At 70.5% G+C, this 56,372-nt stretch carries 55 protein-coding genes and 1 tRNA gene (1 of these 56 running past the window's edge); 13 read left to right on the forward strand and 43 right to left on the reverse strand.

Going from position 1 to position 56,372, the window contains the following annotated elements; genetic code table 11:
* Window positions 1-104 precede the first annotated feature (104 nt).
* The 25 genes from AB0C59_RS24610 to AB0C59_RS24730 form a co-directional block, all read right to left on the reverse strand.
* Window positions 105-428: a TcmI family type II polyketide cyclase gene (locus AB0C59_RS24610; RefSeq protein ID WP_363008063.1), complete on the reverse strand. Its 324-nt coding sequence runs from the start codon at window positions 426-428 to the stop codon at window positions 105-107.
* 58 nt (window positions 429-486) lie between these two features.
* A complete protein-coding gene (locus AB0C59_RS24615; protein ID WP_363008065.1) occupies window positions 487-966 on the reverse strand; it encodes an SRPBCC family protein in 480 nt (159 codons plus the stop codon).
* Between the two features lies 1 nt (window position 967).
* On the reverse strand, window positions 968-1,225 hold the full coding sequence (locus AB0C59_RS24620; protein ID WP_363008067.1) for an acyl carrier protein: 258 nt from the start codon (window positions 1,223-1,225) through the stop codon (window positions 968-970).
* A gap of 66 nt (window positions 1,226-1,291) precedes the next feature.
* Complete coding sequence (locus tag AB0C59_RS24625) at window positions 1,292-2,533, reverse strand: ketosynthase chain-length factor (protein ID WP_363008069.1); 1,242 nt, start codon at window positions 2,531-2,533, stop codon at window positions 1,292-1,294.
* Entirely contained in the window at window positions 2,530-3,798 is a 1,269-nt protein-coding gene (locus AB0C59_RS24630) for a beta-ketoacyl-[acyl-carrier-protein] synthase family protein (protein WP_363008071.1), read from the reverse strand. Before AB0C59_RS24630 ends, AB0C59_RS24625 begins: the two co-directional genes overlap by 4 nt.
* Window positions 3,795-4,271: a cupin domain-containing protein gene (locus tag AB0C59_RS24635; protein WP_363008073.1), complete on the reverse strand. Its 477-nt coding sequence runs from the start codon at window positions 4,269-4,271 to the stop codon at window positions 3,795-3,797. Before AB0C59_RS24635 ends, AB0C59_RS24630 begins: the two co-directional genes overlap by 4 nt.
* 301 nt (window positions 4,272-4,572) lie before the next feature.
* Window positions 4,573-5,730 (reverse strand): SchA/CurD-like domain-containing protein, encoded by a 1,158-nt coding sequence (locus AB0C59_RS24640; RefSeq protein ID WP_363008075.1) that lies wholly within the window; start codon window positions 5,728-5,730, stop codon window positions 4,573-4,575.
* A 245-nt stretch (window positions 5,731-5,975) separates the two neighbouring features.
* Complete coding sequence (locus AB0C59_RS24645; protein WP_363008077.1) at window positions 5,976-6,281, reverse strand: hypothetical protein; 306 nt, start codon at window positions 6,279-6,281, stop codon at window positions 5,976-5,978.
* 130 nt (window positions 6,282-6,411) lie between these two features.
* Window positions 6,412-7,836 (reverse strand): DUF6177 family protein, encoded by a 1,425-nt coding sequence (locus AB0C59_RS24650; RefSeq protein WP_363008079.1) that lies wholly within the window; start codon window positions 7,834-7,836, stop codon window positions 6,412-6,414.
* Between the two features lie 3 nt (window positions 7,837-7,839).
* Window positions 7,840-11,817, reverse strand: coding sequence for a type VII secretion protein EccCa (gene eccCa / locus AB0C59_RS24655; protein WP_363008081.1), 3,978 nt, complete (start codon window positions 11,815-11,817; stop codon window positions 7,840-7,842).
* 52 nt (window positions 11,818-11,869) lie between these two features.
* Window positions 11,870-13,069, reverse strand: coding sequence for a MinD/ParA family protein (locus tag AB0C59_RS24660; protein ID WP_363008282.1), 1,200 nt, complete (start codon window positions 13,067-13,069; stop codon window positions 11,870-11,872).
* A gap of 20 nt (window positions 13,070-13,089) precedes the next feature.
* On the reverse strand, window positions 13,090-14,445 hold the full coding sequence (gene eccD / locus AB0C59_RS24665; RefSeq protein ID WP_363008083.1) for a type VII secretion integral membrane protein EccD: 1,356 nt from the start codon (window positions 14,443-14,445) through the stop codon (window positions 13,090-13,092).
* Between the two features lie 13 nt (window positions 14,446-14,458).
* A complete protein-coding gene (locus AB0C59_RS24670) occupies window positions 14,459-14,713 on the reverse strand; it encodes a hypothetical protein (protein ID WP_363008085.1) in 255 nt (84 codons plus the stop codon).
* 385 nt (window positions 14,714-15,098) lie between these two features.
* A complete protein-coding gene (locus tag AB0C59_RS24675) occupies window positions 15,099-15,965 on the reverse strand; it encodes an immunity 49 family protein (protein ID WP_363008087.1) in 867 nt (288 codons plus the stop codon).
* 158 nt (window positions 15,966-16,123) lie between these two features.
* Window positions 16,124-16,534 carry a hypothetical protein gene (locus AB0C59_RS24680; protein WP_363008089.1) on the reverse strand — a complete coding sequence of 137 codons (411 nt, stop codon included), beginning with the start codon at window positions 16,532-16,534 and terminating at the stop codon, window positions 16,124-16,126.
* Between the two features lie 234 nt (window positions 16,535-16,768).
* On the reverse strand, window positions 16,769-17,374 hold the full coding sequence (locus AB0C59_RS24685; RefSeq protein WP_363008091.1) for a hypothetical protein: 606 nt from the start codon (window positions 17,372-17,374) through the stop codon (window positions 16,769-16,771).
* A 196-nt stretch (window positions 17,375-17,570) separates the two neighbouring features.
* Window positions 17,571-18,338, reverse strand: coding sequence for an immunity 49 family protein (locus AB0C59_RS24690; RefSeq protein WP_363008093.1), 768 nt, complete (start codon window positions 18,336-18,338; stop codon window positions 17,571-17,573).
* Between the two features lie 132 nt (window positions 18,339-18,470).
* Window positions 18,471-19,331, reverse strand: a complete 861-nt coding sequence (locus tag AB0C59_RS24695) for an immunity 49 family protein (RefSeq protein WP_363008095.1) — start codon at window positions 19,329-19,331, stop codon at window positions 18,471-18,473.
* 55 nt (window positions 19,332-19,386) lie between these two features.
* Window positions 19,387-19,764, reverse strand: a complete 378-nt coding sequence (locus AB0C59_RS24700; RefSeq protein ID WP_363008097.1) for a hypothetical protein — start codon at window positions 19,762-19,764, stop codon at window positions 19,387-19,389.
* Window positions 19,765-19,934: 170 nt separating this feature from the next.
* Window positions 19,935-20,795 (reverse strand): immunity 49 family protein, encoded by an 861-nt coding sequence (locus AB0C59_RS24705; protein WP_363008099.1) that lies wholly within the window; start codon window positions 20,793-20,795, stop codon window positions 19,935-19,937.
* Between the two features lie 12 nt (window positions 20,796-20,807).
* Window positions 20,808-23,801 carry a hypothetical protein gene (locus AB0C59_RS24710; RefSeq protein ID WP_363008101.1) on the reverse strand — a complete coding sequence of 998 codons (2,994 nt, stop codon included), beginning with the start codon at window positions 23,799-23,801 and terminating at the stop codon, window positions 20,808-20,810.
* Entirely contained in the window at window positions 23,801-24,223 is a 423-nt protein-coding gene (locus AB0C59_RS24715) for a DUF6507 family protein (protein ID WP_363008103.1), read from the reverse strand. The genes AB0C59_RS24710 and AB0C59_RS24715 overlap by 1 nt, the downstream gene beginning before the upstream one ends.
* 109 nt (window positions 24,224-24,332) lie before the next feature.
* Complete coding sequence (locus tag AB0C59_RS24720) at window positions 24,333-24,647, reverse strand: pore-forming ESAT-6 family protein (protein WP_363008105.1); 315 nt, start codon at window positions 24,645-24,647, stop codon at window positions 24,333-24,335.
* A gap of 53 nt (window positions 24,648-24,700) precedes the next feature.
* Window positions 24,701-25,033, reverse strand: a complete 333-nt coding sequence (locus AB0C59_RS24725) for a hypothetical protein (protein ID WP_363008107.1) — start codon at window positions 25,031-25,033, stop codon at window positions 24,701-24,703.
* 268 nt (window positions 25,034-25,301) lie between these two features.
* A tRNA-Thr gene (locus AB0C59_RS24730) sits at window positions 25,302-25,378 on the reverse strand.
* 202 nt (window positions 25,379-25,580) lie between these two features.
* On the opposite strand from AB0C59_RS24730, the gene ugpC reads away from it, so the two are divergent.
* From ugpC to AB0C59_RS24745, 3 genes are all read left to right on the forward strand, one after another.
* Window positions 25,581-26,717: a sn-glycerol-3-phosphate ABC transporter ATP-binding protein UgpC gene (gene ugpC, locus AB0C59_RS24735; RefSeq protein WP_363008109.1), complete on the forward strand. Its 1,137-nt coding sequence runs from the start codon at window positions 25,581-25,583 to the stop codon at window positions 26,715-26,717.
* A gap of 211 nt (window positions 26,718-26,928) precedes the next feature.
* Complete coding sequence (locus AB0C59_RS24740; RefSeq protein WP_363008111.1) at window positions 26,929-27,375, forward strand: hypothetical protein; 447 nt, start codon at window positions 26,929-26,931, stop codon at window positions 27,373-27,375.
* Window positions 27,376-28,088: 713 nt separating this feature from the next.
* Entirely contained in the window at window positions 28,089-28,820 is a 732-nt protein-coding gene (locus AB0C59_RS24745; protein ID WP_363008113.1) for a nucleotidyltransferase family protein, read from the forward strand.
* Window positions 28,821-28,909: 89 nt separating this feature from the next.
* Here AB0C59_RS24745 and AB0C59_RS24750 read toward each other — a convergent pair whose 3' ends face one another.
* From AB0C59_RS24750 to AB0C59_RS24780, 7 genes are all read right to left on the reverse strand, one after another.
* Complete coding sequence (locus AB0C59_RS24750; RefSeq protein ID WP_363008115.1) at window positions 28,910-30,649, reverse strand: DoxX family membrane protein; 1,740 nt, start codon at window positions 30,647-30,649, stop codon at window positions 28,910-28,912.
* A 182-nt stretch (window positions 30,650-30,831) separates the two neighbouring features.
* Window positions 30,832-31,776 (reverse strand): 23S rRNA (guanosine(2251)-2'-O)-methyltransferase RlmB, encoded by a 945-nt coding sequence (rlmB, locus tag AB0C59_RS24755; protein WP_363008117.1) that lies wholly within the window; start codon window positions 31,774-31,776, stop codon window positions 30,832-30,834.
* Between the two features lie 178 nt (window positions 31,777-31,954).
* A complete protein-coding gene (cysS, locus tag AB0C59_RS24760) occupies window positions 31,955-33,355 on the reverse strand; it encodes a cysteine--tRNA ligase (protein WP_363008119.1) in 1,401 nt (466 codons plus the stop codon).
* 61 nt (window positions 33,356-33,416) lie between these two features.
* A complete protein-coding gene (locus tag AB0C59_RS24765; RefSeq protein WP_363008121.1) occupies window positions 33,417-33,824 on the reverse strand; it encodes a PPOX class F420-dependent oxidoreductase in 408 nt (135 codons plus the stop codon).
* A 370-nt stretch (window positions 33,825-34,194) separates the two neighbouring features.
* On the reverse strand, window positions 34,195-34,689 hold the full coding sequence (gene ispF / locus AB0C59_RS24770; RefSeq protein ID WP_363008123.1) for a 2-C-methyl-D-erythritol 2,4-cyclodiphosphate synthase: 495 nt from the start codon (window positions 34,687-34,689) through the stop codon (window positions 34,195-34,197).
* Entirely contained in the window at window positions 34,679-35,422 is a 744-nt protein-coding gene (ispD, locus tag AB0C59_RS24775) for a 2-C-methyl-D-erythritol 4-phosphate cytidylyltransferase (RefSeq protein ID WP_363008125.1), read from the reverse strand. The genes ispF and ispD overlap by 11 nt, the downstream gene beginning before the upstream one ends.
* 380 nt (window positions 35,423-35,802) lie before the next feature.
* Entirely contained in the window at window positions 35,803-36,285 is a 483-nt protein-coding gene (locus tag AB0C59_RS24780) for a CarD family transcriptional regulator (protein ID WP_003953493.1), read from the reverse strand.
* 668 nt (window positions 36,286-36,953) lie between these two features.
* On the opposite strand from AB0C59_RS24780, the gene AB0C59_RS24785 reads away from it, so the two are divergent.
* Entirely contained in the window at window positions 36,954-37,619 is a 666-nt protein-coding gene (locus tag AB0C59_RS24785) for a DUF461 domain-containing protein (protein ID WP_363008127.1), read from the forward strand.
* 362 nt (window positions 37,620-37,981) lie between these two features.
* Here AB0C59_RS24785 and AB0C59_RS24790 read toward each other — a convergent pair whose 3' ends face one another.
* Window positions 37,982-38,662 (reverse strand): response regulator transcription factor, encoded by a 681-nt coding sequence (locus AB0C59_RS24790; RefSeq protein WP_040252049.1) that lies wholly within the window; start codon window positions 38,660-38,662, stop codon window positions 37,982-37,984.
* Window positions 38,659-39,936, reverse strand: a complete 1,278-nt coding sequence (locus AB0C59_RS24795; protein WP_363008129.1) for an ATP-binding protein — start codon at window positions 39,934-39,936, stop codon at window positions 38,659-38,661. Before AB0C59_RS24795 ends, AB0C59_RS24790 begins: the two co-directional genes overlap by 4 nt.
* A gap of 271 nt (window positions 39,937-40,207) precedes the next feature.
* Here AB0C59_RS24795 and phoU point away from each other — a divergent pair, with 271 nt between their 5' ends.
* The 3 genes from phoU to AB0C59_RS24810 all read left to right on the forward strand — a co-directional run bounded on the left by phoU (window position 40,208) and on the right by AB0C59_RS24810 (window position 42,848).
* Complete coding sequence (gene phoU / locus AB0C59_RS24800) at window positions 40,208-40,888, forward strand: phosphate signaling complex protein PhoU (protein ID WP_363008131.1); 681 nt, start codon at window positions 40,208-40,210, stop codon at window positions 40,886-40,888.
* Window positions 40,889-41,017: 129 nt separating this feature from the next.
* Entirely contained in the window at window positions 41,018-41,170 is a 153-nt protein-coding gene (locus AB0C59_RS24805) for a hypothetical protein (protein ID WP_363008133.1), read from the forward strand.
* A 286-nt stretch (window positions 41,171-41,456) separates the two neighbouring features.
* Window positions 41,457-42,848: a S53 family peptidase gene (locus AB0C59_RS24810; protein ID WP_363008135.1), complete on the forward strand. Its 1,392-nt coding sequence runs from the start codon at window positions 41,457-41,459 to the stop codon at window positions 42,846-42,848.
* Between the two features lie 213 nt (window positions 42,849-43,061).
* On the opposite strand, the gene AB0C59_RS24815 is transcribed toward AB0C59_RS24810, so the two are convergent.
* Genes AB0C59_RS24815 through AB0C59_RS24825 form a run of 3 tightly spaced genes read right to left on the reverse strand, consistent with a single transcriptional unit; the run spans window position 43,062 to window position 45,553 of the window.
* A complete protein-coding gene (locus AB0C59_RS24815) occupies window positions 43,062-43,853 on the reverse strand; it encodes an ABC transporter permease (RefSeq protein WP_363008137.1) in 792 nt (263 codons plus the stop codon).
* Complete coding sequence (locus AB0C59_RS24820) at window positions 43,850-44,869, reverse strand: ATP-binding cassette domain-containing protein (RefSeq protein WP_363008139.1); 1,020 nt, start codon at window positions 44,867-44,869, stop codon at window positions 43,850-43,852. Before AB0C59_RS24820 ends, AB0C59_RS24815 begins: the two co-directional genes overlap by 4 nt.
* Before the next feature lie 12 nt (window positions 44,870-44,881).
* Window positions 44,882-45,553, reverse strand: coding sequence for a DUF4097 family beta strand repeat-containing protein (locus tag AB0C59_RS24825; RefSeq protein ID WP_363008141.1), 672 nt, complete (start codon window positions 45,551-45,553; stop codon window positions 44,882-44,884).
* Window positions 45,554-45,800: 247 nt separating this feature from the next.
* On the opposite strand from AB0C59_RS24825, the gene AB0C59_RS24830 reads away from it, so the two are divergent.
* Together AB0C59_RS24830 and AB0C59_RS24835 are read left to right on the forward strand one after the other, a co-directional pair.
* Entirely contained in the window at window positions 45,801-46,565 is a 765-nt protein-coding gene (locus AB0C59_RS24830) for a helix-turn-helix domain-containing protein (RefSeq protein ID WP_363008143.1), read from the forward strand.
* A gap of 53 nt (window positions 46,566-46,618) precedes the next feature.
* Window positions 46,619-47,680: a DUF4365 domain-containing protein gene (locus AB0C59_RS24835; protein ID WP_363008145.1), complete on the forward strand. Its 1,062-nt coding sequence runs from the start codon at window positions 46,619-46,621 to the stop codon at window positions 47,678-47,680.
* Window positions 47,681-47,749: 69 nt separating this feature from the next.
* Here the strand turns inward: AB0C59_RS24835 and AB0C59_RS24840 are convergent, their stop codons facing one another.
* Window positions 47,750-48,511 carry a phosphoglyceromutase gene (locus AB0C59_RS24840; protein ID WP_363008147.1) on the reverse strand — a complete coding sequence of 254 codons (762 nt, stop codon included), beginning with the start codon at window positions 48,509-48,511 and terminating at the stop codon, window positions 47,750-47,752.
* 160 nt (window positions 48,512-48,671) lie between these two features.
* Here AB0C59_RS24840 and AB0C59_RS24845 point away from each other — a divergent pair, with 160 nt between their 5' ends.
* On the forward strand, window positions 48,672-49,973 hold the full coding sequence (locus AB0C59_RS24845) for an MFS transporter (protein WP_363008284.1): 1,302 nt from the start codon (window positions 48,672-48,674) through the stop codon (window positions 49,971-49,973).
* A 60-nt stretch (window positions 49,974-50,033) separates the two neighbouring features.
* Here the strand turns inward: AB0C59_RS24845 and AB0C59_RS24850 are convergent, their stop codons facing one another.
* Both AB0C59_RS24850 and AB0C59_RS24855 read right to left on the reverse strand, forming a co-directional pair.
* Entirely contained in the window at window positions 50,034-50,522 is a 489-nt protein-coding gene (locus AB0C59_RS24850) for a cupin domain-containing protein (RefSeq protein WP_363008149.1), read from the reverse strand.
* A 123-nt stretch (window positions 50,523-50,645) separates the two neighbouring features.
* A complete protein-coding gene (locus AB0C59_RS24855; RefSeq protein ID WP_363008286.1) occupies window positions 50,646-51,014 on the reverse strand; it encodes a DUF4267 domain-containing protein in 369 nt (122 codons plus the stop codon).
* Window positions 51,015-51,102: 88 nt separating this feature from the next.
* Here AB0C59_RS24855 and AB0C59_RS24860 point away from each other — a divergent pair, with 88 nt between their 5' ends.
* Window positions 51,103-51,696: a TetR/AcrR family transcriptional regulator gene (locus AB0C59_RS24860; protein WP_363008151.1), complete on the forward strand. Its 594-nt coding sequence runs from the start codon at window positions 51,103-51,105 to the stop codon at window positions 51,694-51,696.
* Window positions 51,697-51,730: 34 nt separating this feature from the next.
* Here the strand turns inward: AB0C59_RS24860 and AB0C59_RS24865 are convergent, their stop codons facing one another.
* Together AB0C59_RS24865 and mshA are read right to left on the reverse strand one after the other, a co-directional pair.
* Window positions 51,731-52,237 (reverse strand): YbjN domain-containing protein, encoded by a 507-nt coding sequence (locus AB0C59_RS24865; protein ID WP_363008153.1) that lies wholly within the window; start codon window positions 52,235-52,237, stop codon window positions 51,731-51,733.
* Window positions 52,238-52,371: 134 nt separating this feature from the next.
* Complete coding sequence (mshA, locus tag AB0C59_RS24870; RefSeq protein ID WP_363008155.1) at window positions 52,372-53,709, reverse strand: D-inositol-3-phosphate glycosyltransferase; 1,338 nt, start codon at window positions 53,707-53,709, stop codon at window positions 52,372-52,374.
* Between the two features lie 332 nt (window positions 53,710-54,041).
* Between mshA and AB0C59_RS24875 the strand changes: the two genes are divergently transcribed.
* Together AB0C59_RS24875 and AB0C59_RS24880 are read left to right on the forward strand one after the other, a co-directional pair.
* Complete coding sequence (locus tag AB0C59_RS24875; protein WP_363008157.1) at window positions 54,042-54,860, forward strand: class I SAM-dependent methyltransferase; 819 nt, start codon at window positions 54,042-54,044, stop codon at window positions 54,858-54,860.
* A gap of 272 nt (window positions 54,861-55,132) precedes the next feature.
* Window positions 55,133-56,236 carry an NlpC/P60 family protein gene (locus AB0C59_RS24880; protein WP_363008159.1) on the forward strand — a complete coding sequence of 368 codons (1,104 nt, stop codon included), beginning with the start codon at window positions 55,133-55,135 and terminating at the stop codon, window positions 56,234-56,236.
* A gap of 112 nt (window positions 56,237-56,348) precedes the next feature.
* Here the strand turns inward: AB0C59_RS24880 and AB0C59_RS24885 are convergent, their stop codons facing one another.
* Window positions 56,349-56,372 carry the 3' end of a LysR family transcriptional regulator gene (locus AB0C59_RS24885; RefSeq protein WP_363008161.1) on the reverse strand. Its footprint extends 852 nt past the window's final position, so only the last 24 of its 876 coding nucleotides appear in the window; its start codon lies beyond the right edge, outside the window; the stop codon is at window positions 56,349-56,351.

The following is a 56,372-nucleotide window of genomic DNA, read 5'->3' on the forward strand; positions in this document are numbered from 1 at the left end:
CGAGTTTCATGGCGGCCCGTACCCTAAACCGACTCAGGTGGTCAGGTAGAGAATACCGAGGCCCGGCGACCGGTGTGCGAGGGCTGGAGGCGTTCCGCGTCGGGTCAGTCCCGCTCCCAGCGGTAGAAGCACTGCGCCATCGCGTCCTTAGGAGAGCGCCAGGTCGCGGGGTCGTACGCGCTGACGTACGCCGTGAGCCGCTCGCTGATGTCCCGGAAGGCCGGGTGCTCGGCCACCTTGGCGATGGCGGGGCCGGGCTCCCGCTCGGACTCGACGAGGTGCATGTACACATCGCCGAACTGGAAGAGGCTGCGCCGGGTGACCCCGACGAGGTGCGGCAGCTCCCCCCCGTCCGAGTCCGCGAACACCTTGGCGATGTCCGGGGCCGACCCGGGGGCCATACGGGCGACGATCAGGGCCTGGTGCATGGGGTCCGTACTCCGTCCTGTCCGGTCGTTCCTGACCGGTCGTGTCTTCGGTGAGGGGTCAGTCGGCCAGGACCGAGGCGGGCCGGTTCCGGGTCGCGGCCTGCTCGACGCGGTCCCGGATGAGGGCCATCTGGACCTTGGAGTTGCGGTTGATGTTGTCGGTCATCCAGGCGTCGTCCACCGGCGCCTCGGCCCGCATCTCGAAGTCCTGCGCCCACACCATCCGGGTGCCCTGGGGCACCTCCTCGTACTGCCAGCGGATGTTCATGTAGGCGAAGGGACCGGGCTCGACGCGGCGGGCCCTGACGCTGAGGGTGTCGCGGTCCGTCTCGCGCTCCGAGACCCAGCTCCACACCGTGCCGTTCTCGTCGGGGTGCATGGTCAGCCGGAACGTCGTCCGGTTGCCCTCCCGCGAGAGCACCTCGCAGGAGGCGTACTCGCTGAACAGGTTCGGCCAGTTGTCCAGGTCGTTGGTCATGTCCCAGACCAGGTCCACCGGCGCGGCGATGACGATCTCGTTCTCGGTGTGTCCGGCCATGTCAGGCTCCTGCCATGAGGGTGGTGTTGACGAGGTCGAGGAACTGACGGGGCGTCCTGCAGCGCTCCGCGTCGGGCGGCATCTGGGTGCCGTGCCGGTTCTCCAGCTCGCCCACGATGCCGAGCAGGCCGAGCGAGTCGATGCCGAGGCTGTCGAAGGCGGAGTCACAGCTCTGTTCGAGCTCCCGTGGGGCGACGGTGACCCCGGCGGCCTTCTTCATCAGTTCGGACAGTTCTTCGACGGTGATGCGCTCACTCATGCGATTCCTCTCCTTTCCGCTCCATTACTGGTTCCGCGTCATTGCTTGCGTGTCATTGCTTCCGTGTCATGCGCCGCGCCGCAGCACGAGCGCCGAGTTCGACCCCATGAGTCCCCGGCTGAGGACCAGCGCCGTGCGCAGTTCGGCGGGGCGCGCCTGGCCGGTCACCAGGTCGAGGTCGTGGCAGACGTCGAAGACGCCCGGTGTGGGGGGGATCAGACCGTGCTCCATCGCGAGCACCGCCGCCGCGCTGTCCAGCACGGGCGCCGCGCAGTAGCCGCGGCCCGTGCCGGTCTTGGGCGCCGTGACGGGTACGCGCCGGCCGTGCGCACCCAGCACCTGTGCGAGTGCCTCCGCCTCGGCGCCGTCCGCCGCCGGCACCCCGAGGGCGTCGGCGAAGACGACGTCGACCTCCTCGGGGGCGCAGCCGGCCTCGTCCAGGGCGCCGCGGATCGCCTGGACGAGCCCCTCGCGGGACTGCTCCCAGCGGGAGGCCCCGGTGAAGGTCGCCGCGTGCCCGGCCACCACGGCCCGGACCGGTACGCCCCGCTCACGGGCCGTGCTCTCGTCCTCCACGACCAGCATCGCGCCGCCCTCGGCGGGCACGAAGCCGCACGCGCCGGAGGTGAACGGACGGTACGCGCGGGCCGGGTCGGACTCGGTGCTGAGCTCGTCGTAGCCGAGCTGGCACACCATCGAGTACGGGGCGAGCGGCGCCTCGGTGGAACCGGCCAGCATCACATCGGTGCCGCGCGCCACGGCCCGGGCCGCGTGCGCGAGGGCGTCCAGGCCGCCCGCCTCGTCGGCCGCGACGACCGAGCAGGGGCCCTTGAACCCGCGGCGGATGGAGATCTGGCCGGTGCTGGCCGCGTAGAACCAGGCGATGGACTGGTAGGGGCCGACGTAGCGGCTTCCCTTGCCCCACAGCCGCTGGAGCTCCCGCTGCCCGAACTCACCGCCGCCGGACCCGGCGGCGGTGACCACGCCCAGCGAGAAGGGCGAGCCGTCGGGGGCGTCCCGGCCGATCCGCGCGTCCTGGAGCGCGAGATCGGCCGCGGCCATCGCGAAGTGCGTGAACCGGTCCGTCTGGACGAGGAAGCGCTCCTCGACCGCCGAGGCCGGCTCGAAGGACCGCACCTCACCGGCCACCCGCAGCGGCAGATGCTCGCAGCCCTCGCGGGTGATCCGGTCCAGGACGCTGACGCCCTCGCTGGTGGACTTCCAGAAGGCGTCGGTGCTCGTTCCGTTGGGCGCGACGACGCCGATTCCGGTGACGGCGGCGCGCCTGGTGTGCTGCCGAGGGCTCATCGTGTCCTCTCCCTCTGCCGGGTCAGGATCACCGCGGACTGGAAGCCGCCGAACCCGCTGCCCACGGAGAGCACGCTGTTCAGCCTGCGCTCGCGCGCGACGCGGGGCACGTAGTCCAGGTCGCATTCGGGGTCGGGGACCTCGTAGTTCGCGGTCGGCGGTACGGCCTGTTTCTCCAGGGCCAGTACGCAGGCCACGACCTCGATGGCGCCGATCGCGCCGAGTGAGTGCCCCACCATGGACTTGATGGAGCTCATCGGCGTGTCGTACGCGTGATGGCCCAGCGCCCGTTTCACCGCGGCGGTCTCGTGCCGGTCGTTCTGCCGGGTTCCCGAGCCGTGCGCGTTGACGTAGTCGATCGCCGAACCGTCGAGCCGGGAGTGGTCGAGCGCGGTCTCGATCGCCCGCGCCATCTCCAGGCCCTCGCTGGTCAGACCCGTCATGTGGTAGGCGTTGCCGAACGTGGCGTAGCCGCTGAGTTCGCAGTACACACGGGCGCCACGGGCCCTCGCGTGCTCCAGCTCCTCCAGCACCAGTACGGCGCCGCCCTCGCCCATGACGAAGCCGTCGCGGTTGTTGTCGAAGGGACGGGAGGCGTGCTCGGGGTCGTCGTTGTTCGGGGACGTGGCCTTGATCGCGTCGAAGCAGGCCATGGTGATCGGGGAGATCGGCGAGTCCGACGCACCCGTGATGCAGACGTCGGCCCGGCCCTCCTCCACGGCGTGGAAGGCGTACCCGACCGCGTCGAGCCCGGAGGTGCAGCCCGTGGAGACGGTCTGCACCGGACCGCACGCGCCGAAGCGCTCCGCCACGGCCGACGCGAGCGTGCTCGGCGAGAACGCCCGGTGCAGCTGGGGCTCCGCCTCGCGGTGGTCCACGTCCCAGCGCTGCCCGTGGGCGCTGACCAGGACGTAGTCGTGCTCCAGTCGGGTGGTGCCGCCGACCGCGGTGCCGAGCGAGACCCCGACGCGCCACGGGTTCTCCCGGGCGAGGTCGAGCCCGGCGTCCCGTACGGCTTCGTCCCCGGCGACGAGGGCGAACTGGATGTACCGGTCGGACCGCTGGACCTGCTCCGCGTCCAGGCCGTGCGCCACCGGGTCGAAGTCGCACTCGGCGGCGATCCGGGACCGCAGACCGGACGGGTCGAAGAAGGTGATGCCCCGCGTCGCGGTACGGCCGTTGGCGAGCAGATCCCAGAACGCCGGTACGCCGATACCGCCCGGAGCCACAATGCCTATGCCGGTGACCGCCACGCGCCGGGTCATGAACGGACCTGGCCTTGCCCGGCCGGCCGGGCACCGCCCGCCTCGGCAGCCTTGACCGTGCCCGCGACCGCGACGACGTCCCGCTCCTCGGTCTCCTCCGTGTCCACGTGCCCGAGCTGCGGGCGCGGGGCGAGGGGGCCGAGGTGGAAGACCAGGCGGGCCTCCTCGTCACCGACGTTGCGGAAGCGGTGCCGCATGTAGGCGGGGATCAGCAGCCCCTGCTCGGGCATGAGCGGTGTGGCCTCGCCGTCCAGGTCCACCTCCAGCCTGCCGCAGATGACGTACACGAACTCCTCGGAGTACGGGTGGTAGTGCTCGCCGATGCGGTCGCCGGGCTCGATGAGGGCCACACCCATGAAGCCGCTGGTGGAGCCGACCGTGGCCGGGGTGAGCATGGCGCGCAGATCGCCTCCGCGCCTGCGGTTGGGATCGATCTCGTCGAGGCCCACGATTCTGGGGCGGGGTTTGATCACGTCGATTCCTCCTTGGTGAGATGCCGGAACGCATGTGCTGCGTCGACATGGGCGGGGCCGGCACGGGGCTGGGGACAGCCCCAGGCCGGCGAGGCCCGATCGATGGGCCCGATGGCCCGGTCACCGCGGTCCGGTGAGCGTCGGTCCGGTGTCCGGTCGGGTACGGGGCCGGAACCGGACCGGCGCTCGGCTGCCGGGCCACGGCTGCGCGGTCGTCCGCGGTCGCCCGCGGTCAGGTGTCGGGTACGGCTCGGGGTGGCTCAGGTGGGGGTCGGGTCGGGGTGCGGGACCCGGGTGGCGGTCAGGCCTCGGGGGCCGAGCGGCGGTCGGTGACCAGGTCCATCCGGGCGAGCGTCAGGAAGCGCACCAGGTCCTCGCCCTTCAGCGCGGAGCCCTCCGCGCCCACGGCGGCGCCGTCGACCAGGGTGGCCAGCTCGGCCGCCTGCGGGGAGTCGGGCAGGCCCAGGGCCAGCACCGGGTCCGCCTCGATGCCGCCGCGCACGTCGACCAGCCGCACCACGATCTCGTCGCGGTGGAAGACGGTGCTGCTGCACACCGGGCTGTTCGGGTCGTCCGCCGCCAGCTCGTCCTGCTGGGCCAGCAGCCGCGCCAGCTCCATCCCGCGGCCGGCCTGGGCCGGGTAGTACAGCGCGAGGCGTTCCGCCTCGGAGCACTCCTGACCGCTCGTCACATGGTGCACCGCGGGCACCGCCGCCCGGGTGAAGAAGACCCGGGTGGCCTCGGGGTCGTCGAAGTCCCGCTCCTGCTCCAGATAGGGGTTGATGGCCTCCTCCACCGCCCGCACCTCGGGCTGCCGGGAGACGTGGCGCAGCGCGGCGAGCAGGTCGCCCTCCACCTCGATGGCCCGCACCACCCGGTTGCCGTGCATGAAGAGCGAGGTCCGGCACAGCCGCGTGGACTCGTCGACCTTCGCCTTCGGCGGGGCGTAGTCCGCGAGGATCTTGGCGACCTTCTCCTCGCTGCCCGGCTTGACGGTGAAGGTGAGCGCGTGGCGGATCTTGCCGTCGCCGATCCGCGGGGCCGACTGCAGCCGCCGCGTGGCGGACTCGGCGGGCGTGGCCACTCCGGTCTCCCGCACGACGTGGAAGCGCAGCGAACGGGTGTCGCGGACGCAGCTGTGCAGCGGACGCACCATCTGGACGTGGTCCTCGCTGTTCACCCAGTCGAGGAAGGGCGGGGCACTCTCCCACTCGCTGGTGATGAGCCACTGGGAGGGGTTCTCGATCGACTGGCAGAGCTGGTCGCTGACGTGCCCGGGTACGGACGCGACCTGGGTGCACAGTTTCTCGTACGCCTCCAGGAACTGCTGCTGGGCTCCGTCGTACACATCCACGAGCAGCATCACGCGCAGCCGGGAGCCGTCGAAGACGGACTGGGAGACCCGCTTGGACATCTGTCGCGTCAGCGGTTCTGAAATACGTTCAGACGTTGTGGTCATCCTTCGCACTTCTTCCTTCGCGAGGGGGCAGAGGCAACGTCGAGCCGCGGGTGACGCGACGTCAGCGTTCCTCGATCGTGTGCCGGTCGCAGGGAGTGCGCGACTCGTATGAACCACGTGGGTGACCGGGGGCGCGGGCTCGATCGCCCGAACGGACGCACGGCCCGACGACGAAGCATCCGAGCCTGGTCGGGGCGGGCGGCCCGGCGACGCCGTGTCCATGACCGGCGCGCACGAGGCCGACCTCACCCCCGAGGCCGCCCGGGCCGCCGGCCGTCCTCTAGCACCTCGGCAAGGCCGGTGAGGGTGAGCAGCGACCGCAGCGCGGGCCCGGCGTCCCGCAGGACGAACTCCCGGCCGGCACGCCGCGCGGCCAGCCGCAGCCGGGCCAGGTGGTCGAGGTCCGCCGCCGTCGGCTCGACGAGGGCGGACACCTCGCAGACGACGACCACCGCGTCCGCCCGGGCCGCCAGCAGCGCGGCCAGCCGTTCGGCCAGGGCCTCGCCGGACCCGGGCGGAAGCGGGGTGAGGGGGAACTCCACGGTCTCCATACCGGCTCAGACGCGTCCCCGCCCGAGGACTCATCGGCTCCCGCCCGTGCGGCGCGGCGCGTGCACCGCCCCGCGGAAGGCCCGTGCGGGGGCGGCCGGACCGCCGGGCCGGTCCGGGCCGGGCCTCGGGTCAGCTGCCCTTGAGGTGCCTCATCAGACGCTCGAAGTCCGTCCAGCCCGCCAGGTCCGAGGGGTCGCCGTCGAAGGGGTAGTAGAGCGCCGGGCGCCGCTTCGGGCCCAGCTCGCGCGGCGGCCGGGCCAGCGGCGTCCGCCGGGCCCGGTCGCCGGGCATCTGCCGCACCTCCTCCGCGCCGAGGACGAAGGCGTACGGGACGCCCGGGCCCTCGAAGCGCGGGGGCACGGACAGGTCCCGGCGGGCCCGGCGGACCTGGACCAGCATCGACTGCAGGTCGTGCCGGGTGGCCAGCACCTCGGCGGCCCGGGTGATGTCGGCGTCCGTGGGCACCTCCTCGCCCGGCCCGTAGCCGAACGCCAGCGTGACGTCCTCCTCCACCCCGCCCGTGGTACGGCTGACCCGGACCGTCGCGAGACCCGGGCGCTCCGGGGTGCCGACGACCACCAGCCAGGTGGGATCGGGCGCACGCTCGTAGGCCACATCCGTCAACTGGCGGGGTGACCAGGGCAGGTTGGCGGGCTCCTCGGTGCCCCAGCCGGCCGGCGGCTCACCGGTGAGCTCGCGCCACACCGCCTCCAGGGCGCCGCCGAGCACGAGCCGCTCGTCCGCCGGGTGGATCGTCCGGAAGGACACGGCCAGCTGGCGCTCTCCGTCGTCCGAGGTCCTGGGGGCGAAGGACGCGGCCAGGGGGGTGCGCGGGTCCTGCGGGGACGCGTCCGGGGACCCGACGGGCTCGAACAGGCCGTCGCCCCAGCGCAGCACGGCTCCGGACAGGCCGTCGTAGTAGCCGTCCTCCTCGTCCCGCACCACCCAGCGCGAGGGCCAGCCCGGCAGGCTGTTGCGGACCGCCGGGGACAGGCGCGTGCCGGCCGGGGTGACGATCTGCAGGCCCAGTTCGGCCTCGGCGGCGGCCCCGAAGGCGTTCGAGAGCCAGGCGGTCATCGCGACCACCGGACGGTCCTGGATCACCACGGCGACCTTGTCGGTGAGCACGTCCACGGCGGGCTGCGCCGCGGCCGGGGTCGGCACCGCCCGCACCCCGTCGGTGCTGACCACCCCCAGGGACCGGGTGGCGTCCGGTGGCCAGGCGGTGCCGCCGACCAGGGTGGCGACGCGGGCCGCGAACGTGCCCGCGAGCCGCTCGGCCTCCTTGACACCGGTGGTGGCGCGGGCCTCGGTCCACCAGTACGGCACCTCGGGTTCGGTCGCCCCGAGCAGCCGCTGCGCCTCCCCCCTGACCCGCACCAGCAGGGGTGCCTCGACGGAGACCAGGGGGCGGCCCTGTCCGTCGCAGAGCTGCACCACCGCGCCGTTCCCCTCGGCGCCCGCCAGCAGGTCGGGGCCGCCGGAGAGCAGCGCCGCGAGCACGCTGAGCGGGTCGGGCATGTTCCTGGTGAGTGCGACGACGTCCTTCGTCATGGGTTACCTCGCCCCCGTGTACACCGTCTGGATCAGCCGGTTCGGCTCGCCTCTCCGGATCAGGACGCCGCGACCGGGCGGCTGCCGGTCGGCGTACACACCGGGGAAGAGCTGGCCCTCGCTGCGGTCGCCGGCCATCACCATCGCCGACGAGCCGGACTCGCGCAGGCTCTGCAGCAGCGGCTCGTACATGCCCCGGGAGGCTCCCGCGACCCGGCGGGTGAGGACGAAGTGGAGGCCGATGTCCTGGGCCGAGGGGATGTACGGCAGGAAGGGCGCGAGCGGCTGCTGGCCCGCGGTGGTCAGGACGTCGTAGTCGTCCACCAGGATCACGATCCGCGGGCCGGAGCCCCAGTCGCCCGGTTCCAGGTCGGCGCCGTCCACGCCGTCGTCGGGCAGCCGCTTCTCCAGTTCGGTGGCGATGCCCGCGGATAGGCCCGCGCAGAGCTTCGCGTTGTAGGCGTACCCGCCCAGGTACTCCTCCGGGACGACACCGCGCAGCCCGCGGCGCGGGTCCATGACGCCGAAGACCAGTTCGTCCTCGCCGTGGCGCTCGATCAGGCCCTCGGCGACCGCCCTGAGCAGGCTGGTCTTGCCGCACTCGCTGTCCCCCATGATCAGCAGGTGCTGGTCGTGCCGGAACAGGTCGAGCAGGACGGGTGCCAGCTGCGTCTGGTCCAGTCCGATCGGGACCCGGCGCGGTTCGGCCACCGGGCCGGGCAGCAGGCGCGGCTCCAGGACGTGCGGCAGCACCCGGACCGGCTGGGCCGTCTCGCCGGTCCAGGTGGCGCGGATCGTGCGGGCCGTGCGCTCCAGGACCGCGCCGAGATCGCCCGTGTCGTCGGCGCCGTCCGTGCGGGGCAGGGCGACCTGGGCGAAGAGCTTGCCGTCGGTGAGGACCCGGCCCTTGTCCTCGGGGGCGAGGGTCTCGGCGAGCCTGCGGTCGACGCTGGACTCGCCGGGGTCGTTCAGCCGCAGCTCCACCCGGGTGCCGAACTGGGACTGGGCGGCGATGCGCACGTCGTTCCAGCGCAGCATGCCGGCGACCACGTGGATGCCGTAGCCGCTGCCCCGCTTGAGGATGTCACCGACCGCGTCGTCCAGTTCCTCGAAGTCGTCGCGCAGGGCGCCGAAACCGTCGATGAGCAGCACGATCTCCGTGGAGGCCAGCTCGGGGACGCGGCCCGCGGCGCGCAGGGCGCGCAGCTGCTCCAGCGAGTCGACCTGGTGGACCCGGAACAGTTCCTCGCGCTGGTCCAGCATGCCGCGCACGGAGTCGACGGTGCGGGCGCACCGCTCCCGGTCCGCGCGGCCGGCGACCCCGCCCACGTGCGGCAGCCCGGACAGCGCCTGCAGACCGCCACCGGCCAGGTCGAGACCGTAGACGCCGACCTCCTGCGGCGTGTGGGTGAGCGCCAGGGACAGGGCGAGGGTGCGCAGCAGGGTGGTCTTGCCGGACTGGGGGCCGCCGATGACCGCCGCGTGGCCGCCCGCCACCGTGAGGTCCAGGAACCACTGGCCCTGCCACTGCCGGGTCGGGTCGTCCAGGACGCCCAGCGGCACCTGGAGCGGGCCCCGGCGCCGGGCGAGCTGCACGCCGCGCGCGCCCACCTGGACCGGCCCGGCGACCTGGTCGAGGGGGACGGCGTCGGGCAGCGGGGGCAGCCAGATCTGGCGCACGGGCGCGGTGTCGGCGTTCTCGATCTGCCGGACCATGACGCCCATCTCGGTCGGCCCGGTCTCCCGGCGCCGCATCTGCGGCTCCTGCGGACCCGAACCCTCCTCCTGGTCCAGGGAGTTGTACGCCGTGTACTCCAGGACCGACGGCCCGCTCTCCTCGGTGTCCCGCTGGACGGGCCCGCGGTAGGCGCCGGAGACGTAGCCGGCCTTGAACCGCTCGTAGTGGCTGGTGTCGACCTTGAGGTAGCCGAAGCCCGGCAGCGGGGGGAGGTGGAAGGCGTCCACCGTGTCCAGGACCGTGCGGGACTCGTCGGCGGAGAAGGTGCGCAGGCCGAGCCGGTAGGACAGGTAGGTGTCCAGGCCCTTGAGCCGGCCGCCCTCGATGCGCTGGCTGGACAGCAGCAGATGGACGCCGATGGAGCGGCCGATACGGCCGATGGACAGGAACAGGTCGATGAAGTCCGGTTTGGCGGTGAGGAGTTCACCGAACTCGTCGATCACCACGAACAGGTGCGGCAGCGGTTCGAGGTCGGGGCGCCGCTCGGCGCGCAGGGCGGCGTAGTGGCCGATGTCGCTGACGTCGCCCGCCTCCTTGAGCACCTTCTGGCGCCGCTTGACCTCGCCGGCGAGCGAGGCGTGGACGCGTTCGACCAGGCCGGTCTGGTTCTCCAGGTTGGTGATCACACCCGCCACGTGCGGAAGGCCCGCGAACGGTGCGAAGGTGGCGCCGCCCTTGTAGTCGACGAGGACGAGCGCGAGGTCCTCCGGCGGGTGGGTGGCGACCAGCGCGAGGACGAGGGTGCGCAGCAGCTCGGACTTGCCGGAGCCGGTGGCGCCGACGCACAGGCCGTGCGGGCCCATGCCCAGCTCGGAGGACTCCTTCAGGTCGAGGAGCACGGGCTCGTGCCGGTCGTTGACGCCGATCGGGACGCGTAGGAAGGCGCGTTCGGCGCGCGGCGCCCACAGCCGCTCCAGGTCGAGGTGGGCGACGTCCTCGATGCCGAGCAGCTCCGCGAACTCGACGGGACCGGCCAGCGGGGCGTCCAGCAGGGACTCGGCGGACAGCCGCAGCGGGGCGAGCATCCGGGCCAGCCCCTCGGCGAGGGCGGGGCCGACCTCGTCGACCGTGCCGTGGGCCCTGATCGGCTCGGCCTCCCGCAGGTCCTCGATCTCGACGCGGGACCCGTCCACGGTGATGCGCACGCCGACGCTGTCCGGTTCCCGCACCCGCTCGTCCAGCAGGTGCAGCACGGTGACGCCCATGTCCCGCAGGCCGACCGCCTCGTCGGGGCGCGGCAGTTCGACGGCGTCGCCGCCGTGCGCGTCGGCGACGACGAGGAGCCGGGACGTCATGGCCAGGGCGTCCTTGCCGGACAGGCCGCGGCGCACCTCCGCCGCGTAGGAGGCACGGCGGCCGAGCTCGGCGCCGATCTGCCGGGCCAGCTGCGGCGGCGAGGGCGCGATGCGGCGGGCGGCGACCGGGCCGTCGAACTGCTCGGGGTCCAGCAGGTGCGGCAGCCACTTGGCCCACTCCCAGTCGGCCAGCCGGTCCCCCGGGGCCGCGACGGCCACGGCCACGTCGTCGGGCGCGTGCGTGGCGGTGGCCTGCGCGAGCAGCGCGCGGACGACGCGCAGGGTGTCCTCGCGCGGGCCGATGACGCTGATGTCGCCGACCCGGTCGAGCGGGACGGTCAGCGGGAGTTCCGTGCCGGTGCCGAAGCGGGCGGTCAGCGCGGACGCCTCGTTGAGCATGAACCGGTCGGGCGGGGTGAGCACGGACGAGCCCTGCTGGGCGACCTTCAGATCGCGCACCGGCATCTGGCCGGTGCCGACACGCACCCGCAGGAAGTCCCCGTCCACCCGCCGCCGCTCCCACAGCCGGGCGGGGTCGCGCACGATGTCGTACAGGGCGTCCGGCGGCGGGTTGAGCACCTGGGCGCTCTCGCGCCGCTCCCGCTCCTCCTCGGCCAACTGCTCGCGCAGCTCCTCCAGATAGGCCAGATAGGCCTCGCGCTGGGTGCGGCGGGTGCGCTGGGCCTTGCCGCGCTGGGAGAAGGCCATGGCGAGGGAGCCGGCCAGGGTGACGACGAGGATGATCGCGCCCAGCCCCGCGAACTGGCTGTTGCGTACGACCGTCATCATCACGACGGACGACATGACGCCCGCGACGGGCAGCAGCGAGTGCAGCACCGAACCGGCCTTGCCCTCGGGCAGGTTGGGCGGCGCCTCTATGGTGCGCGGCTCGGGCACGGCCGGCGGCCGGGTGGTGCGCGCGGGGCGGTGGATCAGTCGGGTGCTCATGTTCGTCGCCTCGTCCTCGGGTTGCTTCTACGCCCCTTCCTGTCGGGCGGGTTCAGCGCTGCTTCTGGGAGAGCCGGAACGCGTCGGCGGCCAGGCGGGTGGCGGCCTGCCGGGTGGCCCGGGCGAGGAGGTCGGTGCGCAGGGCGCCGCCCTGCGCCAGGTGGCGGTCGTAGGGCAGGACCACCACGGTCACTCCGGCCGCGGTCAGTTCCTCGGCGGCCCTGCCGAGGTCGACGCCGGGGTGCGGCGCGGTCTCGGTGAGGACGACGACGGTGAGGTCCAGCACGTGCCGGGGCAGGTTGCGCATCCACTCCAGGACGGCGTGCGTGCTGGCGAGGCCCTCGGGCGTCGCGGCCACGGTGAGCACCCGGGCCTGCGCGGCGGACAGCGCGGTGCGGGCGACCTCGGCGGGCAGCGTCTCGCAGTCGACGACGGTCACCCCGAAGTAGCGGCGCAGCGACACCATGACCCGCTCGTAGCCCTTGGTGTCGAGCATGGCGCCGACCTGGCCCTGACTGCCGGGCAGCAGCCAGGCGTTGCCGCCGAGCGGCACCAGGTATCCGGTGACGTCGAGCAGCGACATCTGCGGCTCCAGCAGCCCGGCGAGATCACCGGTGGTCCAGCGCACGCTCTCCGCGCCCAGCCGCAGCGGCAGCGAGCCGAGCGCCGGGTCGGCCTCGACGGCGAGCACCGGGTCCTGGCGGTAGTGGGCGTAGGTGGCGGCCAGCAGGGCGGCGACGGTCGTCTTGCCCGAGCCGCCCCGGATGGAGGTCACCGCGATCTGGCGACCGGTGGTGACCGCCTGCTGCAGCACCTCGGCCCGCGCCGCGGTGTCGGCGACCTCGCGGGAGGCGGAGGAGGAGACGGTGCGGCGTACCGCGCGCAGGGCACGGGTGCCGAACGACTCGCCGTGGCGCGGCTTGAGCACGGCGGCGGCGAGCCGCTTGTCGAGCACGGGCCGGGAGTCGGGGGTGGCGCGCGGCGCGGGCCGGGCCTGCTGCTGCGCGTACTGCTGCTGGGTGTACTGCTGCTGGGGAACGGGCGGCTGAGCCCGCTCGGCGTGCTGCTGCCGGGGCGGATGGCCGGGCGCCGGCGCGGATCCCTGCTCGGGGTACGCGTGTGCCTGCTCCGGGGCGCCCCGCTGTCCCGGAGTACCGATCCCCTGGTGCTGCGGCCCCGGCGCAGGCTGCTGGGGTGTGCCGCCCCTCAGATCGCGCAGCACGTCGCCCTGCCAGTCGTCCCCGCTCGGCATGTCGCCCTTCTCCCCTGGCATCAGAACTTGTTGAGCAGCTTCCCGTAGAGGCCGAACGCCCCGACGGCGAGCGGGAACAGCCCGATCACACCGGCGGACTCGATCAGGTCGCCGATCCGCCGCAGCCGCACCCGCACATGCTCGGGCGGCTGGATCGCGAGGACCAGCAGCGGCAGCGCCGCGGCGGCGCACAGCAGCACGAGCGCCCCGGCGCCGCCCGCGTGGTCCACCCACACCGACGCGAGCCGTACGACGAGCAGCGCGGCCCCGACGTAGAGCGCCACCACCTCGGCGGCCAGCGGGAAGGCCCGGGCCCGGGCCATCAGGACGACGGCGGTGAGCGAGGCCAGGGCGATCGTCCACACGGTGGGCCGCGCGGCGTCGGTCAGCAGCCAGCCGCCGGCGGCGGCCGAGACGGCGGTGGTGACGGTGGCCAGCGCCAACCCGCGGTGGGTGGCGGCGAGCGCGGTGGCGACCTGGTGACGGCTGACCGAGGCGCCCGAGGAGAGCCGGTCGTCGAGTCCGGTCAGCCCGGAGGCCATCAGCGCGAACCGGGGCAGCACACCGAGCAGGACGACGGAGAACACCGCCATCACCGCGCCGAGCCGCTCCGGGCGGTCCTGCACGGCGGCGACGGCCTCCCACGCCAACCCGACGCAGGCGCTCGCGCCCGCTCCGAGCAGCGCTCCGCGGCCGAGCGGGGAGAACCAGGCGAGCAGCACCAGGGTCAGCACCAGCACCGCGACGACACCGGCCAGCCGGGCCGGGCCGGACCAGCCGTCGGCGTCGGCGGCCGTCCAGGCGGCGAGCAGACCGAGCGCCCCGGAGGTGAGCAGGAGCGTGGTGGCCAGTCCGCGGTTGCCGCCGCCCGCCTTCGAGACGAGCGCGCCGACGGCCAGGAACACGACGGTGACGGCCGCGAGCACGGCGGCGACGGACTCCAGCGGGAACTCGCGCCGGGCCAGCAGAGCCGCGGCCACGGCGAACCCCACGGTGGCCGCACCGGCGCCGATCCGGCGGGTGGCGGGGCGCCAGCGCCAGGCACGCAGATCGAGGTCGTCGGCGACGTGGTCGATGACGTCGTGCACGACGGGCGCGGGCGGCGCCGCGTGGGCGCGCACCAGCTGGAGCACGGCACCGTCGGGCACTTCGGCCGACGACAGCGTGGCCTCGTGCGGCAGCGCCGAACCGTCGGAGGTGATCAGCTGGCGGGTCATGGGCCGCGAGGCGGCCCGGTCGTCGAGCAACTGCAGTATGTCCGGCAGCAAATGCCCGATCGGGGTGTCCGACGGCAGGACGACATCGGCACGCCGACGCTCACCGACCAGCGTGACCCTGCTCAGTTGCGTCCGGGAAGTCGTCGCTGTCCTCACCACCTACCGGAACCTATCATCGCGACGCCGTGGCCGAGGGCGCCCCGGGGACGGGAGCGCTGTGCTGCTTGGCCAGGGTGGCCTGCAGAAAGGACCACCCGACGCATCCGGCGCACAGTACGGCCGCGATGGCGATCCCCGCGAACACCTTGCCGAGCCGCTCGTCCGCCGAACGCCGAGCGCGCTGCGCGCCGAACAGCAGCGCGTCGCGCAACCGCCGCCGCCGCACCGCCACCGACTCCAGCAGCTGGCTGTCGTAGTCCCGTGCCATACCTCGATTCTGCACCTCCGCCCCGCACCCGGTCACCGTCGGGGTGCTGTCCGGCTGATGCCGAGGTACTGCCTCATGGTGGGCAAGGCGGCCAGCTTTGACGAGCCCTGCGCCCGGGGTGGCCAGGATCTTTCTCCCCGCTTGCCCAGGCTCCTCGTGCGACCGCTCGGGCGCAGCTGGCGCGGTGCGCTTGGTGCACTGCGGAAGTGCGGCCCATGCCACCATCTCCTGGCTCAGCACACCGCCCTCAACCGCGACACATGTGGGCAGACAACCCAAACAGCGACGAGTTGAGTGCCACCACCGCGGACACGTGCCCTCTTCAGCAACGGCTTTCAGGCGCCTCACCGCCCATCCTCATACGGATTCGGTGCCATGCCACCCGTCAGGTGCTGTACTCGCCCACCCAGGTGCGCTTGAGCAGGTGCTTAGGGAGGTAATCGGACTCGACGTCGACATGCATCTCTGCGTCAAATGCCAGACAGGCCATGGCGAGCGGTCCGAGGGCGACAAGGCCCTCAGCACTGAGGGAGCGCGCCTCGTTCGCGGTCCAATATTCCCTATGCCACGTGAGGGCGTCGACCAAGGCCGCGTTGAACTGGTCGGTCTCGCGGCGCAGGTAGCGATGGAAGAGTTCGATCGGAGGGTAAAGGATCTTCAGCATGAGCTCCGTGCTGGCGATCTCGGCGGCTTCGGGAGCTGTGCCGTCGATGGCGGTGACCAGGGTGTCCCAGGTCTCCGGCCGTCCGAACCAGAAGTTCTGCAGAGTCTCCACCCAGGCGTAGATGTACTCGTCGAACTCCGCGCCGGATGCTCGAAGGAAGGAGACAGGAACCTGAGCAAGCTGCCTGGCCCGGTCGTTCTCGCGACAGATCACCGCGAGATAGAAGGATGTGAGCCAGTTGCCCGCGTGGAGATAGTCCTGAGGACCGGTGGCGGGAAGGTTCTTCACCTCGTCCATGCTGCCGACACGGCAGGCCACGGGCCCCTCTGCAGCCGTGGCAGCGGTGAAGAGTCCACAGCCCACCTGCATGGCGGTGACCCATGATTCCCAGGTCGGGAACTCACCTGCCGTCGGGTTTGTCAGGCAGCGCCACCGCGCGAGTGCGAGCGTGATCGGCAGCGCATCGTAACGATCACCGTCCGAGGTCTCGACGTGGTCCAGTACGTCCTTCGAGCCCCTGATGACCGGCGCCATGAGCTCGTCCGCGTTGTCCGTGCGGAAGTCATGACGTGCGATGCGGGTGACCACGTGCTCTCCTTGGTCGGGCTGCTCGGGGGGGCCGCCCTCAGACCTCGAACTCGCCGAGCCGGCCGCGCTGGAGCAGATGCTCGGGCAGATAGTCCGTCTCGACGTCTATGGGAATACCGCCATCGTAGGCGAGGCAGGCCTTGTGCGACTCCACGGCCTCAGCTGGTCTCCCCCTCGGACGCCGAGCTGCCGTCGCGGCGCCACGAGGACAGCCGAGCCCCGTGCTCGTCCCACGTGTCCACCTCGCACAGAGAAAAACGGGCTCCATCGAAGAACTTCCGTGACTTCAAGACCCCGTTGGGGTGCCACTCCTTGAATTCACCGACAGCACAGCCGTTCCGCACAACCCCCTCCGAGCGCAACGCCCCGTCCTGGTACCACTCACGCGACCGTCCGTCGAGGACTCCGTCGGTGTACTCATCCAGGCTGATCAGACGCCCGCTCTGATGCTCGGTCACTTCTCCGGTGAAGGGCTCACCCCGGTGGAGCAGACGCTGGGCAAGGTCCATGTCGACGTCCGGATCATCAATGTCGATGCGCGGTATGGACCCCATCAGAGCGAGGGCCACGTGGGCAGCAAGGCTGCGCGCGGATCGGCCCCGCAGTGAGTGCAGGCCGCGGCCAGTGACGTACTGAACGCTCTACCGAGGGCACGCGATGACCCATCAAGGGAGTCGATTTTTCGGCCAACACTAGCGTCGAGCCGCTCCGCGCGACGCGCCGCCTCATCGGCGGAAATCTCGTGGCGAGGGACGGTGACAGGCATTCGATGCAGCTCCTCCAGCCGATGACTCAAGGGATCATCACATATCCGGCGCACTCACTACCCCATACCCTTCGGCCCTGCCGAAGCATGTCGCCTCACCGGGCTCGGCCATCACACCCAGCAACCCTTCCAGGTCCTTGAGTGCTGCAGCTAGCCGCCGAGAGATCCGCTGATGCACTTCCGGGTGCGGTGCTCCACGGAAGTCGAACGGCCCCCAGATGTCATGGTGTACAGCGACATCGGCTGACAGTCCGAGAGGCTCCGCAGAGACCGTCAACTCCACCAGACCATGCTCCTGACGCTGCGCGCCGCCCTCATCGAGCCATGTGCCTGACCCCGTGACGAGAAAGCCACTGAACTCGACCTGCTGGAATGCCACCGGACGCAACTCTGCGACTTTCACGGCCAGTTGTTCATCATCAAACGACTTCGGAAGCTGCAGACGAGTCTTCGCGATCGCCCCCTTGCCGGGCACAACCCAATACCACTCGAGGGCGCTCGGCCTCAGCAGGTCGTACTCCCGTGGGACGGCGGACATCCGGCCCGCGGTGCCGAGCGCCGAGTGGAGCCCGGGCTGCGCATAGTCCTCCAAGTCCCAGAACCAGGAAGCACATTCACGCGGCGCGCGCATAAGCATGGACATCGACTATTCCTCATAGGCGTGCAGCACGGCACTCGGCCCATCGCGCACAGCTTCTACGTACTCCCCTTTGCATGCATGCCAGGTCGGACGCAGATACACCCGAATGAACTTCTCAGGTTCCGAGTTCACGAAGCCTCACTTACGGATGGAGCTGTCCCCCAGCTGATGCGCTCGTCGGCGGGCGGACGCTCGACCCTTACGTGGGGAACTCCCCGCACCAGTTGCGGCCCAGGAGGGCGACGGGCAGGTACTCGGACTCGACCTCGATCAGGATGCCGGCGTCGTGGGCGAAGCAGGCCATGGCGAGCGGGGCGAGGGCGACGAAGCCCGAGGCCTGGACAGCCCGGTCCTCGTGGCTCCAGTACCGCTTGTGCCATTCGAGGGCATGGGTCAAGGCGCCGTTGAAACCCTCGTTGTCCTCGCGGACCATGCGGTGGAACATCTCCATCGGCGGGTAGATCAGGTGCGCCACGGTCTCCGGGTCGGCTACGCGCTCCGGGTCCGTCGCGTCGATCGCGGCGACCAGCTTGCTGCTGAAGTCCGGGCCGCCAAGCCAGTAGGTCTGGAGGACGTCGATCCAGGCGAAGTCGTACTCCTGGAAATGCGAACCGTTCTCCCGCAGAAAGGACAGCGGCACGCGGCACAGGGCGGTGATCCTGTCGCGTTCCCGGCACACCACCGCGAAATAAAAGGCTGCGAGCCAGTTGCCCGGGTGCACGTACCACTGCGGGCCGGTGGCTGCCAGAGTGCGCTCCTTGTCCGCGATCCGGCACACCACGTGATCCTCGGTCGTGGTCGCCGCCGCGAACACGGCCGAGCCGACCTGCATCGCGTTCACCCAGGACTCCCAGGTGGGGAGTTTCGAGCCCAGCGGGTCCACCAGGCACCGCGAGGTGGCCAGGGCGAGCGTGACCGTCAGGGCATCGCCCAGGTCGGTGGAGTCCGCCTCCAGCTCGTCGATCAACCCTTCTGCGTTCGCCTGAAGGATGGCAAGGCCCGCTGCCGCATTCCCCGTGGGAATGGGGTGGCGGGAGACGATCGATGGCAACGCGCTTCTCCTTGGACGATCTAGAGGCAGCAGGAGCATGCGCCTGGCTCAGATCTCGAACTCACCCAGCCAGCCGCGCTGGAGCAGATGCTTGGGCAGGTAGTCCGTCTCCACCTCGACCGGGATGCCGCCATCGTAGGCGAGGCAGGCCACAGCCAGGGGAGCGAGGGCGACCATCCCGGATGGGTCGTGCGCCCTGCCCTCGTCCGCGGTCCAGTAAGCCTTGTGCAACTCCACAGCCTCAGCCAAGGCCTGGTTGAAGCCCGGCCCATCCTGACGCAGGAAGCCATAGAGGAGGTTGATGGGCGGATAAAGAATGTTCTGCAACAGGTCACGAGGAGCGATCCGAGCCACATCGGGATGAGATAGCTCAAAAGCCCGCGTCAACTCATCCACCAACTCCGGCCGCCGCAGCCAATACGCCTGCAACGCGGCGACCCAGTGGTAGATGTACTCGCCATACGCCCCGTCCGGCGCCCGCAACCGGTCCAGAGGCACCTCGCACAACTGGGTCAACCGCTTCTGATCGCGGCAGATCACAGCCAGCCAGAACGCAGTGAGCCAGTTACCCGCGTCCGCGAACGTGCGCGGCCCGATCCCCGGCAAGTCACGCACCTCATGAGCGATACGACACCGCACCGTCCCCTCACGGACCCCCGTCACCGCGAACGCAGCACAGTAGATCTGCATCGCACAGACCACCGCCTCCCACGTCTCCAACCTGGCCGCTCGCGGATCGACAGCACAACGAGCCTGGACATGAAGCAGAGCGGTACCCAACACCATGTCAATGGAGTCAGGGGCATCTTCGAGCCCTTGGACGATCTCGATCACACTGCGCCCCAGAGCCGCCGCGTACCCCTCGTCATCGGGTCCGGGCGAGCTGTGCCGCGGGATGGTGACGGTCACGGTGTGCTCCTCCTGGAGGTATCGAACTGGCCCATACGGGAACACTCACCGGACATCAATACGCCATTCCTTCTCCGCGCCACTCCTTCGTCAGGTTTCCTTCCTCATCCCATTCGTATTGCGCCAACTGCCGCAGCCCGCTTTCACTCATGATCGCACGCGCCGCAAGTCGACCGTTCGGGTGCCACTGCTGGAATTCACCAGCGGGAAATCCTTCCCGCATAACGCCCTCTGACCTGAGAGTCCCGTCCACATACCATGCGCGTGCCTGTCCGTTCAGGACTCCGTCGGTGTACTCATCCAGGCTGACCAGACGTCCGCTCTGATAGTCGGCCACTTCTCCGGTGAAGAGCTCGCACCGATGGAGCAGACGCTGAGCAAGGTCCATGCCGACGTTCGGATCATCAACGTCGATGCGCACTATGGACGCCATCAGAGTGAGGGATCCGTTACGAGAATCAGGTCAGACAAAGTACCCATCTTCCCCGGTATCCGGAAGCCCTGCCAAGAACCGTGAGAATGAGTCCAGTCAGTGTGGTGGAGATGGAAGAAGCGACCGTCACCGCGCACCGCCGCGCCAAGGGCAAGGAACTATCGATCTGCTCAGGTCTCGAACTCGCCGACCCAGGAACGGTCAAGGAGCGATTTGGGGAGGTACTCAGACTCGACGTCGATCGGGAAGCCGGCATCATAGGCCAGACATGCCATAGCCAGCAGCCCCAGAGCGATGACACCATTAAGGTCTCGGCTCCTCTCTGCTGTTGCAGTCCAGTACGCCTTGTGCAGCTCCAGAGCCTCGATCAGCGCACTGTTGAATCCTGCGTGATCCTTACGAAGGAAGTAGCTGAAGAGGTTGATGGGCTGATACAGGACATTCTGAAGAAGGTCCCGTGGTGCGATAGAGGCAACCTCGGGATACGACGCCTCGATTGCAGACTGGAGTTTCTCAATCAGCCCGGGGCGTTCGCACCAATAGGTCTGGAGGGAATCAACCCAACGATACACATACTCATCGCCGTGCGCGCCAGACGCGCGTAGCAGCTCGACCGGAACACCACACATGGCATCCATACGCTGCTGGTCTCGGCAAACAATCACCAGCCAAAGCGTGGTGAGCCACTCTCCGGCGTTCGCATAGAACTGCGGTCCAGTTGCCGGGATGATGCGCATCTCATCCATAATTCGGCACTCAATGGTTCCCTCAGTGAGTTGCGCCGCCGCAAACGCAGCGGTACCGAGCTGCATCGCGGCAACGGCGGCTTCCCATGTGTCGAGTTCCGATGCGTCCGGGTCCAAAACAGCTCGCGCCTGGACCAAGGACAGGGACTCGTCAAGAGCCAGCCCAAAAGCGGCCGCCGACCGACCAAGGTCGGCGACACTCTCTTGAAGGTCTTCGGCCAAGACCTGGACGGCGGCCTCATCCAAAGCCTTCGGCCTGGCGTGCCGTGCTACTCGCGTCGTCACGTGACGCTCCTGTCAGCTGATATCGAATGTCCACTTGGCGTAGCCAGCGTACTCGCCTGCAGCTGTCGACTTCGCTTTGACCAGGACATAATCCACGTTCCCTAGCGTGAGGGCTTTCTTAAGCTCGCGGTAGAGGCGCCTTTCGTTGACATCCCCATCCATCCCGCGTTCCCGCATTTTTCTCAAAATATCTTTGAAATATTCTATTGACCCTTGCCTCGCCTCGAATCCGTTGGGAAGTTCACGCATTCCAAGGTCGAGCCTTCGACTCCCCTTGGCTTCGATGACAACAAATTTCTTGACACCAGCCTCGTCGACATGGCTCCAGAGCTGATCGAACTGATCATTACCGTTCCTCGGGCCAGCTAGATCCTCCCACTCGTATCCGCGATAATTCTCAGGAATCACGTGATGACGAGCAACCGCTTCACCAAAGTTCTCGCTGTCCGACCCCATCCGCTCATGGAACGGAGCGTGCTGAGCCTTGATTTCCTTATAGGAACGGAGGTTTTCAGGTGTATTCGAGAGAAGATAGGCCGCCTTCGCCTTCTTGATCGGGTCATGCCAGGCATTGTCTGCCACAACAGAAGCGTGGCGTCGATGACCGGCTTCTCTAATTATATCGAACCCGTGCTCCGTTGGAACTGTTTCCGGACCACGGTCAACATGAGACCCTGGGACGTATTTCTCCGGAAACGGGGAAGGCTTGTCCTTTGCTGCGATCCACTGACTGGGATCATTCGGATCTCGTTTGAGGTGAGGTGGCGAGAACCCGCTCTCGTCAACGATGGCAACCCGTAGCCGTCGCCCGTTGGTCTGCCGGTAGTACTTCTCGTAATAGCCGGGCTCGTGGTTTGCCCGGTAAACCTGAACATCCTTGATCTGGTGAGGGCTGAGAGTGTCGTACCAGTCCTTGCCCGTGGGATGGACACCATCAGGGTGGCCTGAAAGTACTCGGCTCGATCCGTTCCCTGCCGAATCTCCAGCTGTATCGGGATCGGCGTGGTCGCCCGTTCCAGGAGCGTCGTTACCTGACCTGACCAGGTCATCAGCGTTGCTTCCGCCGGAGTGCGGCTCGGCGCCGTGCCCCGGCACGTGGCCGTCGCCCCCATGGCCCGGCGCGTCGTGGCCCGGGGTGTGGATGTCGCCGGTGTGGCCGCCGGGTGCGTGGTCGCCCGCTCGGGGGCCGGGCACCGTGTGGTCCGGTGTGCCGGCGGGGGCGTGGTGGTCGACGCTGTTCGTCGGCATGCCGGAGTCCGCCCGGCCACCCGGGAGGTGGTCAGCGGTGCCACCCGGAAGGTGGTCGGCCGTCCCACCCGGCAGATGGCTGCCCGGGCCGCCGCCGGGCAGATCGCCGCCCGCGTGGACCCCGGGTATGTCCCCGCCCGCCTGGACTCCGGGTGCGGTCGGGACGTGCTCACCCGTGCGGCCGAAGTCGGCGAGGTCGTGGCCGACGCTGTCGCCGAGGCGGATGTGCTCGCCGGCGTGGCCTGCGGTGTCGGCGGTGTGGGGGGCCGCGCCGACCAGGGCGGGTTCTCTGGTCGGGGACGGGGTGTGGGGGGTGTCCGCGCCGGCGTGGGGTGAGTGGGTGATGTCCGGCGGGCCGGGCTTGGTGGTGTCGAGCAGGACGTTGCCGTGCTGGTCGACGATGTTGCCGTGGTGGTCCGCGAAGAGCGGGGGCTCGCCTGCGGGGGTGTGGAGGGGTTCGGTGCCGGCGGGGACGACCGGTGTGTCGTGGGGGAGTTCGACGGCGCCGTTCGGCAGTTCGACGCCGCCCTTGGGGATCGACGCGCCCTCGGGGAGGCGGACCGTGCCGTCGGGCAGGTGGACGGTGCCCTCGGGGAGGGTGATCGCGTTGTCGGGGATCTTCGGGATGTCGATCTTCCCGGCGCCCTTGAGGGTCTTGGTGATGTCGCCGATCTTGGACAGTCCGGCGCCGGCACCCTTCATGACGTAGGTCATCGGGTCCATCACCTTGCCGACCTTGCCGGCGACGGAGATGGCCTTGGAGACCGCGCCCGCCTTGCCCGCCCCGGCGACGGCGGCGCCCTCACCGCCGGTGAAGACCGTGGTCAGGACGTTGAAGGTGACCGCGCCCGCCGCCCGCGCGGGGTTCTTGCCCCACTCGTCCCACGCCACCAGCGCCTTGCCGGTCGCCTTCATCGTGTTGCGCGAGTCGCGCAGCCACGAGGGCATGTACTTGTCCGGTGTGGCCCAGAACAGCGCCGCCGTGATCGGGTTCGACATGAACGCCAGACCGGTGGCCAGCTGGGCCAGGCCCTTCCAGGCCTGCTTCATCGCGTCCCAGCCCTGGAAACCGACCAGGGTGCCCAGACCCTTGATCGTGCCCCAGATCCCGTCCACGACGATGCCGTCCCACAGGAACGACTTCGCCCAGTGCCCGACGTCGTACCAGTGGTGCTTCTGCTCCACCGGATCGCCCCAGGGCAGCCCCTTCGCGCCCTTGAGGTCGGACGCGTCGTAGCCGTACATGTTCTGCTTGTTCGAGCCGTCCCCGGCGATCATCTGCGTGCCGCCGCGCCACAAAGCGGTGATCTTGTTGTGGCAGGTGCGCTCCGCCGCCCAGAACGCCGCCACCGTCGCCGTGACGTCGTCACGGATCTGGTTGTGCTTGTCGACCTTGTCGCCGTCGTACTGCCAGTCGTCGTCGTCCTTGACCGAGTCGACGAACGCCTGCGCGTCGTGCTTGAGCTGCTTGAGCTTCGCCGCCAGCGGGCGGACCTCCGTCGCGTATCCCGCGAGCGCCGAGGCGACCGTCTCCAGATCCGTCGCGAAGGAGTCCGCCCGCGTCGACACCGGCTTCGTCGAGGCGAACAGCTGCTCCGCCTCCGGAGCCGTGTAGTACGCCGACAGCCCCTGGAACTTGGAGTGCGTGTCCGCACCCGTGGTGCGTATGTGCCCGGCGTCCTTCTTCAGCCCGCCGTGGTCCTTCTCCAACTGCTCCAGATCACCGGTGAACTGGGGTATCTCGTGCGGCTGAATCACTACTTGCCCACCCCCGGCATCCGCACGCCCGGCGCGGACGCGTGACGCTGCGCCTCCATGGCCATGTCCAGGTCCCCGTGCAGATACGCCGCCGTCGCGTCCACCGCGCCCTGCAGCGACTTGCCCGCCCGCGCCGCGATGAACTCGAGGTCCTTCATCGCGTGCGAGGCGTACTGCGACAGCGCCAACGCCACCAGACCGCCCTGCGGCGCGCCCTCGCCCTTGCCGCCATGGCCGGAGCCGGCGTGCCCGGTGCCACCGTGCTCGGAGCCGGCGTCCGCCGAGATCGTGCCCGCGCTCGTCGCCGCCGACTGCAGGAACGTGCCGAACTCCTTGGCGTACGTCTGCAGATGCGACGCCGTGCTCCCCGTCTCGGACAACACCTGCTGAATACCCTGCGGATGCAGATCCCAGCCCGTCATACCAACCCCCCGCGAACCCGGCGCCCAGCCGTCACGAACCGTCAAGAGCCATGGACGATCACCGACCCGTCACGGCCGGTCGACCGGTGCCTCGGCCGATGTTGTCGACTCAGCCGATGTTGTCGACCGCGGCCTTCGCCTTGGCCAGCGTCGAATGAGCCGTCGAGTCGTTCTTCTCCATGGTCGTCTTCAGGAGCTGGATGATGTTCCGCACCTCCTGCGACGCCTGGTTCCACCGCTGTTCCTTGCCGTGGTACTCATCCGCCACGCCATCGGCGGTGAAGTCGGCCATCGCCTTCTTCACCTGCTTGTCCCGCGCCGCGATCACGGACTCCAACTGGGCGATCACGCCCGCCAGACTGCCCTGCACATCCGCCGACGCACCCGTGTCGTACGACCGACGATCAGCACCAGAACCCGCCATCACACACCACTCCCCGTAAGACTCGGAGTCAGAAAACGAACCCGCGGCGACACTCAGCGGCCCGAGAACCGCGCCGCGTCGAAGTTCGCCGCACCCATCTGCGACTTGGCGTTCTCGCCCTGCTCCTGGTCACCCGCGCCGAACGCGCCCTCCATCCCGGACTGACCGCCCAGAATCGCCGCCAACGAGGCGTTCAACTCCTTGGTGATCCCATCCGCACGCGCCTTGAACTGGTCGAACGCGGCACGCCCCGCACCGTTGAACTTCCCTTCCAACGGTTCCGCCGCCTGCACCAACAGCCGGATCAGGGACCCCAGATCCTGACTCGACCCCCGCGAGTCACGCATCAACGTCGACAGCGTCTGCGTACCCATGTCGAACTTCATGTCGCCTCCCCCGTACGGGCCCACGCGGCACACGCCGCTCCCATCACATACGCAAATCATATCTATCGGCGCTCAACGCCGGGCACCCCAGGGCCCGCACTGTTACGAAGTCGGCGAACTCCCTGACCCAGACTCAGCGAGGGGCGGCGTCGAGCGCCGCGGGCGGGAGGACGGCTCGGCTCGGGACCCGCCGCGGACCCCACCCGCCGCAGAGGATCGCGACAAGAAAAAGGTCCAGACCGGAAACGAATCCGACCTGGACCTCGACTGGAGCCCCCTGTCGGATTCGAACCGACGACCTTCGCTTTACAAGAGCGGCGCTCTGACCAGCTGAGCTAAGGAGGCATGCACAGGTGTGCTCATGCAGTGTACCCATGTCCGAGCGCGGCCCCGGCCAGGATTTCGCGGGATTCGCCGCCCCCGGGGTGCTGACAGAGCAGGTGAGCAGCGGGTACGGTCCTGAGCCAGTTCACTCTTGTGGACTACACCACCACCTTTACAACGGATCGTCCGGCACGTTCCTGCCGGTGAAGGGGGCCCATTCATCATGGCCACTGTCTCGTTCGACAAGGCGACCCGGATCTATCCGGGTTCCGAGAAGCCTGCCGTGGACGCGCTCGACATCGAGATCGAGGACGGGGAGTTCCTCGTTCTGGTCGGTCCGTCCGGCTGCGGCAAGTCCACCTCGCTCCGCATGCTGGCGGGGCTGGAGGACGTGGACTCCGGCGCCATCCGCATCGGGGACCGCGACGTCACGCACCTGCCGCCCAAGGACCGGGACATCGCCATGGTGTTCCAGAACTACGCGCTCTACCCGCACATGTCGGTCGCCGACAACATGGGCTTCGCGCTCAAGATCGCCGGTGTCGGCAAGGCCGAGATCCGCAGGAAGGTCGAGGAGGCCGCGAAGATCCTCGACCTCACCGAGTACCTGGACCGCAAGCCGAAGGCCCTGTCCGGCGGCCAGCGCCAGCGGGTCGCCATGGGGCGGGCCATCGTGCGCGAGCCCCAGGTGTTCCTCATGGACGAGCCGCTGTCCAACCTGGACGCCAAGCTCCGCGTCTCCACCCGCACCCAGATCGCCTCCCTCCAGCGCCGGCTCGGCATCACCACCGTCTACGTCACCCACGACCAGGTCGAGGCCATGACGATGGGCGACCGTGTGGCCGTGCTCAAGGACGGGCTCCTCCAGCAGGTGGACACCCCGCGGAACATGTACGACCGTCCGGCCAACCTCTTCGTCGCGGGCTTCATCGGCTCCCCCGCCATGAACCTGGTCGAGGTCCCGATCACGGACGGCGGCGTGAAGTTCGGCAACAGCGTCGTGCCCGTCGGCCGGGAGGCCCTCCAGGCCGCCGCCGACAAGGGGGACCGCACGGTCACCGTCGGCGTGCGGCCCGAGCACTTCGACGTGGTCGAGCTGAACGGCGCTGCCGCCGCCTCCCTGTCCAAGGACGCCGACGACGCCCCGGCCGGCCTCGCCGTCTCCGTGAACGTCGTCGAGGAGCTGGGCGCCGACGGCTACGTCTACGGCACCGCCGAGGTCGCCGGCACCCCGCAGGACCTGGTCGTGCGCGTGCCCGGCCGCCAAGTCCCCGAGAAGGGCGCGCAGTTGCACGTGGTTCCGCGAGCGGGCGAGACCCATGTGTTCTCGACGTCGACGGGCGAGCGCCTGTCGGACTGAGATCCGGCGCAGCACAGGGGCCTCGTGGTGCGCGGTTCGCGCGCCGCGAGGCCCCTTTCGTCGCGAAGTGGGCTCAATGTTCCCAAATGACCTGCAATATGCGACCTTTTGAGGGGTCCCGTCAACCCCCTACCCAGAAATCACCGCTTCCCGTCCCTCGAATCGGTGACTAAATGTCGCCAAATCACTACCCCACGCTACGCTCACTCGCGTGAAGCACTCCACTACTCCTCGGACCCGGCACCACGGCCGTGGCACCGCCCGCCGGATCGGCCGCACCCTCGCTCTCGTACTGCCCGTCGTCCTGGTGCTGTCCGGGACCCTGGCGGTCACCCGCGTCAACTGGTCGGGGTCGCCCGCGCATTCGCTGCTCGCCGCGTCCTCCCAAGAGGTGCCCGCCCGCGCCTCCTCCCTCGCTCCGCAGGACGCGCTGCGCGACCGGCTCCTGCTGGAGCTCCAGGACAAGAACCCGGGTGTCGTGCTCACCCACCTCCAGCAGGCGGTCAACGGCCGCCCGTCCCTGGCCAAACACTGCGCGGCCATCGCCCGCGCCCTCGGCCGCGCCGCCGTCCGTGTCTACGGCCCCACGCGCGCCCAGTCCTACGCCCGCCCGGTCTGCGACACCTCCTTCGCCTCCGGCGTGGCCACGCGCGGCTGAGACCGCCCCCGGCCAGGACGGGCGGGCCAGTCAGCCCGACCCGCCCGTCCTGCACAACACCCGCCAGGCCCGCGCCCGCCCGGCTTGCCCACGACCGCCAGGCTGCGCACAACCGCCCGACCGGTTCGGCCGGCCCCCGCCCGGGCCGCCCGTCCCCGGACGCCTGACTCCTGGCAGGCCCACCCCTCCCGCACGGCCACTCGGCCAGCCCGGCCCGAGCACGACCGCCCGGCCAGTTCGGCCGGCCCCGGCCGCCTGACTCCTGGCAGGCCCCCGGCCTACACGACCGCTCGGGCCGCCCGGCCCGCGCGACGCCCGCCCGGCCGGTTCAGCCAACCCCCGCCCGCGAGCCAACCGCCTCGGGCCGCCCGGCTCCTGGCGGGCCTGCTCGGCCCGCACGACCACTCGGCCAGCCCGGCCTGCCCACCCGGCGCACGCGACGTCTGCCCGGCCGGTTCGGCCGCCCCGGGCCGCCCGCCCCTTCACAGGGCCACCGGCCTGCACGACCACTCGGTCAGCCCGGCCAGGCCGCCCCGCACAGCCAACAGTCCACCCGGGCCACCCGTCCTCGGGCCGACTGACCCCTGGTGGGCCCACCCGGCCTGCACGGCCAACCGGTCGCCCGGATGACCTGGGCGACCCGTCCCCGGGGCGGCCGCCCGGCCTCGCGGCTGTCCGGATCGTGGGCAAGGCTCCCGACGTAGAGTTCGGTCATGACCGATCCGAACGCCGCCGCGCGCCCCGTCCAAGCCGTCATCCTGGCCGGTGGCCAGGGCTCACGACTGCGTCCGTACACCGATGACCGCCCCAAGCCGATGGTGGAGATCCCCGGCACCGGAACCCCGATCATCGGGCACCAGCTCACCTGGCTGGCCGAGGAGGGCGTCACGGACGTCGTCGTCTCCTGCGGGCACCTCGCCGAAGTGCTCCAGAAGTGGCTGGAGACGGCCGACCTGCCCGTGCGGGTGACCACGGTCGTGGAGACCGAGCCGCTCGGCCGCGGTGGCGGCCTGCGGTACGCCGCCGCGCATCTGCCCCACCCCGACCAGCCGTGGTACGCGACGAACGGCGACATCTGGACCCGGTTCTCGCTGCGCGAGATGGCCGACTTCCACACCGAGCGCGACGCCGTGGCCACCCTCGCGCTGGCCCGCCCGCGCATCCCCTGGGGCGCCGTCAGGACGGACGGCTTCGGCCGTGTCACCGACTTCATCGAGTCGCCGCCGTCGACGTCCGAGGTCAACGCGGGCGTCTACGTGTTCTCCGCCGAGTTCGCCGGGATGCTCCCCGAGCTCGGCGACCACGAGCGCACCACCTTCCCCCGGCTGGCCCGGGAACGCCGCCTGGCCGGATTCCCGATCCCCCAGGGGGCCTACTGGCGGGCCATCGACACGGCGAAGGACCTCACGGAGGCCGCCAAGGAACTGGCGGCGCTCGGGCGTTGAGACGGCGGGCTCTCCCGCTCCCTCACGCACACAAGCCGTTGCCCCCAGGGAGAACCCCTGAGGGCAACGGCTGAGCGAATGCCCTCGCGCTACCCGAGCAGCCCCCCGACCAGATGGTCGGAGCCTCCCGAGCGGCCCCCGGTGCGGCCCTGGCCGCCGCCGGCGCCCCCGCTGCTGGGGGAACCGCCCGAGGAGGGGCCGCCCGTGCCGCTGCCGCCCGAGGACGACGGGCCCGCGCTGGTGCTCGGGGCCTGCTGTGCCGGCGCCGAGTGGCGCGGCGGCACCTGGCCCACGGTGCCCTGGGTCTGGCTCGGGCGACTGCCCGAGACGGTGCCGGTCGCGCCGGGCACGCCCGGTGTCCGCGCCCGGCCCGACGGCGACGACTCGGCGCCCCGCGTCGACGGCGGGGTGTGCGAGGCCGAGGGGCTCCGGCTGTGCCCGCCCTCGGTCGGCGTCCCGGGCAGGGTCCGGCCCGGGAGTTCGTTCCGCGGCGCCTCGCCGGGCCCGGGTACGATCACGCGGCCCGCGTCCCGCACCGCACCGCCGAGCAGCGATCCGACCAGCAGGGTCGCTCCGGTCACGAGCGCCGTGACCACCGCGCCGCGCCGCAGTACGTACCGCCGCAGATCCCAGATGTCCGCCCGCGGCCCCAGCTTGCGCCACGCGCTGCCCGCGAGCCGGCCGTCCACGGAGTACACCGGCGCGCCGGCGATGATCAGCGGCGACCAGGCGGCCAGGTAGAGGATGTGCGGCGCGTCGTACACCGGCGACGTCCGCCAGCTCACGGTGACGAGCAGGGCCGCCGACAGCAGCGCGCCGAGCCCGGCCACGACCCGCTGCCACAGTCCGAAGACCGTGAGCACGCCGACGATCACCTGGAGGAAGGCGACGACCAGGCCGGTGCCCACCGGGTGGTGCAGGGCGAACTGCCGCAGCGGCTCGGCGGCCTGCCAGGGGTGCAGCGTGTCGAGCCAGGTGACCATCGAGCCGCGCTTGCCCCCGTCGAAGTAGAGGGGGTCGCAGAGCTTGCCCATGCCCGTGTAGGCGGAGATGGAGCCGAGGATGACGCGCAGCGGCAGCAGCACGACGCCGAGGTTCATCCGGCGCCCGGGGTAGTACGCGTGGCGCACCGCGTCACCGCCGTGCCGCCTCGACCGCGCCCCTCTGCCCCTCGCGCCCGGGGCGCGCCCCGCTTCCTCGGGAGCGCCGTAGTCCTCGTGTCCCGCGCGGTCGTACGGACCGTACGAGGAGGCGGGAGGGCCGGGGGTGTCGTAGGCGGGCCCCCCGTAGGCGGGCGTGTCGTACGCGCCGGTGGCGCCGCGCATGTGCGGCAGCCGTCCGGTCTCGCCGTACCCTCGCGTCCGCGCGGCCCGGGGGTCCTCGTAGCCGGTGCGGTCGTAGCCGGTACGGGGGATGACCTGGGTCGCGCCGCCGTCCCCGACCGGCTCGTCGCTGGGCCGCGCCGAGCCGCGCACCGCCTGGAGCAACCGGTGGGCGCCCGTGTCGTCGGGCTCGGACCTGCCGCTCCAGACGACAGGGCGGCGACGGGCCCCGGCACCACCGGTGCCGGCACCGACACCGGCCCCGGCCCCGGCCCCGGCCCCGGCGGGCATGCGGGGCAGGCCCTGGGCGGTGGTCATGTGCCGTACGTGCCGCGGCATCGGGGCGCGCCGCGCCGACGCCCCCAGCTGCACACGGAAGCTCGCGTGACTGACGATGACCTGCGCCGGGTCGCTCGGCACCTTCACCATGCTCAGCACGGGAGTGTCGTCGAATCCCGACGATCGGTCCCCCGTGGGTGTGCGGGGCGTTCTGGTCTCCACACTCATCTAACCGAGTGACACGCGATGAGGACACTGCCGTTACGGCGCGGATCTGTCCGGACCCCGTCAAGCTCGTCGTCGGCGACCGGATTCCCCCGAACAGGCGACAGCCCGGACGTCCGTTCGGACGTCCGGGCCGTGTGCCTCAGCGGAAGCGCGGAGGGCGGTGCCGCGGGGCGGGAAGGGCGCTACGCGCGCCTGCGGGCCGCCTCGTAGAGCACGATGCCCGCCGCCACACCGGCGTTGAGCGACTCGGCGCCGCCCGGCATCGGGATCCGCACCCGCAGATCGCAGGTCTCGCCCACCAGTCGCGACAGGCCCTTGCCCTCGCTGCCGATGACGATGGCGACCGGACCCTGGAGGGCGTCCAGATCGCCGAGGTCGGCCTCCCCGTCGGCCGCCAGGCCCACGACCGTGATCCCGGCCTTCTTGTACGCCTCCAGGGTGCGCGTCAGGTTGGTGGCGCGGGCGACGGGCGTACGGGCCGCCGTACCGGCGGACGTCTTCCAGGCGCCGGCCGTCATCCCGGCCGCGCGCCGCTCGGGCACGACGACGCCGTGGCCGCCGAACGCGGAGACGGAACGGACGACGGCACCCAGGTTGCGCGGGTCGGTCACACCGTCGAGGGCGACGATCAGCGGGTCCTCCTGCTGGTCGTACGCGGCTTGGGTCAGGTCCTCGGGGTGGGCGTACTCGTAGGGCGGGACCTGGAGGACGAGACCCTGGTGGTTGAGCCCGTTCGTCATACGGTCGAGCTCGGGGCGCGGGGCCTCCATGAGGTTGATGTTGCCGCGCTCGGTCGCGAGCTGGAGAGCCTCGCGCACCCGCTCGTCGTTGTCGATGAACTGCTGGACGTAGAGCGTGGAGGCGGGGACGCCGTCGCGGAGCGCCTCGAAGACCGGGTTGCGGCCGACGACCAGCTCGGACGTCGACCGGCCGCCCGTACGGCGCTGGGGCCGTGCTCCCCCCTGCGCGTGGCGCGCCTTCGCCTGCGCGGCGCGCTGCTTGGCGTGTCCCTTGCGCATCTCGGCGGGCGGGGTCGGTCCCTTGCCCTCCAGGGCCCGGCGTCGGTTGCCGCCGCTGCCGACCTGTGCGCCCTTCTTGCCGGACATGCGGCGGTTGTTCGCGGACATGACCTACCTGTCTGTTGAAGCGTCGTAGGACGTGAGGCGTCGTAGTGCCGCACGTACATACGTCTGTCGTCTATGAAGTGTGCCGCCCGGAAGGCCGGGCGGCACAATCGATCATCGGTTTGGCCCGAAAACGGGCCGCGCCGGAGGTCGGGATTCGGTGCCCTGAGCCGCGCTCGTCTCAGCGCGGCCCGAGGGTCCAGCGCGGGCCCTCGGGGCTGTCCTCGATGACGAGTCCGGACTGGCTCAGCTGGTCCCGGATGGCGTCCGCGGTGGCCCAGTCCTTGCGGGCCCGGGCCGACTCGCGCTGCTGGAGCACCAGGCCGACGAGGCTGTCGACCACTCCGTGCAGATCGTCACCGCGGTCGCCCTCGCCCGCCCACCGGGCGTCGAGCGGGTCGAGGCCGAGGACGCCGAGCATGGCCCGCACCTCGGCGAGCCGCGCCACGGCGCCTTCCTTGTCGTCGGCGGCCAGGGCGCTGTTCCCCTGCCGGACGGTGGTGTGCACGATGGCGAGGGCCCCCGGCACGCCCAGGTCGTCGTCCATCGCCTCGGCGAACGCGGGCGGCACCTCGTCGGCGGGCTCCACGACCCCGCCCGCCTTCTCCGCGACACGCTGCATGAAGCCCTCGATGCGCGCGAACGCCGACTCGGCCTCGCGCAGGGCCTCCTCGCTGTACTCGATCATCGAGCGGTAGTGCGGGGTGCCGAGGTAGTAGCGCAGCACGATGGGGCGCCAGCGCTTGACCATCTCGGAGACCAGCACGGAGTTGCCCAGCGACTTGGACATCTTCTCGCCGCTCATGGTGACCCACGCGTTGTGCACCCAGTAGCGGGCGAACTCGTCGCCGAAGGCCTTGGCCTGGGCGATCTCGTTCTCGTGGTGCGGGAAGATCAGGTCGATGCCGCCGCCGTGGATGTCGAAGGCGGAGCCCAGGTACTTGTGGGCCATGGCCGAGCACTCCAGGTGCCAGCCGGGCCGCCCGCGGCCCCACGGGGTCTCCCAGGTCGGCTCCCCGGGCTTGGCGGTCTTCCACATGGCGAAGTCGCGGGGGTCCCGCTTGCCCGTCTCGCCGGTGCCGGAGGGCTGCTGGAGGTTCTCCAGCTCCTGGTTGGACAGCTGGAGATAGCCCGGGAAGGAGCGCACGTCGAAGTAGACGTTGCCCTCGGCCTCGTAGGCGTGTCCGCGCTCGATGAGCGTGCGCATCATCTCGACCATCTCGGTCACATGCCCGGTGGCCCGCGGCTCGTACGTGGGCGGGAGGCAGCCGAGGGCGTCGTAGCCCTCGTTGAAGGCGCGCTCGTTGTCGTATCCGATCGACCACCAGGGGCGGCCCTGCTCGGCCGACTTGGCGATGATCTTGTCGTCGATGTCCGTGACGTTGCGGACGAACGTCACGTCGTAGCCGCGGTAGGCGAACCAGCGGCGCATGATGTCGAAGTTGAGGCCCGAGCGGATGTGGCCGATGTGGGGTGCGGCCTGCACGGTGGCGCCACACAGGTAGATCGAGACGCAGCCCGGCGTGAGCGGGGTGAAGTCACGGATCTGCCGGGCGCTGGTGTCGTACAGGCGAATAGTCACGCGTCCAGAGTAGTGGGCCGTGGGCAGTGCCCGGCGCCTTTGTGGACAAAGCGTGAGCCCTTCACAGACTGCCGACCACCTTTCGCGGCACGATCCTCACCACCACACGCTCCGCGTCGTCCACCGAGGCCGGGTTGAACTCCGCGTACTTCTTTCCGGTGTACTTCCCCGACAGCTTCTCGATGAGCTCGGCGCCGCCCTCGGTGGTCATCTCGGCGGTGCCGCGGATCTCCGCGTACTGGTACGGCGAGGCGGGGTCCTGGACGACGACGGTCACCCTCGGGTCGCGGTCCATGTTCTTCTTCTTACGCCGGTCGGCGGTCGTGGAGACGAGGACGTCGTCGCCGTCCCGCGCGGCCCACACCGGGGAGAGCTGCGGGCTGCCGTCCGGCTGGAGGGTGCCGAGGACCACGAAGACCGGGGTGTCGAGCAGGGCCCTGAGCCGGGGGGACAGTGCGGGGGCGGCCATGCGGGTACCTCCGGGGGTGCGGGGGTTTGTGCGGGTACCTTCGCACGCCGGGGTCCCACCCGCATGTCGCCGTCCGCGGGGGCGGGGCGCTTTCGCGCAGTTCCCCGCGCCCCTTGGTGGGTGCCCCTGGCGGCACGTCGTTGTCCGCGGCACGTGGGTGGACTTTGCGCCGTTCCCCGCGCCCCTTGGTGGGTGCCACGGCGGTGCGTCGTCGTCTGCGGGTGTGCTGTGGCTGGTCGCGCAGTTCCTCGCGCCCCTTCCAGGTGCGCCTTGGGGTGGGGCGTCGGGGTCTGACGCGTGGGCACAGATCCACCCCGGCTCGCCTCACCAGGGGCGCGGGGAACTGCGCGAAAGCCGTCGCGGTCCCCGTTCAGCTCGTACGTGCGACCAAGGCCGTCGCGACGGCCATCAGGCCCTCCTCGCGGCCCGGGAACCCCAGCCCGTCCGTCGTCGCGCCGGACACCGACACCGGCGCACCCGCCGCCTCGGAGAGGACCGCCTGCGCCTCCTCCCGGCGCTTGCCGATCTTCGGCCGGGGCCCGACGACCTGGACCGCGATGTTGCCGATCGTGAATCCGGCCTCGCGCACGATCCGCGCGGCCTCCGTCAGCAGCGTCACCCCGGACGCCCCGGACCACTGCGGCCGCCCCGTGCCGAAGTGCTGCCCGAGATCGCCCAGGCCCGCCGCCGAGAACAGCGCGTTGCACGCGGCGTGGGCGACGACGTCCGCGTCCGAGTGGCCGGCGAGCCCGGGGCCCTCGCCCTCCCACTTCAGCCCCGCGCACCACAGCTCACGGCCCTCTTCGAAGGCGTGGATGTCGGTTCCGATGCCCACCTGGGGCAGCGGCGGCGTCTCAGAAGCCATCGGTGAGCCTCCTGCGGGCCAGCACGGCCTCCGCGAGGACCAGGTCCAGCGGGCGGGTGACCTTGAAGGCCTCCTCGTGCCCGGGGACCGCCACGACCTGGAGTCCGAGCTGCTCGACCATGCTCGCGTCGTCCGTGACGTCGTCCGTCACCGTCTCGTGGGCCCGGATCAGCGTCGCCCGGTCGAAGCCCTGCGGGGTCTGCACGGCGCGCAGCCGGGAGCGGTCCGGGGTGGAGAGGACCGGCTCGGGTCCGGCGGCCGGCTCGACCTCCTTGACGGTGTCCGCGAGTGGCAGCGCCGGCACGACGGCCGGTGCCCCCTGCCGTACCGCGTCGATGACGGTGTCCACCGTGTCCACCGGCACGAGCGGGCGGGCCGCGTCATGGACGAGGACGATCCCGTACTCGGGCGGCAGCGCGTCGAGGCCGCGCTTCACCGACTCCTGGCGAGTGTCGCCGCCGGGCACGACCAGGATGTCCGTCCGCTCGGGCAGGGCGTGCGCGTCGAGCAGCGACTTGACCTCGGCGGCTCCGTCCGGCGGTGCCACGACGATCACGAGGGAGACGGCACGGGAGGCGGCCATGGCGCGCACCGCGTGGATGAGTATGGGGGTGCCGTTCAGCGCGCGGAGTGCCTTGGGGGCGCCCGGTCCGAGGCGTACACCTCTGCCTGCGGCCGGGATCACGACGGCCGTACGGACTCCGGTGGGTGAAGGGCGCGAATCGTCAGACATCGGTTCCTGTCAGGTTTGTATGCTCGGCCGGAATGGGTATGGCCTTGTCGGTGCCCCCGGCCGGAGCTGGGGAAGCGCCGGGCGCGACACCTCGACCGGACCCTTCCGTGACCGATGGTCGAGCCGACCGCCCGGGCCCGGCACGCCCAGTATGGGGGCTTCCCCGGTGGGGGGTTTCCCATGGTGGGGGCGGTAGCGCGCGGATCGGCGGCGTCGAGGTCGTGGGCATTCAGAACAGACACAGGTACAGACATGCCGCGGTGCCCGGCGGCAGCAGCAACAGCTACTGCGTCATCGGGCACCGCGGCATGTTCATATGCGCTGGTCGCCGGTCCGTCCGTCACGCCCCCGGCGGGGAGGCAGGCGGAAGGGGTGGGGCGTCAGGACGCGAGGACCTCGTCGAGCAGCGCTTCCGCCTTGTCCTCGTTGGTGTTCTCCGCAAGGGCGAGCTCGCTGACCAGGATCTGCCGGGCCTTGGCGAGCATCCGCTTCTCACCCGCGGACAGTCCGCGCTCCCGCTCACGACGCCACAGGTCGCGCACGACTTCCGCGACCTTGATGACATCGCCGGAGGCGAGCTTCTCAAGATTTGCCTTGTAGCGACGCGACCAGTTCGTGGGCTCCTCTGCGTACGGTGCGCGCAGCACCTCGAAGACCCGGTCCAGCCCGTCCTGACCGACCACATCACGCACGCCGACGAACTCCGCATTGTCCGCTGGCACACGTACCGTCAGGTCGCCCTGGGCGACCTTCAGCACCAAGTAGGTCTTGTCCACGCCTTTGATCTGGCGAGTTTCGATAGCCTCGATCAGCGCGGCCCCGTGATGGGGATAGACCACGGTGTCGCCAACCTTGAACGTCATGTGACAGGTACCCCTTCCGTGGCTATCCAGGGTAACACGAAAATCGCGTCCCCTGAATGGCGTTTTCGCAGGTCAGGGCATATCTCGGGGCTTGACAACCGCAACCGGAACGTGCTGCGACGGGCGATCGGGGCGGGATTTCCGCAGGTCGGAGGGAGTGTGCAGGCGGGGCGACACACAGTGCCCGCGCACACCAGCGGCCTCCGGGCGCGCCCCGAATGACCCCGTTTGCCCACCCTCAAGCACTCGACTTCCGCTACTCCGTTCGGTGGCCAGGGGCGAGTCCGGGACGAATCCGGAATTGATCAAGCTGCGCGACGATCACCGGTTGCCGCCCGATGATCGATTTCCCCCGCCGCCACACATTCCTCTCCCGTAACACCCCGGGACGGGGATTTCTTCACAGGGAGTAAGGCACTTAACTCAAAGTCGTACCGCACCGGGACCGAAGTCCCCGACGGCGGCGCGCGGTCCCCGCGGGCGGCACGCGGGGACGGTACGCGGAGGCGTGGCGTGCCCCCTGCTGGAGGGAAGGTGGGGGCCTTGGGGAGGGTCGGGTGCGGCGGCCGGGGAACGGCTCGGTAACCTATGGCCGCTGACAGACACTTAGGGTGGCTTTAAATCGTGGGTCACCCTGCTCCGCCCACGTTCAAGGAGTTGCCGCCGCCGTGAGCAGCAGCCTTCGACGCGGCGCCCTCGCCGCCGCCGCCATCGCGTTCTCGATCGCCTCGCTCGCCGCGTGCGGTGCCGGCAACAACGCCCAGACGCTTGAGATCAAGCCGGACAACGCGGAAACGAGCGTGGGGGACATCAAGGTCCAGAACGCGCTCGTCATCACCCAGCCCGACGTGAAGGCCACCGGGCCGGCCGTGATCTCCGCGACCGTCTTCAACTCCGGGCAGAGCCCCCAGACGTTGGACTCGATCAGCCTGGAGGGCGGCGGCACCGCGGAGCTCTCCGCCAAGGGCGGGGGCAAGATCACCGTTCCGGCGCTCGGTTCCGTCGTCATCGGCGGCAAGGGGAACGCGGCGGCCACGTTGAGCAGCCCTGGCTCCGCCGTGCAGAACGGGAGCGCCGAGAAGCTGACGTTCACGTTCAGCAAGACCGGTGCGGTCAGCCTGGGGGCGTTCGTGGTTCCGGCCGAGAGCTACTTCAGCAAGTGGGGGCCCAGCAACATCCCGTCGGCTCCGTCCGCGTCCGCGTCCGCCTCCGGCGGGGCCGGTGGTGAGGCGTCGTCCAGCGCGAGCCCGAAGGGGCATGGCTCCAAGCCGTCCGCGTCGGGGTCCGGGGCGCCGTCGGGGAAGCCCAGCGCGTCTGGCTCCGCCGGGGAGTAGTTCGGCGCCCGGGGCGTGGGGGTTCTTGCGCAGTTCCCCGCGCCCCTGAATGTGGTGCCACCGGCGCGTTGTCGTGTGACTGGTGCGTCGCGGGTTTTCGCGCAGTTCCCCGCGCCCCCGAACGGGTGGTGCTACCAGTGCGTCGTCGTGTGACCGGTGCGTCGCGGGTTTTTGCGCAGTTCCCCGCGCCCCTGAATGTAGTGCCGCCGGCGCGTCGCCGTGTGACCGGTCCGTCGTGGGATGTCGCGCCGTTCCCCGCGCCCCTGGACCGTGGTGCCGTCGGTGCGGTTGCCCGCGCCCCTGAAGCCCTGTGAGGGCGGCGCCCCTGGGGGTGCCGCCCTCTGTGTGTGTCGGGGTGGGGTTTACGGCTCGAACTTGTAGCCGAGGCCTCGTACCGTCACCAGGTAGCGCGGGGCGCCCGGGTCCGGCTCGATCTTGGCGCGCAGGCGCTTGACGTGGACGTCGAGCGTCTTGGTGTCGCCCACGTAGTCGGCGCCCCAGACCCGGTCGATGAGCTGCATACGGGTCAGCACGCGGCCCGCATTGCGCAGCAGCATCTCCAGGAGGTCGAACTCCTTCAGCGGCAGGTCGACCTTGGAGCCGGCGACCGTGACCACGTGGCGGTCGACGTCCATGCGCACCGGACCGGCTTCCAGCGCCGCCGGCGTCACCTCCTCCGGCTCACCGCGACGGCGCAGGACGGCCCGGATACGGGCGACCAGCTCCCGCGAGGAGAACGGCTTGGTGACGTAGTCGTCAGCCCCTATCTCCAGCCCGACCACCTTGTCGATCTCGCTGTCCTTGGCGGTCACCATGATCACGGGGACATTGGAGCGGCCACGCAGCTGGCGGCAGACCTCCGTGCCGGGCAGCCCCGGCAGCATCAGGTCGAGCAGGACGAGGTCGGCGCCGTTGCGCTCGAACTCGTCGAGCCCGTCGGGCCCGGTGGTCGCGATGGCGACCTCGAAGCCCTCCTTGCGGAGCATGTAGGACAAGGCGTCGGAGAAGGACTCCTCGTCCTCGACAACGAGCACTCGGGTCACGGAAGGACCTCCGGGGCGGGAAGCGGTTCGTACGGGGATGAGGGGGATGAGACGGTGGTCGTCCCGTCGGGTCCGCCGTCCTCGTCGTCGAGGTCGGACGGATGGTCGGTCGCACGGTCGCGGGCCGCGCCCGCCTCCGGCAGCCGCAGCGTGAAGGTGGAACCCTGGCCCTCGGAGCTCCACACCGTGACCTCCCCGCCGTGCGAGGCGGCCACGTGCTTGACGATGGCGAGGCCGAGGCCCGTGCCGCCCGTGGCACGGGAGCGGGCCGGGTCGACGCGGTAGAAGCGCTCGAAGACGCGCTCCTTGTCCTTGTCTGAGATGCCGATGCCCTGGTCGGTCACGGCAAGCTCGATCAAGTCCCCGCCGGGAGCGGACACCCTGCGGCCGGCGATGCCGACGCGGGTGCGGGCGGGTGAGTAGTTGACGGCGTTCTCCACGAGGTTGCCGAGGGCGGCGGCGAGCTGGCCGCGGTTGCCCCACACATGCAGGTCGGCGGTGCCGCCGGCGGCCATGGTGATCTGCTTGGTGCCGGCCTGGTGGCGGCAGCGGTCGATGGCCTCGGCGACCAGCTCGTCGACGCGCACGGGTTCGGCGTCCTCCAGAGGGTCGTCGTTCTGCACGCGCGACAGGTCGATGAGCTCCTGCACGAGGTTGGTCAGGCGGGTCGCCTCGATCTGCATCCGGCCCGCGAAGCGCTCCACGGCCTCGGGGTCGTCGGAGGCGTCCATCACGGCCTCGGAGAGCAGCGACAGGGCGCCCACCGGCGTCTTCAGCTCATGGCTGACGTTGGCCACGAAGTCCCGGCGTACGGCCTCTATGCGGCGGGCCTCGGTGAGGTCCTCGACCAGCAGCAGCACCAGCCGGGAGCCGAGCGGCGCGACCCGGGCGGAGACGGCGAGCGCCTCTCCGCGTCCGGTGCCGCGGCGCGGCAGGTCCAGCTCGACCTGGCGTATCTCGCCGTCGCGTCGGGTGTCGCGCGCCATCTGGAGCATCGGCTCCACGGCGAGCTTGCCGCCGCGCACGAGCCCGAGGGCGTACGCCGCCGAGCTGGCCTTGACCACGGCGTCGGCCTCGTCCAGGACGACGGCCGAGGAGCGCAGCACGGACAGGACCGTGTCCACGCCGGGCGGGAGCACGGGGTCGGTGTGCAAAGAGGTGCGGGTGGGGCGTTTCTGGTCGCGCTCGCTCCAGCGGAACGCCAGCATGGCGATGACACCGGTCAGCACCCCGGCGATCGCTGCAGCTGCGGCGACCGCCGCGTTCACGTCCATGCACCCAGGTTAGGCACGTCCCCGCCCCCGTCCACAGCCATCGGGGTGCGACCTCGAACACTCGTCGCCCAGAGTTCACCTTGGGGCCAGTGTTGATTCATTTGAGATGTCGCAAACGGTCGCGTACAAGCCAGAACGTGGGAGCGTGGGGCCCTCAGGGCGCCTGTCCGCCGTGCTCGCCACCGTGTCCGCCTTCGGGCGTTCGCCCTGGCGAAGACGGGTCCGGCCCCAGCCCCCGGCCCACGAAGCAGACGTAAGAGAGGGACACCTGATGCGGGACGCGTACCACGAGGAACTTGACTCGATCGGCGAGGGCCTGGTCGAGATGGCCCGCCTTGTCGGGTCGGCGATCGGGCGCGCCACGACGGCCATCCTCGACACCGACCTGAAGCTCGCGGAGGCCGTGATCGAGGCCGACGCGAAGGTCGACAGCCTGCAGCACGAGCTGGAGGCGCGCGCGATAGCCCTCCTCGCGCGACAGCAGCCGGTGGCGACGGACCTGCGTATCGTCGTGACATCGCTGCGGATGAGCGCCGACCTGGAGCGTTCGGGCGACCTGGCCCAGCACGTGGCGAAGCTGGCGCGGCTGCGCTTCCCGGCGCAGGCCGTCCCGCAGGACCTCTACGCCACCATCCTGGAGATGGGGCAGCTCGCCCAGCGCCTGATGGCGAAGGCGGCGGAGGTGATCGTCACCAAGGACGTCGACCTGGCCCTCCAGTTGGAGCACGACGACGACGAGATGGACCTGCTGCACCGCACGCTGTTCCAGCACCTGATCGACGACCGCTGGCAGCACGGCATAGAGACCGCCGTGGACGTCACCCTGCTGGGCCGTTACTACGAGCGGTACGCCGACCACGCGGTGTCGGTGGCCAAGCGGGTGATCTACCTGGTGACGGGTGAGCACGCGGACGAGATCCAGCCGCCGGCCACGGGCGTCGACGGCACCTGAGCCGGCTCGAAGGGGGCCGCTCGGGGGGTGCGGAGTGCGTGCGGGTGTGCGCGAGCATCCGTGCGCCGTTGATGCGCCCGCCTGCGAGGGCATGAACTGAGGGACAGGCACGAGTCTGAGGAGAGACCCATGGCCGAAACCCCCAGCACGCCCGATCCCACGCAGGAGCGCGAGACCCAGCAGCCCGTCGAGATCAAGAGCATCCCGTTGCTCGGCGCGTGCGGCTGCGGTTCCGGGTGCGGATGCGGATGTCAGGCGGGCGCCCCCTGCCAGTGCGGCTGACGGCGCACTCGCACGCACCCGCACTCCCGCACGCACCCGTCGTACGGCACCACCGAGGAACACCCGGCACGACCACCGAGGGGCTCCGGCGCACCGCCGGGGCCCCTCGCGCCGTCCGCCCCCGCGCCTCCCGGCTCCTTGCCATCACTTGCCCGTTCCATGACCCCGGGTGCATTTTGGGTAAAGGAATAGGAATCGACAGTTCAATAGTCTTGTCCTGTGCATGACCCACTAGATGAGATGCGCGTAGACCTCTCCGTGCGACTCCGACCAATCAGGGGGATACATGCACATAGCCCGCTCCGGCAAGGGCCTCGCGGCTTCCGCCGCGACCGCCGCCCTCGTCGTCTCCGCGCTGGCCGCCGCCCCGTTCACCGGTGCCGCCACCGTGGCCCACGCCGCCGTGCCGCACACCGCGGCCACCCCGGCCATCGCCGGGAACATCCTGGCCCACAACGTGAGCAGCCCGCTCTCCAGCGAGCAGTGCCAGGCCAAGTGGAAGATCAACTGCTACACCCCGCTGCAGTACCGCACCGCGTACAACCTGAACGCGCTGTACCGCAAGGGCGTCACGGGCAAGGGCCGGACGATCGTCATCGTCGACTCCTACGGCTCCCCGACCATCCAGCACGACCTCGACGTCTACAGCAAGCAGTTCGGGCTGCCCAGCAGCAAGGTGAAGGTCGTCAAGTGGGGCCACGTCCCCGCCTTCGACCCCAAGAACCAGGACATGACCGGCTGGGCCGGCGAGTCCACGCTGGACGTCGAGATGGCCCACGCCGTGGCACCCGACGCCAAGATCGTCCTGGTGGAGACGGCCGTCGCCGAGACCGAGGGCACCACCGGTCTGCCGGAGATGATGAACGCCGAGAAGTACATGATCGACCACGGCGTCGGCGACGTCATCAGCCAGAGCTTCGGCGCCACCGAGAACACGTTCCCCGGCTTCGGCAAGGGCGACCACTCGGTCCGCAGCATCGAGAACCTGCGGTACGCCTTCAAGGACGCCAAGAAGCACAACGTGACGGTGCTCGCCTCCTCCGGTGACGGCGGCGCGACCGACAGCACCGCCGACGGCAAGGGCTACTACAAGCAGCGCGTCAACTCCTGGCCCTCCGGGGACCCGCTGGTCACCTCCATCGGCGGCACCCAGCTCCACCTGGACGACAAGGGCCTGCGCACCAAGCCGGACAGCGTCTACAACGACTACGGCTCGGGCGGCGGCGGCCAGTCCCACGTGTTCGCCCGCCCGTCGTACCAGGACGGCGTGCGCAAGGTCGTCGGCAGCCGTCGCGGCACCCCGGACATCTCCATGGCCGCCGCGGTCAACGGTGGCGCCTGGATCTACTCCAGCTACGACCCGACGGCCACCGGCTGGGACGTCACCGGTGGCACCAGCGAGGCCAGCCCGCTCTTCGCGGGCATCGTCGCCCTCGCGGACCAGGCGGCCGGCCACCGGGTGGGTGACATCCACGACGCGCTGTACAGCCTGTACAAGCGCTCGACCCACCACGACAAGAGCACGGGCCTGGTGGACGTCAACGACGGCACGAACAACAGCTACGAAGGCGTCACCGGCTACAAGGCGGTCAACGGCTTCGACATGGCCACCGGCGTGGGCACCCTGGACGCCCTGCGCTTCGTGCCCGCCCTCGCCCGGGCGAGCCACCACCACTGAGGTCCGCGGAGATCGGCCGAGGTCGGCTGAGGCCGTGGAGTCGGCTGGGAAGTCGGCTGAGACCAGCTGACCTCGGCTGAGGTCGGCCGAGGTCGACGGAGATCCGCCTGGGGGCGGTCCGGATTCATCTCCGGACCGCCCCCACGTTCGTTCGTCACGCGCTCGGCGCCGCCACTGACGGCGCCGCTGCCGCCGGCGCTGCCGCCCCCGGCGTCACTTCGGGTCACGGTTGAAGGTCGAGGACGACCAGGCGTACCCGAGCACCGCGAGTCCCAGGCACCAGGCCACCGCCAGCCACCCGTTGTGCCCGATCTCGCCGCCGAGCAGCAGGCCCCGGAGGGTCTCGATGGCGGGGGTGAACGGCTGGTACTCGGCGATCGGCTGGAACCAGCCGGGCATGGAGTGGACCGGGACGAAGGCGCTCGACAGCAGCGGCAGCAGGATCAGCGGCATCGCGTTGTTGCTCGCCGCCTCGGCGTTCGGGCTGACCAGTCCCATGCCGACCGCGATCCAGGTGAGCCCCAGGGTGAAGAGCACGAGCAGCCCGAACGCCGCGAGCCACTCCAGCACACCGGCGCCGGTGGACCGGAAGCCGATCGCCGCGGCGACGGCGCCCACGAGGACCACGCTCATGACCGACTGCAGCACGCTGCCCACGACATGCCCGATGAGCACCGAGGGCCGGTGGATCGCCATCGTGCGGAAGCGGGCGATGATGCCTTCGCTCATGTCGGTGGCGACGGAGACCGCGGTGCCGACCACCGTGCTGCCGATGGTCATCAGCAGCAGGCCCGGGACGATGTACGCGATGTAGGCGGAACGGTCCGGGGCGCCGCCGCCGATGCCCGCGCTCATCACGTCGCCGAAGACGTAGACGAAGAGCAGGAGCAGCATGATCGGGGTGAGCAGCAGGTTCAGGGTGAGGGACGGATAGCGCCGGGCGTGCAGGAGGTTGCGGCGCAGCATCGTGGACGAGTCACGCAGGGCGAGGGAGAGAGAGCTCATCGGGCGGACTCCTCGGACTGGCCGGCAGGGGCGGGAGCAGGGGCAGAGGGGCTGGACTGGGCGGGCAGGCCGGACCGGTGGGGCGCCGGGTCGGTGTCCGTCAGGGCGAAGAACACGTCGTCGAGGTCGGGGGTGTGCACGGTCAGTTCGTCCGCCTCGACGCCGGCCGCGTCCAGCCGGTCGAGCAGCGAGCGCAGCGCGCGCTGGCCGCCGTCGCTCGGGACGTGCAGCGTGAGGGACTCGTCGTCGCGGGTGGCGTGGCCCAGCGCGGCCGCGGCGCCCTGGTAGAGGGCCGGGTCGGTGAAGCGGAGCCGGACGTGCCCGCCCGGGACGAGCCGCTTCAGTTCCTCGGCGGTGCCCTCGGCCGCGATCCTGCCGCCGTGGAGCACGGCGATGCGGTCGGCGAGTTCGTCGGCCTCCTCCAGATACTGCGTGGTGAGGAAGACGGTGACGCCGTCGGCGACGAGTTCGCGGATGATCTGCCACATGGTGTGGCGGCTGCGGGGGTCGAGTCCGGTGGTCGGCTCGTCCAGGAAGATGATCCTGGGGTCGCCGACCAGCGTCATCGCGATGTCGAGGCGGCGCTTCATCCCGCCGGAGTAGGTGGAGGCGGGCTTCTTCGCGGCCTCGGCCAGACCGAACCGTTCCAGCAGCTCGGCGGCGGTGCGGCGGCCGTCGCGCCGGGAGAGGTGGTGCAGGTCCGCCATGAGGAGCATGTTCTCCTCGCCGGTGATCAGGCCGTCGACGGCCGAGAACTGCCCGGTGACGCCGATCGCGGCCCGGACCGCCTGCGGATCGGCGGCGAGGTCGTGGCCGCCGACGCGGATCTCGCCGCCGGCGGCGTCGGGGGACAGCAGGGTGGAGAGGATCTTGACGGCGGTGGTCTTGCCGGCGCCGTTCGGGCCGAGCAGGGAGAAGATCGTCCCCTCGGGGACGGCCAGGTCGACGCCGTCGAGTACGACCTTGTCGCCGTAGGACTTGCGCAGTTCGTTCGCCGCGATGGCCAGGTCGGTCATGGTGGGTGCTCCTCAGAGGCTGCGGGCGTCGATGTCGCCGTAGGCGGTGGTCGCGTGGATGGTCAGGCCGGCGGCGGCACCGTCGGCGTTCTTGAGCGCGTTGCTGATCCGGCCGTAGGCGGTGCCGGCGTCCAGGGAGGCGGAGACTCCGGCGGCGACGCCGACCGACACGTCACCGGCCTGGGTGCGCAGGACGACCGTGCCGCGCACGGCCTCGGCGATCCGGATGTCGCCCTTGGCGGTGCTGATCTCGGCGGGGCCGTCCAGCCGGCCGACCGACACGTCTCCGGCGGCGGTGGTGAGACGGACGCTCGCGGCCTCGTCGATCTTGACGGCGCCGTGCGCGCCGTCGAAGACGACGTCACCGAGTCGTCCGACGACCCGGAACTCGGCGGCGGCCGCCTTCGCCTCGACCCGGGAACCGGCGGGCAGTCGCACGGTCACCTCGACGGAACCGGAGTTGCCGAAGACCTGGTTCCTCGCCGAGGCGTCGATCCGGAGCACACCGTCGTCGCCGTACGCGACCGCGGTCAGCTCCGCCAGCTTCACGTCACGCCCCTTCGAGGCGTCCAGGGGCAGGACTTCGACCGCGGTGTCGGCCCGGTCGGCGGCGATGAACTGCACGCGCCCGGCGGGGACGTCGAGGACGACGGAGATCGGGGCGGTGGTGTCGAACTTCTGCATCGTGCTCTCCTCTTGCGTGATGTTTCCGACACTGGAAACGCTACGTTGCGTTCATGGATCTGACAACAACATCGTTGCAAGCAGACATCATCACCGCAGCTCAGAAGCAACAAATCATTGCAATGACTGCAGATTCAACGCAACGATCACTCCGAGAGTTCGTTGCAATGAAAGCCGCTGAACGCTACAGTGACCGACAGGGGGCAGCAGGACGAGCACGAAGAGCACAAGGAACCGGGAGACAGCGATGCCGGGAGGCAGGCTCACCCAGCAGGAACGCCAGCAGATCGCGCTGGGGCTGGCCGACGGACTCGCCTACGCGGAGATCGCCAGACGGCTGGACCGCCCCACCTCGACCGTCACGCGCGAGGTGATGCGCAACGGAGGCCCCGCCGCCTACCGCGCCGACCTGGCCCACCGCGCCACCGAACACCGCGCCCACCGTCGCGGGCAGGCGGCACCCCGAGGCACGCAGGCGCCCCCGCAGGCTCATGGACGCGACGCCGAGGCCGTGCGCGCGTACGAGGAGGTGTTCACCACCCTGTTCATGCAGCAGGGCCTGCCGAAGATGATGGCCCGCGTGCTGACCTGCCTCTTCACCACCGACTCGGGCAGCCTCACCGCGTCCGAACTCGTACGGCGCCTGGAGGTGAGCCCCGCGTCGGTCTCGAAGTCGGTCTCCTTCCTCGAAGCCCAGGGCCTCCTCCGCCGGGAACGCGACGAAGGGCGCCGCGAGCGCTACGTCGTGGACAACGAGGTCTGGTACCAGGGCACGATCGCCAGCGCCAGGGGCACCGTCCAACTCGCCGAGACCGCACGCCAGGGAGTCGCCGTCCTCGGCGCCGGCACCCCCGCCGCCGCCCGCCTGGAGAACATCGCGCGTTTCATGGACTTCGTCGGAGAAAGCATCCTGCGCGCCGCGGAACAGGCCCGCGAGGTCCTCTCGACGAACTCCGGGACACAGCCGGACCCGAGGCACATCGATCCGCCCGCGGACCACCCGAGCAGCTGACGCGCATCGGAGTGCAGCAAAGCCAGCAACCTTGCCACAGGAGGCATCAAGCGATGGCACACAGGAAGCGGCGCGACTACAGGCATGTGATGGAAGAGGACTCCGGCGCCCTTTTGCGCTCTGCGCTGCCAAAGCAGTGGGTTGTTCATGAATACAAGCCGGATTACGGAATCGACGGCACGGTAGAAATTTTCGAACCTGTCGACGAGCAGGACGCGACTTTCGAAACCCTCGGCGAGCACATCTTCTTTCAGCTGAAATCCATCAAGAGGACCAACCTGGTCAGCAAAGTCGCCGAAGCGCGCCACAACCCCCTACTCCCCAAGAGGGAGACGGGCGCTACATCTTCCAGTACGCACGCCGTGCGTTTCAAGGCCATCGCCTACGACCTGGAGGTGAACGAGCTCCTGACGGTCGAAGCGATGGGCGCGAGCGTCGCCGTCGTACTGTTCTTGACCCCCTTGGATCAGCAGCAGGTCTATGTCGTGAGTCTGACAGACTACATAGATCGCGTTTTGGATATCGAAGATCCGGAATGGCGAAGCAAGACCGCGAAGCGCATTTACATACCGGTCATGAACCGCGTTCCCACTCCTCCCGCGATGACTCTTCTGCGGCAGTACGGGAAGCGGGCCAAGCTGATGCACCTGTTCAACGTGGCCTCGTACCAGAACAATGAGCTGGCGTACGCGATCGAGCGCGCCGAACTGTCACCTGCGCCCGGCCAGGAGGCGGACCTTGTCACGGATCTCGCAAGCCGGTTCTGCAAGCGCCTTCTGGCCCTTGACGTGTGGAACGACTGCGGGTGGCTCCTCCTGAGGCGGTATCACGCCATACTCGCAGGCTACAAGGACCTCTTCTCCGGCGACAGCACGGCGATTCATCGAATTGGCTGGAAGTTCCACGTAGATGACGTCGAGCAATACGCGGCATCCGATCTGCTCACCTCTATCCGCTCCACCTGGCAGGGGATGAACTCACTGGGAAGGACGTACGAGGAGCTGGTACGGGAATGGGGTCTTCCCACGTATCTTGGCACCGTCGGCCTCTCCCTGGACGAGTTGAGTTCTGAATTCAGTGCTCTCGTGGAGCACATCCGCATCCAAGAAGGATGAGCCAATATTACCGACCCAGGTCAAGAGAAAGGCCCCCTCTCCACGGAGAGGGGGCCTACTCGTGGGCGACTACTTCTTCTTGCCCTGGTTCTTGACCGCCTCGATCGCTGCCGCGGCGGCGGCCGGGTCGAGGTACCTGCCGCCCGGGGTGAGCGGCTTGAAGTCGGCGTCGAGTTCGTAGTACAGCGGGATGCCCGTGGGGATGTTCAGGCCCGCGATGTCGGCGTCGGAGATGCCGTCCAGGTGCTTGACCAGGGCGCGCAGGCTGTTGCCGTGGGCCGCGACCAGGACCGTGCGGCCGGTCAGCAGGTCCGGGACGATGCCGTCGTACCAGTAGGGGAGCATCCGGTGGACGACGTCCTTCAGGCACTCCGTACGGGGGCGCAGCTCCGGCGGGATCGACGCGTAGCGCGGGTCGCCCGACTGGGAGAACTCCGAGCCGTCCTCGAGCGGCGGGGGCGGGGTGTCGTAGGACCGGCGCCACAGCATGAACTGCTCCTCGCCGAACTCGGCGAGCGTCTGCGCCTTGTCCTTGCCCTGGAGCGCGCCGTAGTGGCGCTCGTTCAGGCGCCAGGTGCGGTGCACCGGGATCCAGTGGCGGTCGGCGGACTCCAGCGCGAGCTGCGCGGTGCGGATCGCGCGCTTCTGGAGCGAGGTGTGGACCACGTCGGGCAGCAGGCCGGCGTCCTTCAGCAGCTCACCGCCGCGGACCGCCTCCTTCTCGCCCTTCTCGTTCAGGTTGACGTCCACCCAGCCGGTGAACAGGTTCTTCGCGTTCCACTCGCTCTCGCCGTGACGGAGGAGGATCAGCTTGTACGGTGCGTCGGCCATGGCTCTGAGCGTAATCGAACCCCGGGAGCGCTCGCGCGTCCGCCCGACCGCCGGACAGTTGGCGGCTTCTGTTAAATGACTGGCCCCCACGGCCCCGCCTTCGTAAGGTGTGCCTACTGTCTGTACCACTTACATTTGCGTTCATCCGTGGGGGTCCGCCATCTCACTCGCCTCTGTCAGACGTGCCGCCCGCGAGACCGTCTCCGGGCTCCCCCGCGAGTTCTGGTGGCTGTGGACCAGCACGCTCGTCAACCGCCTCGGCGCCTTCGTCGCGACCTTCATGGCGCTCTACCTGACCTTGGGCCGCGGCTACTCCGCCTCGTACGCCGGTCTCGTCGCCTCGTTGCACGGGCTCGGCGGGGTCGTCTCCTCTCTCGGCGCGGGGGTGATGACCGACCGACTCGGGCGTCGGCCGACCCTTCTCGTCGCCCAGTCGTCGACCGCCCTCTTCGTCGCCCTGCTCGGCTTCATGCACCACCCGGTCGCGATCGCCGGCGTCGCCTTCCTCGTGGGCATGGCGAGCAACGCCTCCCGGCCGGCCGTGCAGGCGATGATGGCCGACATCGTCCGGCCCGAGGACCGTATCCGCGCCTTCTCCCTCAACTACTGGGCGATCAACCTCGGCTTCGCCGTCTCCTCCATGGCCGCCGGGTTCATCGCCGAGTTCAGTTATCTCGCCGGGTTCCTGATCGAGGCGGGGATGACGCTGGTCTGCGCCGTCGTCGTCTTCGCCAAGCTGCCCGAGTCCCGGCCGACGCAGAACAGGAAGGAGGCCGCGCAGGACGGCGTGGGGCTCGGCACCGTCGTGCGCGACGGCCGCTTCATGAGCGTGGTCGGCCTGTCCTTCCTGGTCGCGCTCGTCTTCCAGCAGGGGTCGGTGGGGCTTCCGGTGGCCATGGGCCGGGCCGGTTTCACGTCCGCCGACTACGGCACGGCCATCGCCGTCAACGGTGTGCTGATCGTCGCGCTGCAGATCCCGGTCACCCGCCTCATCGAGAGTCGCGATCCACGCCGGCTGCTGGTGCTCTCGTCCCTGCTGGCCGGGTTCGGCTTCGGTCTGACCGCCTTCGCGGGCTCGGTCGGCGTCTTCGCGCTCACCGTCTGCGTGTGGACGCTGGCGGAGATCGTCAACGCGCCGACCCAGACCGGTCTCGTCGTACGCCTCTCCCCCGTGCACGGGCGGGGCCGCTACCAGGGCATGTACACCCTGTCGTGGGCGGTGGCGGGCTTGATCGCCCCGGTGATGTCCGGCCTCGTCATCGACCGGCTCGGCGCGCGATGGCTCTGGGGTATGTGCGCGGCCGTCGGCGTGGCCGCCGCGGTCGGGTACGGGGTGCTGATGCGCCGCCTCCCGAAGGAGCAGGGTCCGGACGCGGCTCCGGAGGGGGCGGGCGAGGCGGCGGTGCCGGAGCGGTCGGCGTCGGCGCGACATGAGGCCGCGGCGGAGGCCGGTACGGCCTGAGGGGGCACCCCGACAGAGGGTGCCCCCTTCGTCACGGTGACGCCCGCCGGCGCGTGGGCGTCAGCGGCGGTCCCACACCTCGCTCGTCAGGAAGTACGTGTCGTACAGCTCCTGGACCTCCAGCAGCGACTCCGGCGGCACCTTGCCCAGCCCGATGCGCTCCAGATGGCGGAAGTACTCGAAGCGTTCGACGCCCGGGGTGATGACGATCAGGAGGTCGGCGTCCTGGCCGGGCGCGGCGGAGAAGGCGTGCGGCAGGCCCGGCGGCACCACGACCAGGTCACCGGCCTCCGCGGTGACCACCTGGTCGCCGGACAGCAACTGGGCCGCGCCGTCCAGGACGTAGAACATCTCGGCCGAGCCGTCGTGGCGGTGGGGCCGCGCCCCGTCCGCGCCGGCCGCGAGGGTGACCCGCTGTGTGGACAGCGCCCCGCCGGTCGCGCTGCTGTCGGCCAGCAGTCGTACGGTCGTGGGGGCCCGGCCGACCAGCTCCGCGTCGGCGGAGCGGACGATCACGGACGCATGGAAGTCCGGGACGATGAGCGACATGTGAATTCCCCGTTCGTTCTGCGGTGTTCGCGTTCCGGCGCGCTCCCGCGTTGCGGTGCGGCCCCGGTGAGCCGTGCGGCTCCGGTGAGTCGTGCCGTGCGCGGTCAGAGGGCGAAGACGCGATCAGAGGGCGAAGAGCAGTGCGGCGGACGCGAGCACCACCACCGCGGTGGCGAAGTGGATGCCGAAGGCGGTGGCTCGCGTGCCGCCGTTGCGCAGCACGATCACCGTGTCGCCGAGCGGCACCAGGGCGATGACCAGCATGAACCAGGCCTCCGCGCTCGCCCCGGCGAAGGCCAGAAGTGCGAGTCCGAGTATGCCGGAGACGGCGTCGCGCAGTCCCTTGATCTCCAGGTAGGCGGGGTCCCCGTCCGCTTTGACGGGCACGCCGTAGCCGGTGGCGGCAGCCTGGGGCTGGAACAGGAAGCGCGCACCGATGAGCAGGACGAACAGGTCGAGGAGAACAGCGAGGCCGTAGGCGGTGGTGTGCAGCATGTTGAACTCCTTGCTAGCGCCGCTAGTTGATGAAGCGACGCTAGCATAGCGTCGACATGAGCACTAGCACTGCTAGAATCCAGGCATGACCATCCACACGCGCCGCGAGCGCGAACGAGCGGAGAGAGAGCGGCTGATCGTCACGGCCGCGCGGGAACTCGCGGAGGCCGAAGGGTGGGACGCGGTGACCACACGCCGCCTGGCCGCCGAGGTCGAGTACAGCCAGCCCGTCCTCTACAGCCACTTCAAGGGCAAGGACGCGATCATGGCGGCCGTCGCCGTGCAGGGCTTCGAGGAAGTGACCGTCGAACTGCGCGCGGCACGCGCCACGGCATCCACGCCGAGGGCCGCGCTCACCGCCGTGAGCAGGGCGTACGTCGACTTCTGCGAGCGGCGGCCGGCGCTGTACGACGTGATGTTCACGCACATCGTGGACCTGCCGTTCGCGACGCCCGGCGCACCCGCGGCACTGCACTCCGCCTTCGCCGAGCTGCGCCTGGCCATCGCCCCGCTCGCCGTGGGCGAGGACGACCCGAGCGTCCTCACCGAGACGGTGTGGGCGGCGCTGCACGGGCTGCTCACGCTGATGCGCAGCGGTCGGCTGCCCCGTGAGCAGCACGACGAGCGCCTGGCCCTGCTGCTCGAACGGTTCGCCCCTCAGGAGGCGCGGGAAGGGTGACTCGCTCGCCGGGCGGCCCGCGGAGTGCGCGAGGTCAGCCGTCCGAGCGCCGGGTCAGATGGCTGAAGGCCTCCAGGTTGCGGGTGGACTCACCGCGGGACACCCGCCACTCGTACTCCTTGCGGATCGCGGACGCGAAGCCAAGTTCCAGAAGCGTGTTGAAGCTGCCGTCCGCCGCCTCCAGGACGGAGCCGAGCAGCCGGTCCAGCTCGTCCTCGGTGACGGCGGCCAGTGGCAGCCGTCCGGTGAGGTAGATGTCGCCGAGCTGGTCGACGGAGTAACTCACCCCGTACAGCTTGAGGTTGCGTTCCAGCAGCCACCGGTGCACCGCGGGCTCGTTCTCGTCGGGGTGCCGGATCACGAAGGCGTTGAGGGAGAGGGAGTGCTTGCCGACGATCAGCGAGAGGGTCGTGGACAGCTTGCGCGTGCCGGGGAGCTTGACGACGTACGAGCCCGCGCGCGGACTCTCCCACTCCAGTTCGGCGTCCTGAAGGACCCCTTCGATGACCCGCGCCGCCCGCTGCTCGTCAGACTCAGACATGCTCGGAGCGTACGTGACCGGGCCGGCCGGGTGGCCGGGGAGGCGATGGCCGGGGCAGTCGGCGGCCAGGACAGTCGGTGGTCGGGTCAGGCGGCGGCCGGGGCAGTAGGCGGCCTGGTCGGCCCGTGGTCGGGTCAGGCGTGGTGGGCGCCGCGGCGCCGGTGGGCCTGCATGGCCGCGGTGTAGACCCCGGCGGTGGCCGAGGCGGCGGCGTCCCAGCCGAAGCACTGGGCGTGCCGGGCCGCGGCGTCGCCCATGCGCCCGCACAGTTCGGGGTCGTCGGCGAAGCGGCTCAGGACGCGGGCGTAGGCGGCGGGATCGTGCCCCTGGACGAGGAACCCCGTCCGCCCGTCCTCCACGGCGACCGGCAGCCCGCCGACCGCGGCCGCCAGCACCGGCGTCCCGGTCGCCTGCGCCTCGATCGCCACCAGCCCGAACGACTCGCTGTAGGACGGCATGACCAGCACGGAGGCGGCCCGGAACCAGTCCGCGAGCCGCTCCTGGTCGACCGGCGGCCGGAAGCGCACGACGTCCGCGATGCCCAGCCGGGCGGCGAGCTTCTGCAGGCCCTCCGGTTTGGCGAGACCGCTGCCGCTCGGGCCACCCACGACCGGCACCACGATGCGGGAGCGGAGTTCGGGCCGCTCGTCCAGGAGCACGGCCACGGCGCGGAGCAGCACGTCGGGGGCCTTGAGGGGCTGTATCCGACCCGCGAAGACGGGGATCAGCGCGTCCTGCGGAAGGCCGAGCCGGGCCCGTGCGGCGGCTCGACCGTCGGCCGGGCGGAAGCGCTCCAGGTTCACCCCGGGATGGACCACGGCCACCTTCTCGCGGTCGGCCGTGTAGTGCCGTACGAGTTCGGCGGCCTCCTCGTCGGTGTTGGCGATGAGGCGGTCCGCGGCGCCCACGATCTGGGTCTCGCCGATGACCCGGGCGGTCGGCTCGGGACTGTCGCCCTCGGCGAGGGAGGCGTTCTTGACCTTGGCCATGGTGTGCATCGCGTGCACCAGCGGAGCGCCCCAGCGCTGGGCGGCCAGCCAGCCGACATGGCCGGAGAGCCAGTAGTGGGAGTGCACCAGGTCGTAGTAGCCGGGGCGGTGACCGGCCCAGGCCTGCATCACGCCGTGGGTGAAGGCGCAGAGCTGGGCCGGGAGCTCTTCCTTGGCCAGGCCCTCGTAGGGGCCGGCGTCGACGTGCCGGACGAGGACGCCGGGGGCGAGCTCGACGGTGGGCGGGAGGGCGGCCGTGGTCGACCGGGTGAAGATCTCGACCTCGATGTTGATCGCGGCCAGCCGCTGGGCCAGCTCCACGATGTAGACGTTCATGCCGCCTGCGTCGCCGGTGCCGGGCTGGTGGAGCGGCGAGGTGTGCACGGAGAGCATGGCGACGCGGCGCGGCTTGCGGTGCGGCAGACGAAGCCGTGAGGGGGCCGCCGGTGAGCGACGCCCGAGCCTGCTGACGTACTGGCTCACGTGGCGTTCCTCCATGGTGCGGGCATGCCTTCGCGGACGGCGTGCGGGCCCTCCAAGAAGGCGAACGCCATGTAGGGGCGCTCCATTTCCTTTGTGGGCGGCTTTGCTGAATCATTACCTGATCTCGATCAACCGTTCGAGATATATACGCTCATGCGCCCATGTGTTCATACGTCCATAGCCCACCCCCGCCGGGCCCGGGCCGGGCGCACGCGCGTCGGCCGAGTTGTCCACAGGGCGCCGGGGAGTGTGGGGACGCGGGGGGGGGCTGTGAGGGGAGGCTTGTCCACAGGGCGCCCCGGCCTCCCCCGGGCCCGCTTACTCTCGTACGCATGTCAACCCGCGCCGCGTCCCGCCCCGTGGGTACGGTGACGCGCGGGACGACCAATCCGAACCGGCTGCGCCGGATGGACCGCTGGATCGCAGCGGTCCACGGTGCCGAGCTCCGCCGCGCCACGGACCCCGTGGCCGTCGACCTCGGCTACGGAGCCGCCCCGTGGACGGCGGTCGAGCTGCTGTGCCGGCTGCGCGGCGCGGCGCCGCGCACCCGCGTGGTCGGCGTGGAGATCGAGCCCGCGAGAGTCGCCGCCGCGCGTCCGTATCTCCGTGAGGGGCTGGACTTCCGGCACGGGGGCTTCGAGATCCCCGTCGCGGGACGCCCGCAGCTGATCCGCGCGGCGAACGTCCTGCGGCAGTACGAGGAGGGCGAGGTCGCCGCCGTCTGGGAGCGGCTGTGCGCCCGGCTCGCCCCCGCCGACCCGGCGACCGGCTCCCGGGGCGGGCTGCTGGTCGAGGGCACCTGCGACGAGATCGGCCGCCGCCATGTGTGGGTCGCGCTCGGCCCCGAGGGCCCGCGCACCGTCACGTTCGCCACCCGCCTCGGCTCGCTGGACCGCCCGTCCGACCTGGCCGAGCGGCTCCCGAAGGCGCTCATCCACCGCAATGTCCCGGGCGAGCCCGTGCACGCCTTCCTGCGCGACTTCGACCGCGCCTGGGCCGCCGCCGCGCCCTACGCCTCCTACGGCGCGCGCCAGCGCTGGATACGCACGGTCCGCGACCTGGCGGGCACCTGGCCCGTCACCGACGGCCCGACACGCTGGCGACAGGGTGAAGTCACCCTCGCCTGGGGGGCGTTGGCGCCTGGCAGCTGAGGCGCGCGGACCCGACCGGAAAGCCGCCCGCCAGGGCCGCGGCGACCTCCGCCACGACCCGAGAGGGGAACGATCTTCCGGGTTTCCACGTCAGACGCGCGGAGAGATCACCGTACGAAAAGCTGCCGGGGAGGGAGATCGTCGTACGGGTGCGGCAGGAGAGGGAGATTTTGGCGTGCTGGAGTCCCGCCACTGTCACTTTGTCCCTCCGCGTGGCACGATCCCCAGGCGTCTACACGTTACTGACGGTAAATCAGATTTAGGGGCGAGATATGGGATCCGGGAAGCGGACCCTGACCACGGCGGCCATCGCCCTGGTCTGCACGGTCACCGTGCTGGGCGCACCAGGAGCGGCATACGCGACTCCGGGCCGGCCCGCGCCGAGACCCGCGCCTTCCGGGAGCCCTGACGCGACGAGGGCGGCCGGTAGCGCCGCGGACGGCGGCCGTCTCGAGGTCGTGCGCGAGAAGCTCGATCAGCTCTACCACGACGCGGCGGTCGCCACCGACGCGTACAACGCGGCCGAGGAGAAGAGCAAGCGGCAGTCGACGCAGATCGTGCGGCTGGCCAAGGAGATCGTCAAGGGCCAGGAGAGACTGGCCCGGCTGAAGGACCGCGCGGGCGCCGCCGCCCGGGCGCAGTACCGCGGTGGTGGCCTGCCGCCGGGGGTCCGCCTCTGGCTGAGCGACGACCCGCAGGAGTTCCTCGACGGCGCGGGCACGGCGATTCAGGGCGAGCGCGCGACCGAGGAGATGCTCGCCGACATGACGCGCACGCAGAAGGACCTGAAGCAGTACGCGCGCGACGCCGCCGCCCAGTGGGACGCGCTGGAGGCGAACCGCAAGGCCAAGGCCGAGGCCAAGAAGAAGATCCAGACGCAGATCGACGCGGCGGAGAAGCTCCAGTCGCAGCTGAAGAAGCAGGAGCAGGAGCGGCTGCGGAAACTCGAGGACGAGGCCGCCTACAAGGCACAGACGGCCTGGCTCAGCTCCGGGATACTGAAGGACATCAGCGGCAAGGCGTCCGCGGAGGGCAGGAAGGCCGTCCAGTTCGCCACCCACCAGATCGGCAAGCCGTATGTATGGGGGGCCGAGGGCCCCAAGTCCTTCGACTGCTCGGGCCTGACGTCCCAGGCGTGGGCCGCGGCCGGCGATCCCATCCCGCGCACCTCGCAGGAGCAGTGGAAGCAGCTCAGGCACGTCGCGATCAAGGACATGCGCCCCGGTGACCTGGTCATCTACTTCTCCGACGCCAGCCATGTGGCGATGTACATCGGCGACGGCGCGATCGTGCACTCCCCCCGCCCGGGCCGCACGGTGACGATCACGGGCGCCGGCTCGATGCCGATCCTGGGGGTGGTCCGCCCGGACGCGTAGCCTCCGGGCCGGGCGCCCGGCCCCGCCGCACGGCCCCAGCCCATGCCCGGGCCGGGCGAAAGCCCAGGCACAGCCGGTTCGGTTCAGCGCCAGGCGGGTCGGCTGGTTCCGGTCAGGCTGCCGGGGCGGTCAGGAC

This window comes from Streptomyces sp. NPDC048664 (assembly GCF_040650555.1).
Taxonomy (GTDB): Bacteria; Actinomycetota; Actinomycetes; order Streptomycetales; family Streptomycetaceae; genus Streptomyces.

Coding starts and splice junctions, on each gene's coding strand:
- phoU (WP_363008131.1), top strand. CDS start 40,208: ATGCGGGACGCGTACCACGAGGAACTTGACTCGATCGGCGAGGGCCTG.
- AB0C59_RS24875 (WP_363008157.1), top strand. CDS start 54,042: ATGTCAACCCGCGCCGCGTCCCGCCCCGTGGGTACGGTGACGCGCGGG.
- AB0C59_RS24835 (WP_363008145.1), top strand. CDS start 46,619: ATGGCACACAGGAAGCGGCGCGACTACAGGCATGTGATGGAAGAGGAC.
- AB0C59_RS24640 (WP_363008075.1), bottom strand. CDS start 5,730: ATGACCACAACGTCTGAACGTATTTCAGAACCGCTGACGCGACAGATG.
- AB0C59_RS24805 (WP_363008133.1), top strand. CDS start 41,018: ATGGCCGAAACCCCCAGCACGCCCGATCCCACGCAGGAGCGCGAGACC.
- AB0C59_RS24725 (WP_363008107.1), bottom strand. CDS start 25,033: ATGAAGTTCGACATGGGTACGCAGACGCTGTCGACGTTGATGCGTGAC.
- AB0C59_RS24830 (WP_363008143.1), top strand. CDS start 45,801: ATGCCGGGAGGCAGGCTCACCCAGCAGGAACGCCAGCAGATCGCGCTG.
- AB0C59_RS24850 (WP_363008149.1), bottom strand. CDS start 50,522: ATGTCGCTCATCGTCCCGGACTTCCATGCGTCCGTGATCGTCCGCTCC.
- AB0C59_RS24880 (WP_363008159.1), top strand. CDS start 55,133: ATGGGATCCGGGAAGCGGACCCTGACCACGGCGGCCATCGCCCTGGTC.
- AB0C59_RS24720 (WP_363008105.1), bottom strand. CDS start 24,647: ATGGCGGGTTCTGGTGCTGATCGTCGGTCGTACGACACGGGTGCGTCG.
- AB0C59_RS24865 (WP_363008153.1), bottom strand. CDS start 52,237: ATGTCTGAGTCTGACGAGCAGCGGGCGGCGCGGGTCATCGAAGGGGTC.
- AB0C59_RS24715 (WP_363008103.1), bottom strand. CDS start 24,223: ATGACGGGCTGGGATCTGCATCCGCAGGGTATTCAGCAGGTGTTGTCC.
- AB0C59_RS24670 (WP_363008085.1), bottom strand. CDS start 14,713: ATGGCACGGGACTACGACAGCCAGCTGCTGGAGTCGGTGGCGGTGCGG.
- ispD (WP_363008125.1), bottom strand. CDS start 35,422: ATGTCTGACGATTCGCGCCCTTCACCCACCGGAGTCCGTACGGCCGTC.
- AB0C59_RS24660 (WP_363008282.1), bottom strand. CDS start 13,069: ATGCCGAGCGGGGACGACTGGCAGGGCGACGTGCTGCGCGATCTGAGG.
- ispF (WP_363008123.1), bottom strand. CDS start 34,689: ATGGCTTCTGAGACGCCGCCGCTGCCCCAGGTGGGCATCGGAACCGAC.
- AB0C59_RS24765 (WP_363008121.1), bottom strand. CDS start 33,824: ATGGCCGCCCCCGCACTGTCCCCCCGGCTCAGGGCCCTGCTCGACACC.
- AB0C59_RS24615 (WP_363008065.1), bottom strand. CDS start 966: ATGGCCGGACACACCGAGAACGAGATCGTCATCGCCGCGCCGGTGGAC.
- AB0C59_RS24650 (WP_363008079.1), bottom strand. CDS start 7,836: ATGACGAAGGACGTCGTCGCACTCACCAGGAACATGCCCGACCCGCTC.
- AB0C59_RS24840 (WP_363008147.1), bottom strand. CDS start 48,511: ATGGCCGACGCACCGTACAAGCTGATCCTCCTCCGTCACGGCGAGAGC.
- ugpC (WP_363008109.1), top strand. CDS start 25,581: ATGGCCACTGTCTCGTTCGACAAGGCGACCCGGATCTATCCGGGTTCC.
- AB0C59_RS24820 (WP_363008139.1), bottom strand. CDS start 44,869: ATGACCGACCTGGCCATCGCGGCGAACGAACTGCGCAAGTCCTACGGC.
- AB0C59_RS24630 (WP_363008071.1), bottom strand. CDS start 3,798: ATGACCCGGCGCGTGGCGGTCACCGGCATAGGCATTGTGGCTCCGGGC.
- AB0C59_RS24815 (WP_363008137.1), bottom strand. CDS start 43,853: ATGAGCTCTCTCTCCCTCGCCCTGCGTGACTCGTCCACGATGCTGCGC.
- eccCa (WP_363008081.1), bottom strand. CDS start 11,817: ATGAGCACCCGACTGATCCACCGCCCCGCGCGCACCACCCGGCCGCCG.
- AB0C59_RS24625 (WP_363008069.1), bottom strand. CDS start 2,533: ATGAGCCCTCGGCAGCACACCAGGCGCGCCGCCGTCACCGGAATCGGC.
- AB0C59_RS24780 (WP_003953493.1), bottom strand. CDS start 36,285: ATGACGTTCAAGGTTGGCGACACCGTGGTCTATCCCCATCACGGGGCC.
- AB0C59_RS24750 (WP_363008115.1), bottom strand. CDS start 30,649: ATGAGTGTGGAGACCAGAACGCCCCGCACACCCACGGGGGACCGATCG.
- AB0C59_RS24620 (WP_363008067.1), bottom strand. CDS start 1,225: ATGAGTGAGCGCATCACCGTCGAAGAACTGTCCGAACTGATGAAGAAG.
- AB0C59_RS24700 (WP_363008097.1), bottom strand. CDS start 19,764: ATGGCGTCCATAGTGCGCATCGACGTTGATGATCCGAACGTCGGCATG.
- AB0C59_RS24645 (WP_363008077.1), bottom strand. CDS start 6,281: ATGGAGACCGTGGAGTTCCCCCTCACCCCGCTTCCGCCCGGGTCCGGC.
- AB0C59_RS24795 (WP_363008129.1), bottom strand. CDS start 39,936: ATGGACGTGAACGCGGCGGTCGCCGCAGCTGCAGCGATCGCCGGGGTG.
- rlmB (WP_363008117.1), bottom strand. CDS start 31,776: ATGTCCGCGAACAACCGCCGCATGTCCGGCAAGAAGGGCGCACAGGTC.
- AB0C59_RS24810 (WP_363008135.1), top strand. CDS start 41,457: ATGCACATAGCCCGCTCCGGCAAGGGCCTCGCGGCTTCCGCCGCGACC.
- AB0C59_RS24745 (WP_363008113.1), top strand. CDS start 28,089: ATGACCGATCCGAACGCCGCCGCGCGCCCCGTCCAAGCCGTCATCCTG.
- AB0C59_RS24610 (WP_363008063.1), bottom strand. CDS start 428: ATGCACCAGGCCCTGATCGTCGCCCGTATGGCCCCCGGGTCGGCCCCG.
- AB0C59_RS24825 (WP_363008141.1), bottom strand. CDS start 45,553: ATGCAGAAGTTCGACACCACCGCCCCGATCTCCGTCGTCCTCGACGTC.
- AB0C59_RS24860 (WP_363008151.1), top strand. CDS start 51,103: ATGACCATCCACACGCGCCGCGAGCGCGAACGAGCGGAGAGAGAGCGG.
- AB0C59_RS24685 (WP_363008091.1), bottom strand. CDS start 17,374: ATGTCCATGCTTATGCGCGCGCCGCGTGAATGTGCTTCCTGGTTCTGG.